55 protein-coding genes, 1 tRNA gene and 2 pseudogenes (2 of these 58 only partly in view) are annotated in these 54,926 nt (G+C 65.4%); 23 read left to right on the top strand and 35 right to left on the bottom strand.

Translation table 11 applies throughout. The features are described 5' to 3' along the window. Both queE and L0C21_RS05700 read left to right on the top strand, forming a co-directional pair. Nucleotides 1-330, top strand: partial view of a 7-carboxy-7-deazaguanine synthase gene (gene queE, locus L0C21_RS05705; RefSeq protein ID WP_259277437.1) — the 3' portion only. The gene continues 303 nt to the left of window position 1, outside the view; 330 of the gene's 633 nt are visible here — the last part of the coding sequence; its start codon lies beyond the left edge, outside the window; it ends in the stop codon at nt 328-330. Between the two features lie 546 nt (nt 331-876). Then, nucleotides 877-1,305, top strand: coding sequence for a hypothetical protein (locus tag L0C21_RS05700; RefSeq protein WP_259277436.1), 429 nt, complete (start codon nt 877-879; stop codon nt 1,303-1,305). A gap of 85 nt (nt 1,306-1,390) precedes the next feature. Here L0C21_RS05700 and queF read toward each other — a convergent pair whose 3' ends face one another. Then, nucleotides 1,391-1,849, bottom strand: a complete 459-nt coding sequence (queF, locus tag L0C21_RS05695; protein WP_259277435.1) for a preQ(1) synthase — start codon at nt 1,847-1,849, stop codon at nt 1,391-1,393. A 238-nt stretch (nt 1,850-2,087) separates the two neighbouring features. Here queF and sseA point away from each other — a divergent pair. From sseA to L0C21_RS05665, 6 genes and pseudogenes are all read left to right on the top strand, one after another. Beyond that, a pseudogene (gene sseA / locus L0C21_RS05690) lies at nt 2,088-2,941 on the top strand (3-mercaptopyruvate sulfurtransferase). An 18-nt stretch (nt 2,942-2,959) separates the two neighbouring features. After that, the gene (metC, locus tag L0C21_RS05685) at nt 2,960-4,171 is read left to right on the top strand and encodes a cystathionine beta-lyase (protein WP_259277434.1); all 1,212 of its coding nucleotides are present in this window, start codon (nt 2,960-2,962) and stop codon (nt 4,169-4,171) included. 136 nt (nt 4,172-4,307) lie between these two features. Beyond that, complete coding sequence (locus L0C21_RS05680; RefSeq protein WP_259277433.1) at nt 4,308-5,714, top strand: serine hydrolase domain-containing protein; 1,407 nt, start codon at nt 4,308-4,310, stop codon at nt 5,712-5,714. 263 nt (nt 5,715-5,977) lie between these two features. Next, nucleotides 5,978-7,201: a zinc-dependent alcohol dehydrogenase gene (locus L0C21_RS05675; protein WP_259277432.1), complete on the top strand. Its 1,224-nt coding sequence runs from the start codon at nt 5,978-5,980 to the stop codon at nt 7,199-7,201. A 45-nt stretch (nt 7,202-7,246) separates the two neighbouring features. Beyond that, nucleotides 7,247-7,651 carry a DUF1622 domain-containing protein gene (locus L0C21_RS05670; RefSeq protein ID WP_259277431.1) on the top strand — a complete coding sequence of 135 codons (405 nt, stop codon included), beginning with the start codon at nt 7,247-7,249 and terminating at the stop codon, nt 7,649-7,651. 28 nt (nt 7,652-7,679) lie between these two features. Beyond that, nucleotides 7,680-8,018: a DUF1622 domain-containing protein gene (locus L0C21_RS05665; protein ID WP_259277430.1), complete on the top strand. Its 339-nt coding sequence runs from the start codon at nt 7,680-7,682 to the stop codon at nt 8,016-8,018. Here L0C21_RS05665 and L0C21_RS05660 read toward each other — a convergent pair. From L0C21_RS05660 to L0C21_RS05615, 10 genes are all read right to left on the bottom strand, one after another. Then, nucleotides 7,984-8,814, bottom strand: a complete 831-nt coding sequence (locus L0C21_RS05660) for an acyl-CoA thioesterase (protein ID WP_259277429.1) — start codon at nt 8,812-8,814, stop codon at nt 7,984-7,986. The genes L0C21_RS05665 and L0C21_RS05660 overlap by 35 nt on opposite strands. Before the next feature lie 161 nt (nt 8,815-8,975). Continuing rightward, nucleotides 8,976-9,053, bottom strand: a tRNA-Pro gene (locus tag L0C21_RS05655). A gap of 154 nt (nt 9,054-9,207) precedes the next feature. Then, nucleotides 9,208-10,599 (bottom strand): DUF4139 domain-containing protein, encoded by a 1,392-nt coding sequence (locus L0C21_RS05650; RefSeq protein ID WP_259277428.1) that lies wholly within the window; start codon nt 10,597-10,599, stop codon nt 9,208-9,210. Nucleotides 10,600-10,711: 112 nt separating this feature from the next. Next, entirely contained in the window at nt 10,712-11,815 is a 1,104-nt protein-coding gene (locus L0C21_RS05645) for a S8 family serine peptidase (RefSeq protein ID WP_259277427.1), read from the bottom strand. 267 nt (nt 11,816-12,082) lie between these two features. Beyond that, the gene (locus tag L0C21_RS05640) at nt 12,083-14,050 is read right to left on the bottom strand and encodes a hybrid sensor histidine kinase/response regulator (protein ID WP_259277426.1); all 1,968 of its coding nucleotides are present in this window, start codon (nt 14,048-14,050) and stop codon (nt 12,083-12,085) included. A 128-nt stretch (nt 14,051-14,178) separates the two neighbouring features. After that, a complete protein-coding gene (locus L0C21_RS05635; protein WP_259277425.1) occupies nt 14,179-15,072 on the bottom strand; it encodes a hypothetical protein in 894 nt (297 codons plus the stop codon). 195 nt (nt 15,073-15,267) lie between these two features. Further along, a complete protein-coding gene (gene ssb, locus L0C21_RS05630) occupies nt 15,268-15,810 on the bottom strand; it encodes a single-stranded DNA-binding protein (RefSeq protein ID WP_259277424.1) in 543 nt (180 codons plus the stop codon). Nucleotides 15,811-15,954: 144 nt separating this feature from the next. Further along, complete coding sequence (feoB, locus tag L0C21_RS05625; RefSeq protein ID WP_259277423.1) at nt 15,955-17,805, bottom strand: ferrous iron transporter B; 1,851 nt, start codon at nt 17,803-17,805, stop codon at nt 15,955-15,957. After that, nucleotides 17,802-18,077 (bottom strand): FeoA family protein, encoded by a 276-nt coding sequence (locus tag L0C21_RS05620; RefSeq protein WP_259277422.1) that lies wholly within the window; start codon nt 18,075-18,077, stop codon nt 17,802-17,804. Before L0C21_RS05620 ends, feoB begins: the two co-directional genes overlap by 4 nt. Before the next feature lie 71 nt (nt 18,078-18,148). Further along, nucleotides 18,149-18,898 (bottom strand): COQ9 family protein, encoded by a 750-nt coding sequence (locus tag L0C21_RS05615; protein ID WP_310593355.1) that lies wholly within the window; start codon nt 18,896-18,898, stop codon nt 18,149-18,151. A gap of 154 nt (nt 18,899-19,052) precedes the next feature. On the opposite strand from L0C21_RS05615, the gene rpsU reads away from it, so the two are divergent. Together rpsU and L0C21_RS05605 are read left to right on the top strand one after the other, a co-directional pair. Continuing rightward, nucleotides 19,053-19,262, top strand: coding sequence for a 30S ribosomal protein S21 (gene rpsU / locus L0C21_RS05610; protein ID WP_259277421.1), 210 nt, complete (start codon nt 19,053-19,055; stop codon nt 19,260-19,262). An 82-nt stretch (nt 19,263-19,344) separates the two neighbouring features. Next, nucleotides 19,345-19,875, top strand: coding sequence for an FKBP-type peptidyl-prolyl cis-trans isomerase (locus L0C21_RS05605; RefSeq protein WP_259277420.1), 531 nt, complete (start codon nt 19,345-19,347; stop codon nt 19,873-19,875). Between the two features lie 87 nt (nt 19,876-19,962). On the opposite strand, the gene L0C21_RS05600 is transcribed toward L0C21_RS05605, so the two are convergent. Continuing rightward, on the bottom strand, nt 19,963-20,391 hold the full coding sequence (locus L0C21_RS05600; RefSeq protein WP_259277419.1) for a DUF423 domain-containing protein: 429 nt from the start codon (nt 20,389-20,391) through the stop codon (nt 19,963-19,965). Between the two features lie 299 nt (nt 20,392-20,690). On the opposite strand from L0C21_RS05600, the gene L0C21_RS05595 reads away from it, so the two are divergent. Then, nucleotides 20,691-21,119, top strand: coding sequence for a GtrA family protein (locus L0C21_RS05595; protein ID WP_259277418.1), 429 nt, complete (start codon nt 20,691-20,693; stop codon nt 21,117-21,119). A gap of 180 nt (nt 21,120-21,299) precedes the next feature. On the opposite strand, the gene L0C21_RS05590 is transcribed toward L0C21_RS05595, so the two are convergent. Next, the gene (locus L0C21_RS05590; protein ID WP_259277417.1) at nt 21,300-21,779 is read right to left on the bottom strand and encodes a DUF1465 family protein; all 480 of its coding nucleotides are present in this window, start codon (nt 21,777-21,779) and stop codon (nt 21,300-21,302) included. A 529-nt stretch (nt 21,780-22,308) separates the two neighbouring features. Between L0C21_RS05590 and L0C21_RS05585 the strand changes: the two genes are divergently transcribed. Then, nucleotides 22,309-22,794, top strand: coding sequence for an Hsp20 family protein (locus L0C21_RS05585; protein WP_259277416.1), 486 nt, complete (start codon nt 22,309-22,311; stop codon nt 22,792-22,794). Nucleotides 22,795-23,058: 264 nt separating this feature from the next. Here the strand turns inward: L0C21_RS05585 and L0C21_RS05580 are convergent, their stop codons facing one another. Then, nucleotides 23,059-23,631, bottom strand: a complete 573-nt coding sequence (locus tag L0C21_RS05580) for a tetratricopeptide repeat protein (RefSeq protein ID WP_259277415.1) — start codon at nt 23,629-23,631, stop codon at nt 23,059-23,061. A 161-nt stretch (nt 23,632-23,792) separates the two neighbouring features. Beyond that, the gene (gene hppD, locus L0C21_RS05575; RefSeq protein WP_259277414.1) at nt 23,793-24,899 is read right to left on the bottom strand and encodes a 4-hydroxyphenylpyruvate dioxygenase; all 1,107 of its coding nucleotides are present in this window, start codon (nt 24,897-24,899) and stop codon (nt 23,793-23,795) included. 116 nt (nt 24,900-25,015) lie between these two features. Here hppD and L0C21_RS05570 point away from each other — a divergent pair, with 116 nt between their 5' ends. Continuing rightward, nucleotides 25,016-25,429, top strand: coding sequence for a MarR family winged helix-turn-helix transcriptional regulator (locus tag L0C21_RS05570; RefSeq protein WP_259277413.1), 414 nt, complete (start codon nt 25,016-25,018; stop codon nt 25,427-25,429). A gap of 49 nt (nt 25,430-25,478) precedes the next feature. Next, nucleotides 25,479-25,787, top strand: a complete 309-nt coding sequence (locus tag L0C21_RS05565; RefSeq protein ID WP_259277412.1) for a zinc ribbon domain-containing protein YjdM — start codon at nt 25,479-25,481, stop codon at nt 25,785-25,787. Between the two features lie 438 nt (nt 25,788-26,225). On the opposite strand, the gene L0C21_RS05560 is transcribed toward L0C21_RS05565, so the two are convergent. The 3 genes from L0C21_RS05560 to L0C21_RS05550 all read right to left on the bottom strand — a co-directional run bounded on the left by L0C21_RS05560 (nt 26,226) and on the right by L0C21_RS05550 (nt 29,643). Beyond that, a complete protein-coding gene (locus tag L0C21_RS05560; protein WP_259277411.1) occupies nt 26,226-26,531 on the bottom strand; it encodes a DUF6665 family protein in 306 nt (101 codons plus the stop codon). 18 nt (nt 26,532-26,549) lie between these two features. Next, nucleotides 26,550-28,919: an efflux RND transporter permease subunit gene (locus L0C21_RS05555; protein WP_259278827.1), complete on the bottom strand. Its 2,370-nt coding sequence runs from the start codon at nt 28,917-28,919 to the stop codon at nt 26,550-26,552. A 208-nt stretch (nt 28,920-29,127) separates the two neighbouring features. Further along, a complete protein-coding gene (locus L0C21_RS05550) occupies nt 29,128-29,643 on the bottom strand; it encodes a MarR family winged helix-turn-helix transcriptional regulator (protein WP_259277410.1) in 516 nt (171 codons plus the stop codon). Between the two features lie 74 nt (nt 29,644-29,717). Here L0C21_RS05550 and L0C21_RS05545 point away from each other — a divergent pair, with 74 nt between their 5' ends. Beyond that, a complete protein-coding gene (locus L0C21_RS05545; protein ID WP_259277409.1) occupies nt 29,718-30,608 on the top strand; it encodes a DMT family transporter in 891 nt (296 codons plus the stop codon). A gap of 16 nt (nt 30,609-30,624) precedes the next feature. Here the strand turns inward: L0C21_RS05545 and L0C21_RS05540 are convergent, their stop codons facing one another. After that, nucleotides 30,625-30,837, bottom strand: coding sequence for a YdcH family protein (locus L0C21_RS05540; RefSeq protein WP_259277408.1), 213 nt, complete (start codon nt 30,835-30,837; stop codon nt 30,625-30,627). Nucleotides 30,838-31,049: 212 nt separating this feature from the next. Between L0C21_RS05540 and L0C21_RS05535 the strand changes: the two genes are divergently transcribed. Next, the gene (locus tag L0C21_RS05535) at nt 31,050-31,223 is read left to right on the top strand and encodes a YdcH family protein (RefSeq protein ID WP_259277407.1); all 174 of its coding nucleotides are present in this window, start codon (nt 31,050-31,052) and stop codon (nt 31,221-31,223) included. Between the two features lie 145 nt (nt 31,224-31,368). Here the strand turns inward: L0C21_RS05535 and L0C21_RS05530 are convergent, their stop codons facing one another. Together L0C21_RS05530 and L0C21_RS05525 are read right to left on the bottom strand one after the other, a co-directional pair. Next, nucleotides 31,369-31,983 (bottom strand): DUF1013 domain-containing protein, encoded by a 615-nt coding sequence (locus L0C21_RS05530; RefSeq protein WP_259278826.1) that lies wholly within the window; start codon nt 31,981-31,983, stop codon nt 31,369-31,371. Between the two features lie 181 nt (nt 31,984-32,164). Next, nucleotides 32,165-33,197: pseudogene (locus L0C21_RS05525) on the bottom strand (NAD(P)H-quinone oxidoreductase). Nucleotides 33,198-33,414: 217 nt separating this feature from the next. On the opposite strand from L0C21_RS05525, the gene L0C21_RS05520 reads away from it, so the two are divergent. Beyond that, nucleotides 33,415-33,615, top strand: a complete 201-nt coding sequence (locus L0C21_RS05520) for a DUF1192 domain-containing protein (protein WP_259277406.1) — start codon at nt 33,415-33,417, stop codon at nt 33,613-33,615. A gap of 640 nt (nt 33,616-34,255) precedes the next feature. Then, on the top strand, nt 34,256-34,930 hold the full coding sequence (locus L0C21_RS05515; RefSeq protein ID WP_259277405.1) for a LuxR C-terminal-related transcriptional regulator: 675 nt from the start codon (nt 34,256-34,258) through the stop codon (nt 34,928-34,930). 116 nt (nt 34,931-35,046) lie between these two features. Here L0C21_RS05515 and nadC read toward each other — a convergent pair whose 3' ends face one another. From nadC to L0C21_RS05500, 3 genes are all read right to left on the bottom strand, one after another. Continuing rightward, nucleotides 35,047-35,904, bottom strand: coding sequence for a carboxylating nicotinate-nucleotide diphosphorylase (gene nadC / locus L0C21_RS05510; protein WP_259277404.1), 858 nt, complete (start codon nt 35,902-35,904; stop codon nt 35,047-35,049). Nucleotides 35,905-35,936: 32 nt separating this feature from the next. Further along, nucleotides 35,937-36,956, bottom strand: a complete 1,020-nt coding sequence (gene nadA / locus L0C21_RS05505) for a quinolinate synthase NadA (protein ID WP_259277403.1) — start codon at nt 36,954-36,956, stop codon at nt 35,937-35,939. A 221-nt stretch (nt 36,957-37,177) separates the two neighbouring features. Beyond that, nucleotides 37,178-37,432 carry a hypothetical protein gene (locus L0C21_RS05500; RefSeq protein WP_259277402.1) on the bottom strand — a complete coding sequence of 85 codons (255 nt, stop codon included), beginning with the start codon at nt 37,430-37,432 and terminating at the stop codon, nt 37,178-37,180. 184 nt (nt 37,433-37,616) lie between these two features. Here L0C21_RS05500 and L0C21_RS05495 point away from each other — a divergent pair, with 184 nt between their 5' ends. Next, the gene (locus L0C21_RS05495) at nt 37,617-37,937 is read left to right on the top strand and encodes a DMT family transporter (RefSeq protein WP_259277401.1); all 321 of its coding nucleotides are present in this window, start codon (nt 37,617-37,619) and stop codon (nt 37,935-37,937) included. A gap of 228 nt (nt 37,938-38,165) precedes the next feature. Here L0C21_RS05495 and L0C21_RS05490 read toward each other — a convergent pair whose 3' ends face one another. Continuing rightward, complete coding sequence (locus L0C21_RS05490; protein ID WP_259277400.1) at nt 38,166-39,056, bottom strand: MBL fold metallo-hydrolase; 891 nt, start codon at nt 39,054-39,056, stop codon at nt 38,166-38,168. Nucleotides 39,057-39,503: 447 nt separating this feature from the next. Between L0C21_RS05490 and L0C21_RS05485 the strand changes: the two genes are divergently transcribed. From L0C21_RS05485 to fghA, 4 genes are all read left to right on the top strand, one after another. Then, the gene (locus L0C21_RS05485; RefSeq protein WP_259277399.1) at nt 39,504-40,334 is read left to right on the top strand and encodes an enoyl-CoA hydratase; all 831 of its coding nucleotides are present in this window, start codon (nt 39,504-39,506) and stop codon (nt 40,332-40,334) included. Between the two features lie 297 nt (nt 40,335-40,631). Continuing rightward, nucleotides 40,632-40,958, top strand: a complete 327-nt coding sequence (locus tag L0C21_RS05480) for a DUF1648 domain-containing protein (protein ID WP_259277398.1) — start codon at nt 40,632-40,634, stop codon at nt 40,956-40,958. 130 nt (nt 40,959-41,088) lie between these two features. Then, entirely contained in the window at nt 41,089-42,201 is a 1,113-nt protein-coding gene (locus L0C21_RS05475) for an S-(hydroxymethyl)glutathione dehydrogenase/class III alcohol dehydrogenase (RefSeq protein ID WP_259277397.1), read from the top strand. Nucleotides 42,202-42,421: 220 nt separating this feature from the next. Then, nucleotides 42,422-43,276 carry an S-formylglutathione hydrolase gene (fghA, locus tag L0C21_RS05470; RefSeq protein ID WP_259277396.1) on the top strand — a complete coding sequence of 285 codons (855 nt, stop codon included), beginning with the start codon at nt 42,422-42,424 and terminating at the stop codon, nt 43,274-43,276. Nucleotides 43,277-43,416: 140 nt separating this feature from the next. Here the strand turns inward: fghA and L0C21_RS05465 are convergent, their stop codons facing one another. The 10 genes from L0C21_RS05465 to folP all read right to left on the bottom strand — a co-directional run. Further along, nucleotides 43,417-43,824, bottom strand: coding sequence for a YdbL family probable chaperone protein (locus L0C21_RS05465; RefSeq protein WP_259277395.1), 408 nt, complete (start codon nt 43,822-43,824; stop codon nt 43,417-43,419). 53 nt (nt 43,825-43,877) lie between these two features. Then, complete coding sequence (locus tag L0C21_RS05460; protein WP_259277394.1) at nt 43,878-44,063, bottom strand: YnbE family lipoprotein; 186 nt, start codon at nt 44,061-44,063, stop codon at nt 43,878-43,880. 113 nt (nt 44,064-44,176) lie between these two features. Then, on the bottom strand, nt 44,177-47,572 hold the full coding sequence (locus L0C21_RS05455) for an intermembrane phospholipid transport protein YdbH family protein (protein ID WP_259277393.1): 3,396 nt from the start codon (nt 47,570-47,572) through the stop codon (nt 44,177-44,179). Between the two features lie 342 nt (nt 47,573-47,914). Continuing rightward, a complete protein-coding gene (locus L0C21_RS05450; protein WP_259277392.1) occupies nt 47,915-49,339 on the bottom strand; it encodes an NAD(P)(+) transhydrogenase (Re/Si-specific) subunit beta in 1,425 nt (474 codons plus the stop codon). Between the two features lie 28 nt (nt 49,340-49,367). Further along, nucleotides 49,368-49,652: an NAD(P) transhydrogenase subunit alpha part 2 gene (locus tag L0C21_RS05445; RefSeq protein ID WP_259277391.1), complete on the bottom strand. Its 285-nt coding sequence runs from the start codon at nt 49,650-49,652 to the stop codon at nt 49,368-49,370. A gap of 11 nt (nt 49,653-49,663) precedes the next feature. Continuing rightward, on the bottom strand, nt 49,664-50,794 hold the full coding sequence (locus L0C21_RS05440; protein ID WP_259278825.1) for a Re/Si-specific NAD(P)(+) transhydrogenase subunit alpha: 1,131 nt from the start codon (nt 50,792-50,794) through the stop codon (nt 49,664-49,666). A 25-nt stretch (nt 50,795-50,819) separates the two neighbouring features. Next, nucleotides 50,820-50,948, bottom strand: coding sequence for an aa3-type cytochrome c oxidase subunit IV (locus L0C21_RS05435; protein WP_259277390.1), 129 nt, complete (start codon nt 50,946-50,948; stop codon nt 50,820-50,822). 264 nt (nt 50,949-51,212) lie between these two features. Further along, the gene (locus tag L0C21_RS05430; protein WP_259277389.1) at nt 51,213-52,562 is read right to left on the bottom strand and encodes an ABC1 kinase family protein; all 1,350 of its coding nucleotides are present in this window, start codon (nt 52,560-52,562) and stop codon (nt 51,213-51,215) included. A 150-nt stretch (nt 52,563-52,712) separates the two neighbouring features. Next, nucleotides 52,713-53,390, bottom strand: coding sequence for a hypothetical protein (locus L0C21_RS05425; RefSeq protein ID WP_259277388.1), 678 nt, complete (start codon nt 53,388-53,390; stop codon nt 52,713-52,715). A 471-nt stretch (nt 53,391-53,861) separates the two neighbouring features. After that, nucleotides 53,862-54,926 carry the 3' portion of a dihydropteroate synthase gene (gene folP, locus L0C21_RS05420; RefSeq protein WP_259277387.1) on the bottom strand. 84 nt of this gene lie beyond the right edge of the window, so 1,065 of the gene's 1,149 nt are visible here — the last part of the coding sequence; its start codon lies beyond the right edge, outside the window; it ends in the stop codon at nt 53,862-53,864.

Raw genomic sequence — 54,926 nt, 5'->3', positions numbered from 1 at the left:
CTCATCGACGCCCTCCATGCCCGCGGCTTCGCCATCGCCATCGAGACCAACGGCACGCAACCCGTGCCCGAAGGCATCGATTGGGTGTGCGTCAGCCCCAAGCTCGGCTCAGAGATGATCGTCAGCAAAGGCAACGAACTCAAGCTGGTCTACCCGCAGGAAAACGGCGATCCCGCCCAATTCGAGCACCTCGCCTTCGAGCACTTCTTCCTCCAGCCCATGGACGGCCCGGACCGGATCGCCAACACCCAGGCCGCCACGGACTATTGTCTGGAACACCCCCGCTGGCGGCTGTCCCTGCAAACGCACAAGCTGATCGGGATTCCCTGAGGGATTTCTGGGTTTTTAGAATTTTGATTTTTTAGGGTTTTCATTTGCAGGAGGGTCTTAACCCTCCTGCACCTCCCTTTCGTTTTCTGGGCTGCGCCGGACCCGGCCGCCCGGCTTTCACACCTAATGTACGGCTATTTTTATAAATAGAATTGATCTTATTGCCCTAGACCTATTGATCCCCACATATAATAAATAAAAATAATATCCATGCGTCACTTTCGATCGTTACTTTCATGCTACACGAGGGGACAATGGCACCTGATTGGCCAACCATAGTTTTGAGCATAGCGACAAATGTCTCGATTTCCCTTGTCGCGCTGAAGCTATTTGCAACGAAATAGCTGGAGCATCGCTTCGCAGCACAGCTCGAAACACTAAGGCACGATCACCAAGCAGAAGTTGAACGGCTCCGATATAAAATCGCGGGCCTTTTTAGACCGCAGCGCGAGGCTAAATCAACGCGAATTCGAAGTCCTCCCTGAAATTTGGGAGAAGGCTAACGAAGCTCATTCTGCCATAATGTCTTTAATAGCAAGATTCAAAATGAGTGCTGATCTTACCAATATGGGAGACGCTCAGCTCGAATCGTTCATTTCTAATTGCGATTTGCAAGACTGGCAAAAGGATGAACTTCGGCAAAAGGGAAAATACGAGCGCAGCACTTATTATGCCAATGCAATCTGGGCAAAATCTCTATCTGACACCCACTTTGCAGCGCAAGAATTTAGACGTTCTGTTCTGCGAAATTCCATTTATCTAAGACCAGATGTTTTCAAACAGATCGAAGCCTTTGCCAATCGCATTTGCGAAGTCGTTTTCAATTACCAGTTAGACTGGCAAGCAAAATCCGATGGTGTTTATAACACCAAAGAAGATGACGTGATACAAGCGTATCGCGAGGCTGGAAAAGATCAGTATGAGAGGCTCGGAGAGTACCTCCGCAATCACTATTGGGAAGTTAAAACACTCTAGCTTGGACCAGCCTAAAAACGCCGGGGTGCAGGGGACCGAGTCCCCTGCAAAAATCAAACCTGAAATAAAACAAACCCCGCGAGGGTTAACCCCGGCCGCGATAGCCGGGGACGCCCTGTTCGGGCACCCACACGTCGGCGGGGGCGGGTCCGGTTTGCCAGAACACGTCGATGGGGATGCCGCCGCGGGGGTACCAGTAGCCGCCGATGCGGAGCCATTTGGGCTTCATTTCGGCGGCGAGGCGTTCGGCGATGCCGACGGTGCAATCTTCGTGGAAGGCGCGGTGGTTACGGAAGCTGTGGAGGAACAGCTTGAGGGACTTGCTTTCCACGATGGTCTCGTCGGGGATGTAGTCGATGACGAGGTGGGCGAAGTCCGGCTGGCCGGTCACCGGGCACAGGGAGGTGAATTCCGGGCAGGTGAAGCGCACCAGATAGTTGCGGCCCTGCCGGGGGTTGGGCACATAGTCCAGCTGCGCGTCCTCAGGCGAGGTGGGCAGCGGGGTCTGCTTGCCGAGCTGGGTGTTTTCGAGAGATGTCGTCATGGCCTTCGATTAATCCCCCGCGCGGGCCGGGTCAAATGCCTGCGCTGGCGGTGCGCCGGGATGCCCCTTGTCAACGATGTAAAAATGTGAAGTCACTGCTGTCGAATGTCCGACCTTAATTCGCGTTCGTGCGGACTGAAAACCCTGTATGCATAGTGGGGCTGCTCCCTCGCGGGCTTGCGGGGGCAGGCGGCACGGAACCGATACGGCATCAAGGCACGGCATGAGGAGACCCGGCATGGACTCTTTGGTGAGCACCGAATGGCTGACGAGCGAGCTTGGCGCGGACGACCTGCGGATCGTGGACGCCAGCTGGCATCTGCCGACCGAGAACCGCGACCCCCGCGCCGAGTTCGAGCAGGCGCACATCCCCGGCGCGGTGTTCTTCGACATCGACGAGATCGCCGACACCGCCAGCCCCCTGCCCCACATGCTGCCCTCCCCGAAAAGTTCGCCAGCCGCGTGCAGGCGCTGGGGCTGGGCGATGGCAGCCGCATCGTCGTCTACGACAATTCGGACCTGCGCTCCTCCGCCCGCGTGTGGTGGATGTTGCGGGTGTTCGGCTCGCACCGGGTGGCGATTCTGGATGGCGGCTTCCAGAAGTGGAAGGCGGAGGGCCGCCCCCTCGAATCCGGCAAGCCGGTGGTGCGCCATCGCCACTACACGCCATGGATGGACAAGGCCGCCGTCCGCACGCTGGAGCAGATGAAGGCCAACCTGACGACAAAGGCCGAGCAGGTGCTGGACGCCCGCGCCGCCAGCCGCTTTGCGGGCAGCGAACCCGAGCCCCGGCCGGGCCTGCGCGCCGGGCACATGCCGGGGGCGCGCAACCTGCCCTTCAAGCAGCTGCTCAATGAGGACGGCACCTTCAAGCGCGGCGAGGACTTGCGCGCCGCCTTCGAGCAGGCGGGGGTTGATCTCGGCCGCCCGGTCGTCACCACCTGCGGCTCGGGCGTCACGGCGGCGGTGCTCACCTTCGGGCTGCACCTACTTGGCCATGACAAGGTTGCGCTCTATGACGGGTCGTGGACCGAGTGGGGCAGTCAGCCCGACACCCCCCGCAGTAACTGGCCCCCAGTAACAGGCCGGTAGTAACAGGCGCATGAGAGAATGACGGACAAGACGGCAGCACACCGAACCGCAACTCAGGTCATCGAGGGCGGACGCCGCCCGGAATGGACCCACGGCGTGGTGAACCCGCCGGTTTACCACGCCTCCACCTGCGTCTTCCCGACGCTCGCCGCGTTCGATGCTGCCCTGCGTAACCCCGGCGGGGGCCTGTTCTATGGCCGCCACGGCACGCCGACCACCTGGGCGCTGGAAGAAGCGCTCACCCGGCTCGAGCCGGGCGCTGCGGGCACCAAGCTGTTCCCCTCGGGCGTCGCCGCCATCTCGACCGCACTGTTTGCCACGCTCAAGGGCGGCGGCGAGCATATCCTGATGGTGGACAGCGTTTACGAGCCCACCCGCGCCTTCTGCGACAAGATGCTGGCCCCGCTCGGCGTTGAGACCACCTACTACGACCCCACCATCGGTGCTGGCATCGCGGAGCTCATCCGCCCCAACACCCGGGCGGTGTTCACCGAATCCCCCGGCTCCCTCACCTTCGAGGTGCAGGATCTGCCCGCCATCGCCGAAGTCGCCCACGCCCACGGCGCGGCGGTCATCCTCGACAACACCTGGGCCACCTCCCTCTACCAGCCGAGCCTGCCGCTGGGCGTGGACATGTGCGCCCAGTCCCTCACCAAGTACGTGGGCGGCCACTCGGATCTGATGATGGGCGCCGTCACCGCCAACGAACAGTGGCTCGGCCCGCTCAAGGCCGCCACCGCCCGCCTCGGCCACTGCGTCGGGCCGGACGACGCCATGCTCGCCCTGCGCGGCCTTCGCACCCTCGACGTGCGGCTGGAACGCCATCACGCCAGCGGCTTGCGTGTCGCCCAGTGGCTGGCCGAGCACCCGCTGGTGGAGCGCGTCATCCACCCCGCCCTGCCCGGCTGCCCCGGCCATGAGCTGTGGAAGCGCGACTTCAAGGGCGCAACCGGCCTCTTCGCCGTGGTGCTGAACCGGGGCCAGCGCGCCGACCTCGCGGCGATGGTCGACCACATGCATCACTTCAAGATGGGCTTCTCCTGGGGCGGCTATGAAAGCCTCATCCTGCCCATCAACCCGGCAAGCATCCGCACCGCCACCCGCTGGCACACCAACCACCCCATGCTGCGCCTCCACATCGGCCTCGAAGACCCGCAGGACCTCATCAACGACCTCGCCCAGGGGCTGGAGCGCTACGCCGCCGCCACGGCGGAAAATCCGGTGGCGTGAGGGAGTTTCTTAAGGGCTTTTCGGGCTGTGGCGGGGTGAGCCACCGTTTCAAGCTGATTCGGTTTTTGCTCGACCTTCCTGCCGCTGGCGAATAGGCTATTTGTATTAGTCATGCCAACGGCCGGATGGGTTTCGGATGCCACTTTCGCTCATTGCCAGCCTCGCGCTGCTTGTCGGCCTCTCCTCGGAAAACCCCGCTCAGGCAAGCAATGAACCGACAAGCCCCGAAGCCGCAGCGCCGCAGGGCCCCTCCGGAATGGTGTTCCGGGAATGGCTCACCGCCTTCAATTCCGGCGACAAGGCAGCGATCAAGGCGTTCTACGGCACGTATCTGGACGACCCCGAACCCGCATTCGCGCTCGACACGGCAGAAGATACCTGCGGATTTGATATCGCGCGGGTGGAGTCGCAAACCGCTCTGGCCATGAGCGTCCTCCTCGTCGAGCGGTGTTATCCGGCGCTGCAACGCCTGACGATCGAATACGCCAAGCCTGATGATGCGAAGCCGAAGACGTTCAGCCTCAAGGCATTCGCGCTCTCAAACCAGGGCGGGATCAATGCGATGGCGGGAACGGCGGACCGGCTGGCGGCACGCGACAAGTTTGCCGGCTCGCTGCTGGTGGCGCATGGCGATGGGGAGGTGTGGAGCCGGGGGTGGGGCTCTCTCGACAAGACAGGGCAAGCGCCGATCACCGCCGACACGCCGATGTTCCTGGCCTCCGTCGGCAAGATGTTCACCGCCGTTGCGGTGTTGCAGTTGGTCGAGCAAGGCAAGGTCGATCTGGACGCCCCGTTCGGGCGCTACCTCCCCGACTATCCCAACAAGGACATGGCGAAGGTGACGATCCGCCAGCTGCTCCAGCACCGGGGCGGCACGGGCGGCATGGGCATTCTCGCGCGCGACGATGGGGCCAATCGGGCGCGGGTCAAAACCATTGCGGACATCATCGAACTGAATGGTTCGCGCGCGCCGCCCTTCCCGCCGGGGAGCAAAACGGACTATTCGAACTACGGCTTCCTGCTGCTCGGCGCAGTGGTCGAGCGCGTGAGCGGCGAGAGCTACTATAATTATATCGAGCGGCATGTCTTCACGCCTGCGGGCATGGCCAACGCGGGTTTTCCCGATCTGGACCATTTGCAGGGCGTTGCAATCGGCTACACCACATTCTTCGGCGCGGAGCCCGAACTCGTCTCCAACGTGGACGTGCTGCCGTGGCGCGGAACACCCGCCGGGGGCGGCGTGGCGAGCGCGAACGATATGCTCAAATTCTTCCGCGCCTTAAAGGCAGGCAAGCTGTTGTCGCCCGAGCTGCTCCGGCAGGCGACGACGCCGGGCGATACGCCGTGGTATGGCCTCGGCTTCATCGTCGACCCCGGCGAGCATTCGCACTGGGGCCATGGCGGCAATTCCTACGGCATGGATGTGGCGGCGCAGTATTATCCCGAAAACGACACCATATTCATTTGTAATGCGACCCGCGACATGGCCTGCAACCGCCTTTACTTCGCCTGGCACTACCGCATTTTCGGGCTGACGAAATAAGAGCATTTCCACCTTCCCCCTCCGTCAGGCGCACGCCCGAAACACGGCCCTTTAAATAACCGGGGTGCGGGGGACTGCGTCCCCTGCCCTGCGGAGCAAAACTTCCCCCTGCGGAGCAAAAACCTTCTCTCCGCACCAATCTCGATCACACCCCTCACGCAACCTCCGCCGCCGCCCCACGTTGACCCGGCAACCTCCGACGCATTCTTTTTTCCGCGCCGGGGCTTTTTCGCATTTTCGGGATTCAAGCGGCGGAGGCGGTGATGAAGGCGGTTGTCTTTCATGGGGTTGGCGACATTCGGATCGAGGAGGTGCCCAATCCCACCCTTCAGGACACCACCGATGCGATTGTGCGCCTGACCGCCTCCGCCATTTGCGGGACGGACCTGCATTTCATTCGCGGCACGGTCAGCGGCATGAAGCCGGGCACTATTCTGGGCCACGAGGGCGTCGGGGTGGTCGAAGAGCTGGGTCCGAACGTGCGGAACCTTGAGGTGGGCGACCGGGTGGTCATCCCCTCCACCATCGCCTGCGGCGCGTGCTCCTATTGCCGCGCTGGCTACTTCGCCCAGTGCGACATAGCGAACCCCGAAGGCAAGCGGGCGGGCACGGCCTTTTTCGGCGGCCCGGAATCAACAGGCAGCTATCCCGGCCTACAAGCGGAGAAGGCGCGCATTCCCTTCGCCCACACCGGGCTGGTGAAGCTGCCGGATGACATTACGGACGATCAGGCCATCCTGCTTTCCGACATCTTTCCCACCGGCTGGTTCGGGGCCAAGCTGGCGGAGATTTCCAAGGGCGACACGGTGGCCGTGTTCGGCTGCGGGCCGGTGGGCCAATTCGCCATCGCCAGCGCCAAGTTGATGGATGCGGGCCGCGTCTTCGCCATCGACTGTCATCAGGATCGCCTCGCCATGGCCCGCCGCCAGGGAGCGGAAGTCATCAACTACGAGCAGGAAAACCCGGTCGAGGTGCTTTTGGAGCTGACCAACGGCATTGGCGTTGATCGCGCCATCGATGCGGTAGGCGTTGATTCCTGCCGCGCCCATCACGGCCCGGCCGCGGAGCGGTCGCAGGAGCGCGCCGAGGAGTTCGACCGCGAACTGCGCGCCCTCGCGCCCCGCATCGCGCCGGCCAACGGCAACTGGATTCCGGGCGACGGCCCCAGCCAGGCGCTTGAATGGGCGGTCGAGGCGCTGGCCAAGGCGGGCACACTCTCCATCATCGGCGTCTACCCGCCCCAGGCGCGGGTGTTTCCCATCGGCGAGGCGATGAACAAGAACCTCGCCATCAACATGGGCAACTGCAACCACCGGCGCTACATCCCGCACCTTATCGAGCTGGTGCGCGGCAAGGCCATCGACCCCACCGCCATCCTTACCCACGCCGTGCCGCTGGAATCCGCCATCGACGCCTACAAGGCCTTCGATGCCCGCCGCACCGGCTGGATCAAGGTGGAGCTGCAACCGGGCACGTTGATCGCCTGAGGATACGCCCGGCAACCCTCCCTCGCCGCTTACGTTCCCTTCGCCATGGACCAGTTTGACCAGGTTATACTGTGGCTTGCCGTGGGCACCGAGGCGGCGGCCGCCCTTGTCATCGGCCTCGCAGCGGTGGAGGCCACCGGCTATGCTATCTATTCCTTTTTCCGCCACGTGCTGAAAATGCACCCCCTGTCGTCCGACGGCAGGGATCCGCGCGAGGTCATCCGGCTGAAATTCGGCCGCTGGCTCGCCCTGTCGCTGGAATTTGCCCTGGCAGCGGACATCCTGCGGACCACCGTTGCGCCCACCTGGAACGAGATCGGCCAGCTTGCCGCCATTATCATGCTGAGGACGGCGCTGAACTTCTTCCTGCAACGGGAAATCGAGCAGGCCGAGACCAAGGCCGCCGAGCGTCGGGCTGCCCGCGCGCCCGCTTCCGCCAATGGCGCCTAGCCTCCTGGTCGCAATCAAGTTCGGCGCCATGGTATTCACTGCCGGGGCCGTCGCCGCGGTGCTTCTCGCCGTGGTGCGCGCCCTGATCGCTGTCCTGCGCGGTCAGCCCGTGGACCGCAGCCGCATCATCCTGCTGCACGGCATGTTGGCCGGCCTCTCCCTGACCGTGGCCGCCACGCTGTTGCGCCTGCTCATCACGAGGGACTGGCAGGGCATCGGCATGACCGCCAGCATCCTTCTGCTGCGAACAATATTGAAGCAGGTTCTCAGGTGGGAGGAGCGCCAGCTGGAGCGGGGCGAGGCAAGCCCGCCCGCCCCGCCTCACGCCAAGGTTATTTCCCCCAGCGGTCCTCCGCCAGGCGGATGATGACGGACTGGCTGGCCGTTGCCATCAGCGTACCGTCCTCGGCGAACAGGTGCATGCGGCCGTGGGCGAAACCGCCGTGCACGCTGTGGATGCGGATGTCGCACAGCACCCATTCGGTCGGCACCACGCAGCGGAAGCGGATGGTGTTGTCGAGGCTGTTGGCCATCACGGCGCGGCCGATGGCATCGCCCACCGCCAGCGGCACGAAGTCCGCCGCCATCGCCAGCAGCGCCGAGTCGACCGGCTGGCCCTTGGCGGGGCGAATCCACAGCACCACGTTGCCGTCCTTGCTCACCTCGCCGGTCTGCCCCTTCACGATGGCATGGCGGCCTTTCACCACCCGCACGTCGAAGTAGCTGTAGAGGTCGCCGGGGTCGCGCTCCCAGATGTAGGCGAGCGGCTCGCAGTCCTCCGGCCTGGGCACATCCGGCACCTTCGCCCACTGGTGGGAGAGCGAGCTCGGCCGCGAGCCCAGCGCCGCGTTGACCGTGATGATCTCCTTGTCGCGCACGTGGCCCACCACCCGCGCCTGGCTGGTGTAGTGGCCGGAGACCGGCACGAGCACGTCCAGATCAACGATGGTGCCGGGGCGCGCATAATCGAGATACTGGGCGGTCGCCCAGATGGTCGGGCGGCCGGTGGTGCCTTCCAGCGCCCGGATGGACGCCGCGAGGCCCGCCCCGCCGTAGAGGAACTGCTGGCCCGGACGGCCGACGCACAGCGCCATTTCCACCGGCAGATACCAGCGGTGCGGGTTGTGAGTCGCCTTCAGGTCGAAAAACGGTGCTTCGCTCATGCTGACACAACGCTCCTTGCCATATTGCGCTGCAACATAACCGGTCGACTCGCCACAGGCAAACAGCCGCGCTGCGTCCATGGGTCCGGCCAAACGAAAACGGGCGGCCAGCTGGGAGCTGACCGCCCGTTCGTGTCCCAAGTTCGGCAGCCTCACCGTGATGGTCGGGGAGAGAGGATTCTGAACCTCCGGCCCCTGCGTCCCGAACACAGTGCTCTACCAGGCTGAGCTACTCCCCGTCAGGAGGCCGCCGCCTTGGGTGGCGCGTCTATAGCGCCAATCCGCGAGGCGATGCAAGAACAATAAGCTGAACTGTAATGCCTCAACCGCTAAATTTTTTCCGGCTGCCGGCGAGGAGGGGAAAGCAAGCCCCCTCCCCAGCCACGTCTATGCTTATCCGCGCTGGCGCACCGTGGCCTTCACGGTCACCGCGCCCTTTGCGGGCACCTTGACGAGCCAGCGGGCGGTGTCCGCATCCAGCCGCTCGTGCTTCTGGCTTTCCTCGGTGACTTCCCATTCGCCGCCGAGGCCGCTCTGGCGCAGATCGACCGTGACGGCCTGATCCTTCGCGTTCTTCACCTCATAGGCCATGGCCCATTCCACATGGCGCGGCCCCTCGCCCCGGTTGAGCACCTGCTGGCTGAGCACCGTGGGCTTCACCGTCACGTCGAAGGCCTTGCCCATGGTGAGATCCGCCTCGCCGCCCTCGGGCGTGTGCGGGATGCCCGCCTCGCCGAGGAACTGGCTGTTGCCCGCCTTGTCCTGCCCGTAGAAGCGCACCGTGCCCATCGGCAGCGGCTTGCCAAGGCCATTGCCCTTGGTGTTGTCGAACGCCACCCGCACTTCCACGTTCTGCGGCTGCTCGAAGCTCTGCGGTCCCCACAGCTCAAAGCGATAGCTGCGCTGCGCCTTCACGGCGGCGGAGGAGACCAGGCTTACCTGCTTGGTCTGCCCGCGCAGCAGGGTCACCGGCTGCGGCAGGGTGTAGAGGTGGTAATCGCCAACGCTTTCCTGCGCTGGTTCGAACTCTGCCCTGGACATGGCATCGGCCGCCTTGGCCATGGCCATCGGCCGCGCATAGCGGCGCTCCACATTCACGTCGCCCGCCATCAGCTGCACGCGGGCATCGCGGAAGTCGACGGTGGTGCCGTTCTCCAGCGTCGCCCAGCCTTGCAGGGAGAGCACGCCCCGCGCTTCGTCGTAGGTGCCCACGTAATCCGCCCGCCAGCCGAGGCCGTTGGCGAGGTAAGAGAGACCCACCGGCTTTGCGCCCCCCGCCCGGCTGTTGACCTTGAGCGTCAGGGTCGGCTCGGCCGCCAGCCCTTCCGGCACGCTGTTATAGGCGATGCGCGTAAAGGTGCCGTCTGGCCGCACGGTCTCGATCTGGCCGTGGTTGCGGATCACCAGCCCGTCGTTGACGGCCAGCACCTCAACCGGCTCGCGCGTCTCCGCGCCGGTTGCCGGGTTTACCCGCACCAGCGTTACGGTCTTGCCCACGAACCGTTCGGCAAGCTCGTTCGGCGTCAGGGTCTCGGGCAGGAAGCTGGCCTCCAGCACGCTCACGCCATCGGCGCGGATCGCCACCGTCTCGGGCCGCATCTCGGCGGGCAGGCCGGTCAGCGTCACCGTGCCGGCGCCCTGCGGCAGATCGACGGTGCGAGTCTCCCGCACCATGCCGAACCCGCCGTTGTAGATGGTCAGCCCAGCCCCATCTGCCGCAAGCGCAGGCGCACCCAGGCCAGCCAACGCAACCATCGATGCCGCCGCATGCAGAACCCTTTTCATGAGCACTCCTCTTTAAACACCCCAGCACCCTGGCCGCCCCCAAATGAACCGCCAGTGAACTGAAATTATTATATTTGTTTATCAGCCCCGTCACGCCATCCTGAGCCGGGCCTCAGCTTGTCGGAACGTTCGAGGCAATCTCACGCTGCGTCATGGCCCGCGCCTGGGCAAAGGCCCGCGCCACATCCATGTGGCCATGGCCGCTCACAGCGTCCACCCCAGGCGCGTCCTTGTCCTGCGCGCTGTCGAGCAGGATGCGGGCGGCCTGCTGGGCGTCCAGCCGGGGGAAGGCATCCAGCAGCAGGGCGACGGCCCCGGCGGCATAGGCGGTGGCGAACGACGTGCCCGAGCCCTTGCTGCAGTGCTTGCGGCTGCAATTAATGCTGACCTTGTGCCCCGGCGCGGCGATGTACCGGTTCATCGCCTGCCCGGCGCGGTTGGAATAGATGGCCAGCTCGCCTTCTCGCGTGGCCGCCCCAACCACCAGGATCGCATCCCTCAGGTCCGGCTCCTCCGCATAGCGGGCGGGCCAGGTGGGCTCGGCCGTGCCCCGGTTGCCGGCGGCGATTACCAGCACCGCCCCGGTTTGCGCGGCGCGGCGGAACGCGGGCTTTAGAGACGGCAAGGGCTCCAGCCCGGCCAGCGATAGGATGATGACCCGCGCGCCCTGATCGAGCGCGTAATCGATGCCCCGCGCCACGTCCGGCCCGCTGAGCTTGCATTCGCCGTGCCAGCAGGGCTGGTCCAGGTCGGCGCGTACCGAAAGCACCGTCACGCCGGGGGCGACGCCCACGAGCCCGGCCCCGTCCTGCGCCGCGGCCAGCATCGCCGCGATGTTGGCGCCATGGCGGCGCGCCTCCCCGTCCTGACGATGAGTGAACAGGTCGATCGAGCGGGGCGAGACGACGCGTTTCACGTCCGGCGTTGCGGCGTCCACGCCGGTATCGACGATGGCGACCTGAACGCCCCGGCCGCTCGCGCCTGCTGCATAGGCGGTATCCGCCTTGATGGCCGCGATACCCCAGTTGCGCCGCAGCTCCGCCCGGTGGCTGGAATCCAACCGGCCGGTGACGACGATGACCGCATCCTCCCCCGGCGGCAGGCTGGCCGTTTGCGCCGGAGCATCCGCCGCGCGTGCTCTGGCGGCAGAGAGGGCAAGGAGGAGGACGAGAAAAGGAACGACAAGCTGGCGTACGCAAAGACGCGGCCGGAACATTGGCCACGCCGCGCACCCATGAACGCCGGAGCGCAGGGGCACGGTAAAAATCCTGTCACTGTGGCCGCCGCCCGCGCCTGTGGCGCCCGAAAAAAAGCCGGGATGCCCGCGAGGCCGACGACGCGATCGTTGGGGGGCAGACTGCGCGGCCCGTGAGGCCGGCCGGCGGAGTGCTACGTTGCCGCAGCGCGAACCTCAAGGATAACAAGGCGAAACGCGGCCATTTGCGCGCATTCGTCGCAAGGTCCGTCCGGCTCCGGCGGGCCCTTATCGGCTGCCGAACTTCAGGACCTGGGCGGTTGCGGGGCGATGGGCCATGGCGTCATCGATCGCCTTGGCCAGCTGTTCCTGGCGGAACGGCTTGTGCAGCCGGGGAACCCCAGGGGCCTCGTTCGGCTGCAGTTCCGCATAGCCGGTGGCGATCATAACCAAGGTGCCCGGCCAGTTCTTCTGCACCTCGGTCAGCAGTTCGGTGCCCTTTGTCTCCGGCATCAGATAGTCGGTGATGACAAGGTCGACCGCGTTCCGCTCCAAGATGCCCAGCGCCTCCTTGGCCGATGTGGCTTCCAGCACCTGGTGCCCCAGATCCTGCAACAGCGCCGCCGTATAGGCGAGCACCAGGTTGTCATCATCCACGGCAAGAACGGTCAGCGCGCGCCCGCCACGGGGAACCTGCCCGGCCGCGCTGGCGTCTTCAGGATCGGCGCTGGTCTCAACCTTGGCAACCGGCAGCCACAGCTCGGCCGTGGTGCCCTCGCCCTTGCGGCTCTTCAGCACCAGACGCCCGCCGCACTGTTCGGCAAGACCGTGCACCATGGGCAGGCCAAGCCCCGTGCCCTTGCCGATGCCCTTGGTGGTGAAGAACGGCTCGATCGCCTGCGCCAGCGTCTGCTCGTCCATGCCCTCGCCTTCGTCGGCAACGGCAAGGCAGACAAACCGTCCGTCCTGGCTTTCACCGCCGTCTGCGGGCAGCTGCCCTTCCCTGGCGCTAATGGTGATCCGGCCGCCCCCAGGCATGGCATCACGGGCATTGACCGCCAGGTTGAGCAAGGCCAGCTCCAGCTGCATGGGGTCGGTCAACACCCGCGCCAGCATCAGCGGAAAGCGGGCCTCGACCGTTATATTGCTGCCCAGCGTGCGTTGCAGCAGGTCCGCCATGCCATGCACCAGCGCGGAGAGATCGACCGCTTCCAGCTTCAGCTCCTGCCGGCGGGCAAAGGCGAGCATCCGCTGCGTCAGCGTGGCGCCCCGCTCGGCGGCCATGATCGCATTGTCGATAAAGCGCAGCACATCGGAATCCGCGGGCAGGCGCTTGCGGGCCAGATCCAGGCTGCCGAGGATGGCGGCGAGCAGATTGTTGAAGTCGTGGGCAACGCCGCCGGTCAGCTTGCCGATGGCCTCCATCTTCTGCGCCTGGAAGAAGGCCTCGCGCGCCTTCTCCAGCGCCTTCTGGGCTTCCCGGCGCTCGGTGACGTCCCGCGTGATTTTGGCAAAGCCCACCAGTTCGCCGTTATCATCGCGAATGGCGTCGATGATGACATGCGCCCAGAACCGGGTGCCGTCCTTGCGGACGCGCCAGCCCTCCCTCTCGAACCGTCCCTCGCGCGCCGCCGTCGCCAGGCCATGGGCCGGCAGGCCGGCCGCGCGATCTTCCTCGGTGTAGAAGCGGGAGAAATGCTGGCCGATGATCTCGTCCGGCGCATACCCCTTGATACGCTCGGCCCCCGAGTTCCAGTTGGTCACATACCCGTCCCTGTCGAGCATGTAGATGGCATAGTCGGTGACGCCCTGCACCAGCAGGCGGAAGCGTTCCTCGCTCTGGCGCAGCGCCTCCTGGGTTTGCTTATGCTCGCTCAGGTCGCGGGTGATCTTGGCGTAGCCGAGCAGCTTGCCGGACGTGTTGCGGATCGGATCGACGATAACATGCGCCCAGAACCGGGTGCCATCCTTGCGGACACGCCAGCCCTCCGCCTCGAACCGTCCTTTCTTGTCCGCCATCCACAGCGCCCGTTCCGGCAGACCGGTGGCGCGATCCTCTTCCGTATAGAAGCGGGAGAAGTGCTGGCCGATGATGTCCTCGGCCGTGTACCCCTTGAAGCGTTCGGCACCGGGGTTCCAGCTGACCACCACGCCGTTGGTGTCCAGCATGTAGATAGCGTAGTCTGTCACCGCGTTGATGAGGAGACGAAACCGTTCCTCCTCCGTGGCTTCTTCCAAGCGCTCCACGCCGGCCATGCGCCCAGTCACCTCGAACTCGATTTTACATACACCGTAAGGAACTTTAACCGCCAGCCTGGCAATTGGTTCCCCGCCGTCGCCTTTTCTTGCGGCCGGCTGTGTCGCGCAGACCATTGGCTTTCGGGTTACTGCACGGGTTTGTTTGACTTATCGGGATCATACGAGGCCAAGTGGAGCGCCGAGACGATCCAGAAGAGGCCACCAGCCTGGAGAACACTTCCGTCGCAGACGCGGTATTCCGCCTGTTGTTCGTCTGGAGAAGCGGTTGCTGTCCATTTCCTGCCCGTCTGGTGCAGTTCAACGGTGTATTCGCCAAGCGCTGCTCGCGCACCATCCTGAAGCGGCATGACGTGCCGTTCCTCGAAGCCCCCACCCCGGAATTTGGCCTTGCCGGGCTCCGTCGAGACTTGAGTGCGCCACCGGAGCGTAATCTCGGCCTTGTCCATCTTTATGATATCGAGGCGTGACTGCAGCCGCGGCTCGAACCCCATCATGGGTGTTTTCGGCATGGACGTTGGCACAAGTGCGAAAGGCGCCTGCAATGGCTGATCTTGCTGCACAATGCCGCTCGGGCTGCCACGCTCCCCTGTCCTGAGATTGTAGGACACAAGTTCGCCATGGCGGCGGAACGCCTCAAACTGGCCGTCGCCATCCGCATCCACAAGACATTTCAGCAGGTAATTGCCAGCGGCCGGAGGCGGGCCAAAAATGTCATCCCGCTGCGTCATCGTGCAGAAGCGCTTTGCCCCGGCTATGCGGTAGGGCCGAAACAGGATTGGAGATGTTGTACCGCTTGCGGTGGCGAGCGCCGTGTCGGCCACCGTCATCCACTCGCTAAGGAAGAGGCGCTCCTGCCGGGCCAGTATGGCTCCTCTGCGTACGGCCACCGGCATTTCGACGCGCTCGGCCGAATTGGCTGCCAGGTCGGAGAAGATGCGCGGTTCGCCCCTGTCGAGCTCAGCGCATGGAAAGGGCACGCCCTGCGCCATCGCCGGTGCAATCGAAGATGCGGCAAGCACCGTGCAAAGCCAAAGGCCACGTAAAGTCATATTCCCCCGGAAGTCCGCTGCCCACGACAAGGGGAATGCTTATCAGCTTGATGTCAAGCCTGGCCGGCGCCGCTTGGAGGCCCTCGGCCTGCCTGACAACCCCCGCCAAACGAAAAGAGGCACCGCCTGGGTGCCTCCTTCCGCAAACTCTCTCGCGTCCGCTCCTTAGAACGGAATATCGTCGTCCAGGTCGTCGCTCTGGGCCGGCCGCCCGCCGCCAAAGCCGCCGCGGCTGCCGCCGCCTGACGAGCCGCCCCGGCTGCCGCCGCCAAAGCCGCCATTGTCGTCACCGTAGTCGCCACCGCCATAGCCGCCGCCCGACGAACCGCCGAAGCCGCCACCACCGCCTTCGCCACCCCGGCTGTCGAGAATGGTCAGCTCGCCGCGATAGCGCTGCAGCACGATTTCGGTCGTATAGCGCTCCTGGCCCTGCTGGTCGGTCCACTTGCGGGTCTGCAGCTGGCCCTCGACGTAGATCTTCGAGCCCTTGCGGAGGTAGCTCTCGGCCACTTTCGCCAGGTTTTCGTTGAAGATCACCACGCTATGCCATTCGGTGCGTTCCTTGCGCTCGCCGGTCGCGCGGTCGCGCCACGTCTCGGAGGTGGCGATCCGCAGGTTGACCACCTTGTTGCCGTCGTTGAGCGAGCGCACTTCCGGGTCGCGCCCCAGATTGCCGATCAGAATTACCTTATTGACGCTTCCCGCCATGCTGCTTCCGTTTCCGTTCCTGTCTTAAATCTTGGGCGCGGAGCATAGCAGCCCTGCCACCAATTACCACAGCGTCGATAGCGAAACCGCGCCGAGGGGTGCCCTTGGCGCGGTTCCTGAGGCCGGTTCCAAAAGGCTTCCCGCCTATGCGCCAAGCAGCGCGCGGGAGATCCAGTAGGTGAGCCCCGAGGCCACGTAGGCCAGGGCGAAAAGATAGCCGAACATGAACAGCGTCCACTTCCAGCCGTTGGTCTCGCGCCGCACCACGGCGAGCGTCGAGAGGCACTGGGGCGCGAACACGTACCAGGCGAGGAAGGCCAGCGCCGTCGGCAGCGGCCAGGCCGAGCGCAGCGTCTCCACCAGCGACAGGGTCATCGCGTCCTCGCTGCCCTGCAACGCATAGACGGTGCCCAGCGCGCTCACCGCCACCTCGCGCGCGGCCATGCCCGGCAGCAGCGCCAGCGCGATCTCGCGGTTGAAGCCGATGGGCGCGAAGATGACCTCCAGCCCCTGGCTGATGTAGCCGATGATGGAGTAGTCGATGGCCGGGTCCGTCGCCCCCGCCGGCGGGGCCGGGAAGGTGGCGAGGAACCACAGCACGACGGTCGAGATCAGAATGATGGTGCCGGCCCGCTTGAGGAACGCCACCGCCCGCTGCCACAGGCCGATGGCCATGTCGCGCAGCGCCGGCAGCTGATATTTGGGCATCTCGATGAGGAAGGTCTGCGATGCGCCCCGCACCACCGAGCTGCGAAGCACCCAGGCGACGCCCAGCGCGCTCAGCGCGCCGACCACATAGAGGATGAACAGCACCAGACCCTGCAGGCCGATGCCGCCCCACACCGCCCGGTCCGGAATGAAGGCGGCGATGATGATGGTGTAGACCGGCAGGCGGGCCGAGCAGGTCATCAGCGGCGCGATGAGGATGGTGGTCAGCCGGTCGCGCGGGTTGTCGATGCTGCGGGTCGCCATGATGCCCGGCACCGCGCAGGCGAAGGACGACAGCAGCGGAATGAACGCCCGGCCGTTCAGCCCCACCCGCGCCATCACCCGGTCCATCAGGAAGGCGGCGCGCGTCATGTAGCCGGACTGCTCCAGCACCAGGATGAAGGCGAAGAGAATAAGGATCTGCGGCAGGAACACGACGACGCTGCCCACGCCGGCGATCACGCCATCGTTGATGAGCGAGCGCAGCCACCCCTCCGGCAGCAGGTTCGCCACGCTGGTGCTCAGCATGGCGAAGACGCCCTCGATCCACGACATCGGCGCCTCGGCCCAGGCGAACACCGCCTGGAACATGAGGAACAGGATGGCGGCGAGAATCAGCGGCCCGGCCACCGGATGCAGCACCACCCGGTCGATGGAGCGGGTGATCCTGCGCCCCTGCCCCTCGGAGACCACCGCCTGCCCGGAGATGGTCCGCGCCTCGCTCTGGAGCGCGCGCACGTCCGCCGGCGGCAGGGCCGTCGCGGTTGCCGCCGCGGTGTCGATCAGCCCCGGCAGCTGAGCCAGCAGCGCATCAAGCCCGCGCCGCCGCACGGCGACGGTCGTCACCACCGGCAGGCCGAGCAACTCCTGCAGCCGCGCCACGTCGATCTTAATGCCGTCGCGCTCGGCCAGGTCGATCATGTTGAGCGCCACCACCATGGGCAGGCCCAGCCGCTTCAACTCCAGCACGAAGCGCAGGTGATTCCGCAGGTTGGTCGCATCCACCACGCACACCAGGGCCGAGGGCTTGCCCTCGCCCTCCTGCGTGCCGAGGAGCACCCGGCGCGTCACCTCTTCATCGGGGCTGCGCGGGTTGAGGCTGTAGGCCCCCGGCAGATCCACCATTTCCACGTGGCGGCCATCCGCCAGCGTGAGGCGGGCGGCCTTACGCTCCACGGTCACGCCCGGATAGTTGCCCACCTTCTGGCGCGCGCCGGTCAGCGCATTGAACAGGGAGGTCTTGCCGGCATTGGGGTTGCCGACAACCGCAACAGTTGCCGTCGTCATTCGGCGGCCTCGCGCAGCAGGGCCGCGCCCGATGCCACCCGCACCAGACCGGCCTCGGCCCGGCGCATGGCCACGATCATGCCGCCCACCTGCACGGCGATCGGATCGCCGCCAATGGGCCCCCTATGCAGCACTTCCACCTCAACGCCTTCGTCGAAGCCCATTTCATAGAGGCGCAGATGCAGACCCTGGCGATCGGCCTCGGCATCGATGGAGACGATGCGGGCGCGCGTGCCTGGCGGCAATGAGCCAAGTGTTACCTGCTCGGACATGACGTTGGTTTCCCGGCCGAAATACGCATTTGAGAAGCACTATCAGATTGAGAAGGAAGCGTCGAGTCCCGCTACGTATCCTGCGCGGGCAAGTTGCCGCACTCCCTGCCCATCCCGGCCAAAGCGGCCAGGGCGACAGCGAACCGGCAGCTCTCGTTCAGGTGGCCGGGTAGCGCAGGCGGCCGAGGAAGCGGGTGAGACTCCGGGCGGTTGGCGGCGAGCGACATTACCCGCGCCTTGGTTTTCTCGAACCGCATCACGCCATCGATGCGCCGGTCGAGGAAGCTCCAGGTATCCGCAAGGCCATCGCTCTGGTCGTCCAGCCAGACCAGCAGCGTCGAGGAGTAGACCCCGCCCAGCGTGATCCTCTTGGTATAGTAGTTGTAATCCGTCGCCGTATCGCCGGCCGCGCGCCACATGGTATCGGCCGTCCGCCACAAAATCCTGGCCGAGCACGCGGCATTCTGCGGCATCGCCAGCACGGCGACGGCCCGGCGCACCGCCTCGCGGTGAGGCGCGGCCTGCTCCAGCCGCACGCGCACCGCCGTGCGGATGCGCTCGCGAATCTTCATCGCACCGAGGTTCAAGGTGTCGAGCTGCGCCGCCAGCCGCGCGTCGGCCCAGGCGGCATAGGCATCCACCATATCGATGACGCCGCCCGGAAACGCCAGCCGGGCCCGGCTGGCCGGAATGCCGAGATCAGCGGCCGCATGGGCAAGCGCCGCCTCCGTCCAGCCATCAAAGGGAACATGATTGAGCAGGGCTTCCACCAGAACGGGGCGGAGTTCCTCAAGCGTCAGTTCGTCGATGGATTCGATCATGGCGGCAGTATATCCCGCAACTCAAACGCGACGGAAAGCATTATTGTGTGGATTCCGCTCTTCACAGCGCGGGCGGCTTCTGTTAGGGAGGCCCCTCGCGCCGCAGACGGGTGTCTTCGGTGAACAGGATCGGATTGGAGAGAGACGGCCCTCTATGCAGATTATCGTTCGCGACAACAACGTCGATCAGGCCCTGCGCGCTCTGAAGAAGAAGCTCCAGCGTGAAGGCGTCTATCGGGAAATGAAGCTTCGGCGCCACTACGAGAAGCCCTCGGAGAAGCGCGCCCGCGAACGTGCTGCCGCTGTCCGCCGCGCCCGCAAGCTGGAGCGCAAGCGCCAGGAGCGCGACGGGGCTTCCCGGTAAGCCGCGTTCGCAGAACGGCTGAGCCGCCCTTCGGGGCGGCTTTCGTTTTCCTGCCGCTTTTGTTTTTCAGGGAGTTAGGATCATGGCGCGTTTGGCCATTGTTCTGGGTGTGTTGGTCATCGGCGCCGTGGCGGTGTCGCAGGTCGGTTTGCCGCAGAGCCTGAAGAGCCAGGCAGCCAGCCGCGAGTTTCTGGAGCAGAACGCCAAGAAGGAAGGCGTCACGACCCTGCCCTCTGGCCTGCAGATTGAAACCCTGCGGGAAGGCAACGGCCCCAAGCCGAGCGCGGGCGATGTGGTTATCGTCCACTATCGCGGCACGCTGCAGGATGGCACCGTGTTCGACTCGAGCTACGACCGCAACCAGCCCGCCATGTTCCGCATCGGCGATCTGATTCCCGGCTGGAACGAAGGCCTGCAGCAGATGCAGCAGGGCGGCAAGTACCGACTCGTCGTTCCCTCTGATCTCGCCTACGGCCCCGAAGGCGCTGGCGGCGGCATCATCCCGCCCGACGCCGTGCTGGTGTTCGAGGTCGAGCTGCTGGCGTTCCAGAGCATGCCCGAAGGCGCCCAATTCCCGCCGGCCGGCCCGGAGCAGGGCGCGCCGCAGCAGTAAGCGGCAGGGCAAGCAGCCCAAGACAGTTCAAGGGAGCGGAAGGCCTGGCTTTCCGCTCCTTTTCCTTTTGGAACGAGTCTTTCCCCTCTACCGCCGCCCTGCGAACAGCGCAGGCGTCAGCAAGGCCAGCCAGCCAAGAATGGTGAGCGTGCCCCCGACAGGCGCAACGCCGCCGAGCGCATCCGGGGCCGCCAGCACCCGCACCGCGACCGCCGCGCCGAACAGGCCCGCGCCCAGCGCGATCACCGCCGCCGGCAGCCGCAGCATCCACGCCCGCCGCCCGATGTGGCCGGCCAGCAGCGCCAGCGCCACCACCACGCCTGCATGGACCATCAGCAGGGTGGCGGCATTGCCCAGCGCTTCGGAGGGCACCGCATGGGCCGCAACCGCCGCCAGCGCCACGCCCGCCGCGCCTTCCACTGCTCCCACCGCCACCAGCAGGCGGGAGCCCACGGTCAGGCCCACCGCGCCGTCGCCAAAGTCGCGCGTCTGCCGTTCGTCCCCTTCCCCGGCCATCCCTTGTTCCCTTTCCCGAGCCGTTACGTCATCCACCCACCATAGGGGCCGCCGGCATCCCTGGCTTCCCCCTGCGGCATTGCTGCACGCCAGGCAGAAAAAGCGCACGCCTAAGCGGCGCTATGACTGGAAATCGAATGTCCGGCCTTTTAAGGTGCGCCCTTTCTGGCCGCACGGAAGGAAAGGATGGAGCATGAAAGGACGCGGTGCTTGCCAACCAAGCCATGCTCCCAAGCTCGCTCTCAGGGGCTCCTTTTCATCCGCGCCGCGTTCTTGAGTCAGTGAGCAGAGTTCCGACGATGTTCAAGCGTCTGGTCGCCCGCCTGGCGGGACTTCCCCGCCTCCCTCGCTACCTTCTGGTCGGCCATGTTGGCTTCCAGATCGACGCTCTCGTCACGCTGCTGCTGACCCAGCAGGGCGGCGTTGATGCCCGCCTTTCCCGCATCCCGGCCTTCTTGATCGCCAGCATCGCCACCTATGCGCTGAACCGGTACTGGACCTTTGGCGTCGCCCGCGCGGAGGGCAAGTTCTTCCGTGGCTGGGCGGCCTATCTGGTTGCCACCGCCGTCGGCGCGCTGTGCAACTACCTGGCCTATGCGGCGGTCGTCACCTACCACGGCGACAGCTTCTGGAACCAGCTCGCCGCCCTTGTCGCCGGCTCCTTCGCCGGCCTCGCCGTCAGCTACTTCGCCAACAGCCGCTTCGTCTTCGCCTCGGCCAAGAGCTGAGCTTTTTCGGGGTATTCTGAGAAGACAGCAAGACGATGAAAGGGGGCCTATACTCCCCCCTTTCGATCCCCTTCGTTTCAGGAGGCGCACCCGGTCAATCCAGCAGGCGCAAGGGACGACCAGGGAATCGGCTCGAGAACGACCGGGAGTGCGGAGGGTTTAAACCCTCCGCAAGCGCCGTCAGAACGCCTCGTCCAGCCGGTTTTGCAGACCCCGCGCGCCGCCACCCGCAGGCGCATCTCCGCCGTTGCCGAACACGCTGGCTTCGATATGCGCCACCCGGTCATAGAGCGTCTGGCTGCGGCGGATGAGGGAAAGCGCCTGGGCCGGCAGCAGCGTCAGGCGCGGCTCGCGCGTCTCGTCGGAGGCTTCCGCGAAGCCCAGCCGGCGATCCGGCGCGGCGGCTTCCTCTGGTGTCATTTCACCGGCAGCCACGGCCTTGCTCACCATGGCCCAGGAGATCACATGCATCAGGCGGGTCGTCACCTTCAGGGACTCGCAGCTGAACAGCACGCGCTCCATGGGGTCGAGCGTCAGCCGCTCCTCCTGCCCGGCGGCGGAGAAGTAGGTTCGCGCCTCATCGGCCATGGCGATGGCCTCGGCATACAGCGGGTCGATAAGCGCCGGCGTCAGCACGGCATCGGGGGGAGTCGCAGTCATCGGGGCACTAAAGCATTTTCGGGCCGCCGGTCACAAGGCGCAGGTGCAGAAAATGCGTTGGCGCGGTTTATACGACCTGAGGGCTGTTCCACTTTTATAGCCTATGGGGCTATATTCCTCGAACCGGATTGAGAGCCCGGAGCAGCTTTCGAGCAGGGCGCATGCCCTGCGATTAAGAAAGTGCGACCACAAAAGGCTCCCTCTCACCTCCTTTCGAGAAAAAAGTCGGCGGGCCCAACCCCGCCGACTTCTCGTTTTATACGTCCTCTATCTTGCACACCCAAGCCAAAGCCGGTCGTCATTAGACCATAATCCCTTGTATTAGTTCATATTTTCTGAATGCCCGCCACGCTGGCGGCTGCGTCATCCTGCCGCCAACGGAAACGCAACAAGCCCCTCTTGAAACCCCGTTTGCGAATACCCAAGTTGAGTTTCGCAGGACGCTGAAAGTTTCGGGTCCTGATGATGAAGATGTCCGGCCCTTGTGGCGGACAAAAACCGACCAATTGCTCAAGAAGGAGGATAGGTCATGCGTGCGATTGATTTCTCGCCCCTGCTGCGTTCATCCATTGGTTTCGAGAATTTGAACCGTCTTGTGGACTTTGCTTCGCGGCTGGACAATTCGGATATTTCCTACCCGCCGTATAATATCGAAAAGCTGAGCGAAGACGGCTACCGCGTTTCTTTGGCCGTCGCCGGTTTCAGCGCTGATGAGCTGGACATTATGGTCCATGAGAACACGCTGATCGTCAGCGGCAAGGCCCGCGACGACCAGGCCGAGCGGGAGCGCAGCTTCCTGCACCGCGGCATTGCCAAGCGCGCCTTCGAGCGCCGCTTCCAGCTGGCCGATACGGTGAAGGTGACCGGCGCTTCCTATGCGGACGGCCTTCTGAACATTGATCTCGTGCGCGAGGTGCCGGAGCACAAGCGGCCCCGCAAGATCGAGATTGCAACCGGCCCGCAGGCGGATGTCCTCCCGCCGACGGTCGAGGGTCAGCGGCTCGCCGCCGAGTAAGCGGCGCAGCCAAATCTCCTCTCCCCCATGACCCTGCCCCTCGGGCCCGGCCTCGTGCCGGGCCCGAGCTGTATCCGGCCACCGGCCGGTGCGGCCCACAAAGAGTCACGCCCGGCCTCGCGCCGGGCCCGAGCCGTTGTCACACCTCGCCATAAAGGATCGGGCCATAAAGGATCGGGGCCATAAAGGATCAGGCCCGGCAAAATTCCGGGCCTGACCACCATTCTGGCTGCTGCAAGGGGTCTATGCGTCAGGACGGAAAACTCAAGACAGCTTCCGTTCTGACGAGATAACGCGGAACCGCTGCAGTTGCGCCCTCGGCTCGTCCCATGTGGGAGCCAGTTCGGCGGCCTTCTGATAGTCAAAATAGGCCGACCGCACGTCCCCCAGCAGTTCGTTGACGATGGCGCGGGTGTAATAGCCCACGTGCGCCTTGGCCGGATTGAGCGCCAGCCCCTGCGACAGGGCTTGCAGCGCTTCCCGGTCCTTTTTCTGGAACATGTAGGCAATGCCCAGGTTTACATAGGCCTCGCCCATGCGCTTCTGGGCGCCAAGAGCCGTCTCGTAATCGGCAACCGCGCCGTCCACGTCCTTCAGGCCCATCTTCACGATGCCGCGGTTGACCAGCGTTGCCGCCCGGTCGCGCTGCGACAGCGTCTCCTCGGACAATGCCTCGGAGCACAGGGTAAGCGTCTCTCTGGTATAATCGCGGCCCTCCGCCGCTTCGTAGCAGGCCCGGGCCTTGCCCGTGCCCAGAACCGTTACGCCGGCCACGGCCGAACCCGCAGCCAATACGCCAAACGCCACCGTCACAGTCAGGAGCGAAAATCTCCTCATGGCGGCCTCCTCACAAGGCCGGATGGCCCCGACTGCTCATCAGTCCGGCCCTTCCGGCACGAGGCGCTCAGCTTAACATAAACAAAGCCGGGCCGCACGTGGGCACCGCAACGGTTCGCCCACGCAACGGCCCGGCTCGCCCCTCCCCTCCTTGGGGCCCGTTAAGCCGGTTCTTCGATCTTGATGACCCCGCGCCGGATCTGATCGAGTTCAATGGATTCGAACAGGGCGCGGAAGTTGCCCTCCCCGAAGCCCTCGTTGCCCTTGCGCTGGATGATCTCGAAGAAGATCGGCCCAATCACGGTCTTGGTGAAGATTTGCAGCAGCAGCCCCTGCCCCTGCGTCGGCGCGCCGTCGATGAGGATGCGGCGCTTGCGGAGTTCCTCCAGCGGCTCGCCGTGGCCGGGCACGCGGGCGTCCACCCCTTCGTAATAGGTGTCCGGCGGATCCTGGAACGGAACGTCCCTGGCCGAGAGCGTATCGACCGTGCGGTAGACGTCCGCCGAGCCGAGCGCGATATGCTGGATGCCCTCGCCCTTGTAATCGTTGATGAACTCCTCGATCTGGCTCTTGTCGTCCTGGCTTTCGTTGATCGGAATGCGGATCTTGCCGCACGGGCTGGTCATGGCGCGGCTGACAAGGCCCGTCACTTTGCCCTCGATGTCGAAGTAGCGGATCTCGCGGAAGTTGAAGAGCTTCTCGTAGAAGCCCGCCCAGGTGTTCATGTTGCCGCGGCGAACATTGTGGGTCAGGTGATCGATGTAGGTGAGGCTGGCATCCTGAGCCTTCATCTTCTCCTGCCAGCCGTCCTCGAACACGAAGTCCACGTCATAGATGGACTTCTCGCCGTAGCGGTCCACCAGATAGATGCGGCTGCCGCCGATGCCCTCGATGGCCGGAATGTACAGCTCCATCGGGCCCACATCGCTCGGGCAGGGCTTCGCACCCAGGAACACGGCGCGCTCGAACGCCCTGCGCGCATCCTTCACGCGGAAGGCCATGGCGCAGGCACTGGGTCCGTGCTCGCGGGCGAACTTCTGGGCGAAGCTGTCCGGCTCCGCGTTGACGATGAAGTGAATGTCCCCCTGCTTGTGCAGCGTCACGTCCTTGGCGCGGTGGCGCGCCACAATGGGAAAGCCCATGCGCTCGAACAGCTCGCGCAGCATCTGCGGCTCCGGCGCGGCATATTCCACGAACTCGAAGCCGTCCGTACCCATGGGGTTCTCAATTCCGAGGGGTTGCGTCTGATTTTGTGCGGTCCCGGTCATGGTCATGCCTCCTCCGCCCGGTTAATGTGGTTTTGTCGATTATATAGTTACATTTGAAACCAATGCCAAGCCACCCTTCCGCCACACCCGCCCAGCTGTTGATTCTGGAGGCGTTTTTGCCCTTCCGGCTTTCGGTGCTCTCCAACCGGATCAGCAGCGCCGTCGCCCGACTCTACGAGGATCGATTCGACCTGAAGCTGCCCGAGTGGCGGATCATGGCCATCCTGGGGCGTAACCCGAACCTCACCGCCTCGCAGATCGTCGACATCTCCCGCATGGACAAGGTGGCCATCAGCCGGGCGGTGAAGCGCCTTGTGGAGATGGGCCGCCTCACCGTCACCAGCGATCCGGACGACGCCCGCCGCCAGCGCCTCAACCTCACCGACACCGGCTGGGAGATCTACGACCAGATCGTGCCGCTGGCTCTCGGCGTCGAGGAGCAGCTGCTGGCGGACATGACCGCCGAAGAGCGCGCCATGCTCGATCAGGCCGTCACCCGCCTCACCCAGGCCGCCGCCAAGCTGGACTGAGGGAACCCGCGCCCTTAAGAGGGGCCTTCCCTTTTTCCGCGAGGACGTGATGAGTACCGACAACGAAGAGTATGTGTACGACGAGGCCACCGGCGAGTGGGTCAGCGCCGGCGCGCTTGCGGCCCGTCAGGCGGCCGCCTCCAGCGTCGAGGTGCGCGACTCCGTCGGCAATCTGCTGGCGGACGGCGATTCCGTCACCCTCGTCAAAGACCTCAAGGTCAAGGGCGCAGGCACCACCCTGAAGCGCGGCACGGTCATCAAGTCCATCCGCCTCACCGGCGACGAGCAGGAAATCGACTGCAAGTACGAAGGCATCAAAGGCCTCGTCCTGCGCGCCGAGTTCGTGAAGAAGAACTGAGGTTCGGTTTCTTTAGAGGGATTTTGCGGGGGTCCCGTGCGCGGAGGCGCACAATCAATCAAGGTCCCCCCCCCGCGCCCCCATTCGTTTTTCGGGCCGCGCCTCTGTTTCCTGCTGCGCCGCTGGAATTTGAAACCCAGGGCCGTGCCCCTGTTTTCCGCTGCACCCTCTCCGTCATTCTTATTTCGTTGAATGATTTTAAGGTGCAGGTGCGCTGCATGGTCAGGCCCGCCAGCAAGACCGGGTGTGCCCGCTTCACTCCTTCATAAACTGCGCCGTACCCTCGTCTGGGGCACCTTGTTTTTTCTGAATGATTTTAAGGAGCGCGTGCTCCACCCCTTCCAGCCCCGCGCGATGGCACAACCGGGCGCGACCCTAAAACGAACGGGGTGCAGGGGACCGAGTCCCCTGCAAGAATCTTCCAGCCCAACAAGACCCTTACAGCCCTCCGCTGCCGACCTTCGCCAGCACTTCGCCGGGAATGGCGTAGCTGCGGATCACCAGCTCGTGGTTGCGAAGGCCCAGCGCCTCGCGCTGGATGAAGTAGCGCCACACGGCCTCGGCCGCCTGCGCCACCAGCCGAGCGCGGGTCTCCTCGTCGGGATCGGCGGCGCTCCGCAGCGCGTCCAGCGCCCGTTCCACCTCGCGGCCGTGGCGGCCGAGGGAGGAGGCCTGTTCGCCCTTCAGCTCGCGCTCGATGCCGCTGAGGGCCGAGTTCTGCGCCGAGGTTGGGTTCTTCGCCATGTCACAAGTCCCTGGCCCTTACGAGCCGCCCGCGCCTTCCAGCCCCCCGGTTTCCTCCAGCTCGCCGGAGCGCCTGCGCCGCTGGTTGAGGAGGCTCAGCAGCGCCGGCAGCATCACGAAGGTCGTGGCGATGGCGAAGACGAAGATCAAGGCCACCATCAGGCCCAGCTTGGCGATGATCTCGAAGTCGCTGAAGGCGAGCAGGAGGAAGCCCACCACCAGCACCGCCGAGGCGATCCACAGTTCCATGCCGACGCCGCGGAAGGTTCGCAGCACGGCGAGGCTGGCGTTGCCCCCCGTCTCTCGCCGTTCTCGGGCGAAGTTCATCATGAAGTGGGTGACCGAGTCCACCGTCAGGCCCAGCGCGCAGGAGGTGACGAACGCGGCATAGAGGCCGTAGTCGCCCTCGATGAGAAACCACGCGCCGAACGCCATGATGACCGGGATGATGCTGGGGATAAGGGCGACGAACCCCAGCAGCGGCGAGCGCAGCGCGATGGCCGTCACCAGGCCGATAAGCAGGAACGAGGAGATGGTGCCCGTCACCATCGACCGGCTGTTCTCCTGCGTGAGGTAGGCGAACATCAGCGAGGTGCCCACGCCCTCGGCCTGCATCACCGGCGGCACGTGCTGCTTCAGCCAGGCGTCCGCCCGCTCCTTGAGGGAGACCATCTGCTCGGAGGTGATGTTGTTCATCGCCACCACCACCCGGCTGGCGCGCTTGTCCGGCGTCAGTTGGTTGGAGAGGTCCTGCCCCTGCGCCAGGTTCATCTCGTAGAGCAGCAAGTATTGCGCCGCCATGTCGCGGGTTTCGGGCAGGCGCTCGTAGGCCGGGTCGTCGCCGTGCAGGTTGCGGTTGAGACGGCGCATCACATCGACGATGGAGGCCACGTCCGACACCTCCGGCTGGGCTTCCAGCCAGCGCACGAAGCGCTCCAGGTCGCGCAGGTATTCCGGCTCGGAAATGCCGCCGTCCTCGCCGGATTCGATGCCGTAGTTGAGGGTGTAGATGCCGGGCAGGTGCTGGTTGATGAACTCGGCGTCCTGCCGGAACGGATGGCGGGGCGACAGCCATTCGATGAAATTGTCCCGCGCTTCCAGCTGCGGGGCGAGCGCGCCCAGCACCAGGGCGAGCGCGGAAAAGCCGCCCAGCACCAGGGCCCGGTGCCGGGTGGACCAGCCCGCCAGCTTCTCGACGCTGTGCTCCCGCTCCAGAATGTCGGTCTTCACGCCCATCGACACCACGCCGATCAGCGCGGGCAGGAAGAAGATGGAATAGAGGTAGGCGATGATTGCGCCATAAGCCGCCATGTTGCCGAGGTCGCGGAAGGGCGGCGTTTCGGAGAAGTTGAAGCAGAGGAAGCCGAGCACGTCGGTAAAGCTGGTCAGCGCGATGGGCGCGTGGTTGAGCCGCACCGATTTCAGCGCCGCCTCCTTCATGGAGAGGCCCGCCCGCTGGTAGCTGTGGGCCTTGCCGATGAGGTGCACCGCCTCGGCCGTGGCGATGGTGAGGATGATGACCGGCACCTGTCCCGTGGCGGGCGAGAGGGTGAAGCCGAACCACCCGGCCAGCCCCATGGTGGTAAGGACGGAGAGGCCCAGCACCACCACCGCCGCCAGCGCCGCCCGCCAGCTCTTGAAGAAGAACCAGATGGCGGCGAACAGGAACGCCACCATCACCGGCACGAGGCGGGCAAGGTCGCTGCGGGTGACGTCATAGAAGCTGTGGGAGAGCAGCACCACGCCCGTGGCTGCCACGCGCAGGTCCGGGTTGGCCCTGGCCGTCGCCGCCTTCAGCTGCTGCGCCGCCTCGGATATCCGGGTGAGCGCGGCGGTGTTGCCCGCCTCCAGCTGCACGGTAACGATCACCTGCGCGGTCTTGCCGTCGCCGGAGAGGAAGCGCCCCACCACGGCCGGCTCGCTCATGGCGTTGCGGCGGATGCGGGCGATGTCCTCGGGGGTCGCGGCGGCAGCGTTGCTCACCAGCGGCTCGACGATCAGGTCGTCGTTCTGTCCGTAGCTGTACTGGTAGTTGGTCAGCGAGTCGACGCGGGTCGCCCCCGGCAGCCGCCAGGCCGCCTCGGTCAGGTTTTCCACCGCCGCCAGCCGCTCGGGCGTCAGCATGTCGCCGTCCTTGGCGTAAAGGACGAAGTTCACCGTGTCCGACTGGGTGAACTCCGCCTCCAGATGCTCGTTGGCCACCCGTTGCGGGTCGTCCGGCTGGAAGAACACGCGGTAGTCATTGGTGAACTGGATCCGCATGAGGCCCAGCCCCGCCACCACCGCAAGCAGCACGCCGATCAATAGGGTCCATGCCGCCCGATTAACGGCAAGCTGTTCCAACCGCTGCGCGATCCGGTCAAGTGCCGCGAACACCCGTTCCAACATGCTCAATCGCCTCATGCCTTGCTGGAGGATTAACAGCGGGAAGCGCCCCAGGCTCCCCGGCGCGCGAACACATCCTCCGCGCCACGCCCGGTGCCGGGCCGGCACTACCAAGCGTATCTAACGCACGGAAACGAAAAGTCCCGCTCCCCCGGCGGTCAATCGTTCGCCCCTATAACGACTCTGCCCCGGAATGGTTAAGCCGGAATGGTTAAGATTGGGAGTCCGCCCCGGTCGCGGTCAGGATCAGTTTTTGCAGCAGCCCGGCCAGCGTTTCCTGCTCTTCCCGGCTGAGGCCGGAGAGCAGCCGCCACTCGTTCTCCACGTGCGCGGTCACCGCCGCGTCGATCAAGTCGCGGCCCTTTTCCGTCAGTTGCACGATGATGCCGCGCCGGTCCTCCGGGTGCGGCTTGCGTTCGATGAGCCCGGCCCGCTCCAGCCGGTCGAGCCGGTTGGTCATCGCGCCGGAGGAGACCATGGTGGCCTCGTAGAGCGCGGTCGGCGTCAGGGCGAAGGGCGGGCCCGAGCGGCGCAGCGTCGCCAGCACGTCGAACTCGCCGTTCTGCAGGTCGAACCGGGCCATCACCGGGTAGATGCGATCGCGCGAGAGCACCTGCGCCGCCTCGCTCAGGCGGCCGAAGATGGCCATGGGCCACACGTCCAGGTCCGGCCGCTCCCGCCGCCACTGCTCGATCGCCCTTGCTGCCCGGTCCATATCGCTCACCATAAAGTATCTTGACGTAAAGATTCTTTACATCAATCATACTACCGATGCCACTGTTTTGGAAGAAAGCCGCGTCCATGGCCCGCCTCTGGAACTCCGCCTTCGCTCTGCTGCTCGTCACCGGCGGCCTGCTCGGCCTCACCCTGCCCTTCGGCAAGCTGGCGGGCGGCGCAGGGCTTCCCGCCATGGTGTGGGCGCTGGTCATCTCGCTGGGCACGGGGCTGGTGCTGCTCGGGGTTCTGGCGGTCCGGCGGGTCCCGTTCCGGCTCACCACTCATCGGCTGCGCTATTTCATCATTGCCGCCGCCGTTTCCTACGCCATTCCCAATGTGCTGCTGCTGTCGGCCATTCCGCACCTGGGCGCGGGTTACACCGGCATCATGTTCACCCTCTCGCCGGTTTTGACCCTGCTGCTCTCCATGCTGACGGGGCTGCGCCGCCCCAGCCCGCTCGGCGTTGCCGGCATTGCGGTGGGCTTCATCGGCGCGGTGCTGGTTGCGGTCACGCGCGGCGGCGCCGGGCAGGCGGCCGACCTTTTCTGGGTCGCCATCGCCCTTCTGGTGCCGGTCAGCCTCGCTGCCGGCAACATCTACCGCACCATGGATTGGCCGGCGGGCACGGGGCCCATCGAACTTGCGGCCGGCAGCCATCTGGCCGCCGCCGCCATGCTGGTGGCGGGGCTGGCCGTGAGCGGGGATATCGAGGCGGTTTCCATGCTTGGGGAAGTGCCGCTCCTGGTGGCGGCGCAGGTGGCGGCCTCGGCGGCCATGTTCGCCTTCTTCTTCCGGCTTCAGGCGGTGGGCGGCCCGGTCTACCTCAGCCAGATCGGCTATGTGGGGGCCGCAATCGGCCTGATCTCGGGGATTCTGTTCCTGGATGAGCGCTACGCGCTGCTCACCTGGATCGGCGCAGGGATCATCGGTCTTGGCGTTGCCATGACCACCCGGGCGCAGCGCCAGGCGGCATAGGGCCAAAGGCGCAACCTCAGGCGATGATATCGGGGATCATCATGTCCTGAAGGGCGGTGATTTCATCCTTCAGCTTCAGCTTGCGCTTCTTGAGGCGCTGCACCTGGAGCAAATCGGGCGCGGCTTGCGCTATCAGGGCATCGATGGCCGCGTCCAGGTCCCGGTGTTCCTGGACCAGGGCCTGAAGCCGCATCTGCAATTCGCGCTGCTCGTCTTTTCCGTCCGTCATCGCTCACTGGTGCCTGGGCGGGTGCCTGGATTCTGCCCCTCTTAGCATAGCCATTACAGCTTGTGTATGCGCCAGGCGCGCCATCCGGCGCAACCGGCCCGATGCCACGATGCCGGGCGCGGACGCGACGGGCGGAGCCGGGAAGGCCGTGACTCTGTGACACTATTGTGATCCTATATTCGGACCCAATCAGGACCAGAAGGAGATGTGCAATGGCGATATCCGTTCGTGGATCCATGGCGACCTTGGCTGCGAAGCACGCGCGCATCGAGTCGCAGATTGCCCAGGAAAGCCAGCGCCCACTGCCGGATTGGAGTACCATCGCCCAGCTTAAGAAGGAAAAACTTCGCCTGAAGGAGGAGCTCAACCGCGCCCAGGCTTCCTGAGGCCTCCCTCTCGAGGCCTCGCGGCCGGGCATGGCCCGCCGAGACCTGACGGGGATGCGGACAGCCTGAACGGAAAAGGGCCGGCCGGATGCGCTCCGGCCAGCCCTTCCCCGAGAGTCTTGCCTTTAACAGGCAGGCTTCCAGCCTATTCCTCGTCTTCCGCCACGTCGTAGCCGCGCGCGGCGCGTTCCAGCTTGAGCTGTTCCTCAAGCCGGGCGGCCTCCTCGTCGAGATACGAGTCGCTGGGCTCCTCGCCGCGCTTCTTGGCGGCGCGCGCCACCAGCGCATCCAACTCCCGCTGCGAGCACAGGCCCAGCGCCACCGGGTCCTGCGCCTTGATGTTCTGGATGTTCCAGTGGGTGCGGTCGCGGATGGCGGCGATGGTGGTCTTGGTGGTGCCGATCAGCTTGGCGATCTGCCCGTCCGACAGCTCCGGGTGATAGCGCAGCAGCCAGGCGATACCGTCCGGCTTGTCCTGCCGCTTGGAAACCGGCGTGTAGCGCGGCCCCTTGGTGCGGTTCTGCTGCGGCACCGGGCCTTCGGCCAGTTGCAGCCGGGCAGCCGGGTCCTTCTGGCAGCGCTCGATCTCGGCCCAGGTCAGCTCACCGGCGCGCACGGGGTCGCGCCCGATGTAGCGGGTGGCGGAAGTCTCGTCAGCAATCGCCTGCACCTCAAGCACATGCAGGCCGCAAAAGTCCGCGATCTGCTGGAAGGTCAGGGCGGTGTTTTCAACCAGCCAGACCGCTGTCGAGTGTTTCATCAGCAGATGAGCCATGGATGTCTCCCGTCCCCAAAAAGCATCGGCCGCCCTTCTCGGGCGGCCGACAATAGAGCACAATCTGTAACCCGCCGCGCCAGCGAGGTCAAATTCTCAAGTAGGGTTCGCCCTTGGCTCAGTTCAACCCTTGGGCCCCAACTTTTTGATATTCGGGCCGCCTGCATCAGGCCCGCGCCCCCATCACGAGCAGGATCTTGCCCACATGCAGGCCCTCCTCCATGCGCCGGTGCGCCTCGGCTGCGTCGCGCAGCGCAAAGCGGCTGTCGATGATGGGACGCAGCTGGCCGCGCTCGAACAGGGGCCACACCTCCTGCTCCAGGCTCGCCGCGAGCGCGGACTTGAAGGCGACCGAGCGGGCGCGCAGGGTGGAGCCGGTCAGCATCAGGCGCCGGACCATGATGTCGAACAGCTTGATCTCCGTCCGGTTGCCCCGCTGCACGGCGATGGAGACGTGCCGCCCGTCCGGGGCCAGCAGGGAGAGGTTCTTCGGCACGTAATCGCCGCCGATCATGTCCAGAACCACATCGACGCCCCGCCCGTCCGTCAGCTCGCGGACTCGCTCGACAAAATCCTCCGCGCGGTAGTTGATGGCCGCGTCCGCGCCGATCTCCTCAGCGATGCGGCACTTCTCGTCGCTGCCGCAGGTAACGAGGATGCGAAGATCGAACGCCCGGCACAGCTGGATGGCGGTGGTGCCGATGCCGCTGGTGCCGCCATGCACCAGCACCGTCTCGCCTGGGGCCGCATAGCCGCGCTCGAACAGGTTGGACCACACGGTGAAGAAGGTCTCCGGCAGGGCGGCCGCCTCATCGAGCGCCACGCCCCTGGGCACCGGCAGGCACTGCCCCACGGGCGCGACGGCAAACTCCGCATAGCCGCCGCCCGCCAGAAGCGCGCACACCGCATCCCCCTCGCGCCAGCGCGTCACCCCCCTCGCCCAGCGCCGCGATGGTGCCCGAAACCTCCAGCCCCGGCAGGTCGGAGGCCCCCGGCGGAGGCGGATAATGGCCCAGGCGCTGCATCACGTCCGGCCGGTTCACGCCCGCCGCCGCCACGCGGATCAGCACCTCGCCCGGCCCCGGCTGCGGCACCGGGCGCATGGCCGGCCGCAACGTCTCCGGTCCGCCCGGCTCCTCGATCTCGATAGCCGCCATGACTTCGGGAATCCCGGCGTCGCCGGCATGGGCTGCGGTCATGCTCGCTGCTCCTCTGTTAAGGCCTTGGCGCACGGCCAAAATGTCCGGTGATATTGACAGCCGTCCGCCCTCGGTCAACCATTCCTGATAGCGAACTCGACCCGGAGGCCCGGCAAAAATGCCGCATGGCGCGCCGGCGGCCGGGCCGTGGAGGTAACGCATATCAGGCAACCGGCTGGTTCCCCGGCTGCCCGGCATGCCTTTGAGGAGATGCTTCATGGACCTTGATGAGTTGTTGCCCCGCCGGAACGTCGAGGACCCCCTGTCCGCCCTGCGCCGCGAGGATCTGGACCCGCTGTCGCTTGACGAGCTGAAGCAGCGCATCCGGGTACTGGAGGCCGAGATCGAGCGCACCCGCGCCAAGCTGGAGGCCGCCTCCTCCTTCCGCTCCGCCGCGGATGCCCTGTTCAAGCGCTAGCGCTTGCGCTGACGTATTCTCAAAGCGCGCGCGCTCGTGCGCTGTTTCATTGCTGACGCCGGGTTGCCGGCAGCCATCCTTGCCCGTTCCGTGGCTTGTCGCGCCGGCCTAAGCGCCGGCGCCCCCTCCTCTCCCCCAACCGTCTCCCCCAACCGTCTCCGGGCCAGGCCTCCAGCCGCGCACCCGCTGCCGTTCCGCCGATTGGAGCGGCTCAATAACTTCCTTCAATTAAACTGTAATTATTAAAATTATCCCGCAATGATGGCATGAATATTTATGCACACGCAACAAACAAGCGGTTTTATTATAATTCAAAAGCCCATACTCGCCCGAATCACAATCAATATCATTTTATGATCGTGCCCCTATCGAGCCCGAAAACGCCCCAAGTCTATATCAATTTTTCGCAGAAATCCGCGCTTCACAGGTGATTCCGCGCCTCATTGGCCGCAGTCAGTCCAAAATTGGGGTTCAAACGCCTGGAAGCGCTTTTCAAGCCGCTCTTCACAAATTAGTGTGGCCTCGGTCTAATACTTTAGGCACCTGCGCTAAGTAATACACAAGAATTACTGTCGCGTTCGAGCGCGTATCTGCCTTGCCGTTGCGTACAGGCAACTTCCAACAAATGTGGAGGCAAGTCATGGCGCCGACAATCGTCATCGCCAGCGATCACCCTGGAACCCGGACACTCGTGTCGGCTGTCCGCCAAGCCCAGCCCAAGGCCAATGTCGTTGAGGCATCCAGTTTCAAGTCCGCGGCCGAGGCGGTGCGCCGCCAGCGCCCCGAGCTGGTGCTGGTGGACCTCGACCTGACGGACGGCGGCGGGTTCGCCAGCCTGGTCACGGTCAAGCAGATGCGCGCCAATGCGCGGGTTCTTGCCCTTGGCTGGCATGAGGAGCCCTCGCTGGTGCAGCGGGCGCGCTGGTTCGGCGCGCAAGGGTTTCTCACCTGGTCCGCGCCGCCGCTTCTGGTGCGGACCACCCTGGCCAGAACCCTCGCCGGCGAGGAGTGCTGGCTCGCCGACGCCTACAAGCCCCTGGCCGAGGAGGAGGAACCCTTGCCCGACGTCATGACGGTCGCCCGGCAGCTCGCCACCTTGACGCCCGCCCAGATGCGGGTGCTGCTGGGCCTGAACGCCGGCCTGCTCAACAAGCAGATCGCCTATGAAATGAGCATCACCGAGGCCACGGTGAAGGCGCACCTGACCGCCGTGTTTCGCAAGCTCGGCGTCAAGAACCGGCAGGAGGCGGCGCGCATCGCCCGCACGCTGCTGGTCTCCACCCCCTTCAACAACAACGGGGCCGGCCACGGATAAGGTCAGGGCAGGAAAGGAACCGGTGACGCGCCGGGTTCGAGGCGGAACCAGCGAGGGGCGGCGCGCGCCGATTGCTTTGAATGACGCGAAGAGATCAGCCCGAACGGGCCGTTCGATCACGCCGCGAGGAAATCAAGGCCAATATCCACCGCCGGGGCGGACTGGGTGATGCGCCCCACCGAGATGTAATCCACCCCGGTCTCGGCAATGCCGCGAATGGTGGCAAGGTTCACCCCGCCCGAGGCCTCCAGCGGCACCCGGCCGCCGACAATCTCCACCGCCGCCCGCAGCGTATCCGGGCTCATGTTATCGAGCAGCAGCCGGTCCGCGCCCGCCTCCAAGGCCGGGGCGATCTGGGCGAGCGTGTCCACCTCCACCTGCACCTGAAGGCCCGTGCCCGCCTCCTTGGCGGCTTTGACCGCCGCCTCGATGGAGCCCACGATGGCGATGTGGTTGTCCTTGATGAGGATGCCGTCATCGAGCCGCAGCCGGTGGTTCTGCGCGCCGCCGCAGCGGGTGGCGTACTTCTCCAGCAGCCTGAGGCCCGGCAGGGTCTTGCGGGTGTCGAGGAGCACGGCCCCCGTGCCCTCGATCATGTCCACATACTGGCGGGTGAGCGTCGCGATGCCGGAGAGGTGCTGCACCGTGTTCAGCGCGGAGCGCTCCGCCGTCAAAAGCGCGCGGCCGTTGCCCACCACCACCATCAGCTCCTGCCCCGGCTCCAGCCGGTCGCCGTCCTCGGCTTTCGTCACCACCGTGCAGTCGGGGTCGAGCGCGCGGAAGAAGGCCACCGCCAGCGGCAGGCCGGAGACGACCATCTGCTCGCGGGTCGCCATCACGGCCTGAAGCCGCGCGGTCTCCGGCACCACGGCGCGCGAGGTCACGTCCCCGCCCGTGCCCAGGTCCTCGGCGAGCGTCGCGCGCACGAAGGCATCCACCTCCGCCGCCGACAAGGGCAGTTCCGTGCCGCTCATGTCCATGCTCTCCCCTGTTGTCCGCCCGCGCCTTACGCCGGGATCTTGCCCACGTCGCCCTGGCCGGCGGTCTTGGGGGCCATGTCCAGCATCCGCTGGAGCGACTGGGCCGCCTTTACCCGCACGTCTTCCGGCACCTCGATCTGGGGCGTCAGGTCGCGCAGGCACAGGTACAGCTTCTCCAGCGTATTCAGCGCCATGAACGGGCACATGTTGCAGTTACACTGGCCATCCGCGCCCGGCACGCCGATGAAGGTCTTGTGCGGGGCCTGGCTTTGCATCTGGTGGATGATGTTGGGCTCGGTCGCCACCAGGATGGTGTCCGCATCGCTCGCCAGCGCGAAATCGAGAATGCCCTTGGTCGAGCCCACATAGTCCGCGTGGTCGAGGATGTGCGCCGGGCATTCCGGGTGCGCGGCGACAGGCGCGTCCGGGTGCTCCGCCTTCAGCTTGATGAGCTCCTGCTCCGAGAAGTTCTCATGCACGATGCACGAGCCTTCCCACAAAAGCATGTCCCGCCCGGTCTTGCGGGCAAGGTATCCGCCCAGATGCCGGTCCGGCGCGAAGATGATCTTCTGGTCGGCGGGCAGCTGGCTGAGGATATGCTCGGCGGAGGAAGACGTCACGATGATGTCGGAGAGCGCCTTCACCTCGGCCGAGCAGTTGATGTACGTCAGCGCGATATGGTCCGGGTGCGCGGCGCGGAACTTGGCGAATTCCTCCGGCGGGCAGCTGTCCTCCAGCGAGCAGCCGGCCTTCAGGTCCGGCAGCACCACCGTCTTGTTGGGCGAGAGGATCTTGGCCACTTCCGCCATGAACTTGACGCCGCAGAATACGATCACGTCCGCGTCGGTCGCCGCCGCCTTGCGCGAGAGATCAAGGGAATCGCCCACGAAGTCCGCCAGATCCTGGATCTGCGGCTCCTGATAGTAGTGGGCGAGGATCACCGCGTTCCTCTCTTTCCGCAGCCGGTTGATCTCGGCCAGCAGGTCGATGCCGGGCGGAATCTGCGCGCCGGCGGTCGGGTTGAGAAGGTTCAAACGGGCATCCATAGCGTCACCTAGCCCTTACGTGGCACCGTACTAGGAGGGAGCGCGCATGAGACGCACATCAAAAAGTGCATAAGATGCACCCCCCGCCTGCCGCGTACATGGCGCGCAACCGCCCGAAGCACAAGGCTTCAAATGACAAAACGGTGACGTCGCGGCCGGAGAACAACCCCGGCCGCCTCAATATCCCGCAAAGGGGGCGAGCCTCTCCGGCCCGCCCTGCCTTACTGATCCTTCTTCCGCTCGCTGCCGCTGAGCGGATCCACCAGAATCTCCCGCTCGTCCCCGCTGCGCGTGCGGTAGCGGATCTTGTAGCCCTCCTTCGCATACTCGATCTTGACGAACGCCACGAAGTCATCCCGGTTCTCGATCGAGGCGGCGATCTCCGACAGCGGCCGCGCGCCCTGGGGCGGCAGGTCCTGCGCCAAGGCCGGGAAGGCAAGCCCAAGGGAAACCACGGCAAGGAACAAAGGCTTCATCGTCAAATCCTTTTCGGTCAAACAAACGATGAAGAAACGCTCAAGTCCGCCGATGGCCCCCAGCCGCCCCACCGTACCTTGACGCCGGCCTTCCCGGTTCTTAACTGTGGCCTCGCGAGGAACGACCTCCCCCATCATGGGCAGTAATGACCGGGACGGCCCGGCGCTTCGAAAGGAGGGCCGCGTGGCCTGGATTCTATTGTCTGTTGCGGGTCTGTTTGAAGTGGTGTGGGCCTATTTCATGAAGCTGTCGGACGGCTTCTCCCGCCCGCTCTACACCGTCCTCACCTTCGCCTTCATGTTCGTCAGCTTCTGGCTGCTGTCGATCGCCATGAAAACCCTGCCGCTCGGCACCGCCTACGCGGTGTGGACCGGCATCGGCGCGGTCGGCGCCTTCATTGTCGGCCTGCTCTTCATGGGCGAGTCCGCCTCGCCCCTGCGGATCCTCGCCGCCGTGCTCATCGTCGCGGGCCTCGCACTCATGAAGCTCACCAGCACGGAATGATTTTCTAGTAGCTTCAAGGGCTTACGCCCTTTCGTTACGCAGGGGGATCTCAATCCCCCTGCACCCCCTTTCGTTTCAGGAACGCGCGTTTGATGCAGGTCTCGGCCCTATAGATTTTCGGGTTCAGAACAGGGCCCCACCTGCGATGCCGGGCGAGCCCAAAAAACGAACGGGAGTGCAGAGGGTCCAAGACCCTCTGCAGAAATTAATAAAAACCAATAACTTAAATCAGACTTCTTCCACCAGCCTGTAAACCCCGCCCTCGTGTGCCACCCGGCCGCGGGTTTCGAGGTCGATGAGGTGCGCCTCGACCGAGCGTTCTGCGGCCTTGTGCAGGTATTTCGGCGTCGAGACGTAGAGCACCTCAACCATCTGGGGGATGCTCATGGGGCCGTCCGCCAGCAGCTTGAGCAGCTGGCCTTCGCGCATACGGCGGTGGTTGATGAGCGCGCGCACGAAGGGGCGCGGGTTTTCCACCGGCGCGCCGTGGGTGGGGTAGTAGCGCTCGTCGTCCCGGTCGAGCAGCTTCTTGAGGCTGGCCATGTAGGCGGCCATGTCGCCGTCGGGCGGCGCGATGACGCTGGTGGCCCAGCCCATCACATGGTCGCCGGTGAACAGGACCTTTTCCTCCGGCAGCGCGAAGCACAGGTGGGTAGAGGTGTGGCCCGGCGTCTCGAGGGCTTCCAAGGTCCAGCCGGGGCCGGAGATGGCGTCGCCCTCGGCCATGATGGTGTCGGGCACATAGTCCCAGTCCACCGCTTCCTCGGCGGCGGGCATGCCGTCCTCGCCCTTCACCTGCGCGCAGCCGACAATGGGTGCGCCGAGCTTTTCCTTCAGCGCGCGGGCGGCGGGCGAGTGGTCCCGGTGGGTGTGGGTGATGACGAGGTGGCTCACCGTCTCGCCCTCCACGGCCTTCAGCACCGCCTCGATGTGATCCGGCATGTCCGGGCCCGGATCGATGATGGCGACCGTTCCCCGGCCCACGATGTAGGTGCCCGTGCCGGTGTAGGTGAAGGCATTGGCATTGCGCGCCACCACTCGGCGAATGAGCGGGCTCATGGTCAGCGGCTCGCCGTAGGCCACGGCGGAATCCTGCACGAAGCGGACGTCATCGGTCATGCCACTCTCCAACTCATCTGCCCGACGGGAACCTCCGGGTGCGAGAAATCGCCGCCAGCCCTACTGGCTTATTAATCGAATGAAAAGCGACTAAGGCGGTGGCCACCGCGATCTGGAACGCATCGGGGCGTCTGCTGTCCCGTCGTACCGCGGGGCGAACAAACGCGATTCAGATATTCTGATAAGCCGTTTATTTTACTCGGGTTTCCTTTCAACCCCCTGGCTTCCCATCGCCCGGCAGCGCCGCCAGCGGGGCAAATCCGCGACTGTATATATTCTCGTTTCATTTCAATAAATTAGCATGAACTTTGGCCTCAGCGGATTCAACACCCTGCCGGCAGGGCCACACCCCCCACTCGCGGCGGCTTGGCGGCGGTAGACCTGCCCCCTATCCTCGCATCGCACCGCATCCGCCCCCACCGCCTCTCCACCAAGGAGCCGCCCGCCATGACCCCAGCCATGTCCGAGTCCGCGCCCGCCCAGCCGCCTGCCTTCGCCTGCGCGCACATCAGCATCAAGGCGGACGGCCCGCTGCTCTGGCTGCGCTTCAACCGGCCGGAGAAGCGCAACGCCCTCACCGTCGCCATGTACGCGGCGCTGGCGGACGCTCTGGAAGCCGCCGCCGCAAATCCCGCCATTCGCGCCGTCATCCTTGCGGGCGCCTGCGGCACGGCGGACGATATCTTCACCAGCGGCAATGACTTGGGCGATTTTCTCGCCAACCCGATTCAGAACGAGGACGCGCCCGTGCTGCGCTTCCTGCGGGCCATCAGCGCCTTCCCCAAGCCGCTCATCGCGGCGGTGGCGGGTCCTGCCGTCGGCGTCGGCGCGACCATGCTGCTGCACTGCGATCTGGTTTACGCCGCCGACAACGCCAGCTTCCAGTTCCCCTTTGCCAGCATCGGCCTGGTGCCGGAGGCCGGCTCCACCTTCCTCCTGCCCCGCCTCGTCGGCCACGCGCGGGCCAGCGAGCTGTTCTTCTTTGGCGAGAGCATCGATGCAGAGACGGCCCGCGACTTCGGCCTCGTCAACGCCGTGGTGCCGGTGGCCGAACTGCCCGGCCACGCGGAAGCCCGCGCCCGCAAGCTCGCCGCCCAGCCCGCCAGCGCCCTGCGCCGCACCAAGGCGCTGATGCGCGAGGCCCGCAACCTGCCGCTTGCCGACGCCATGCGCGTTGAGGGACAGGCCTTCATGGAGCGGCTGCAAAGCCCCGAGGCGCGGGAGGCGATGACCGCCTTCCTCGCCAAGCGCAAGCCGGACTTCACCCAGTTCGACTAGAGCAGCTTTCGAAGTGCGACCAACAATGACTTTAGAGCGGGCGATCTGCTGCAAGCAGATTGCAATCCGCTCTGAGCCCCGCCCCTGCGCCATCGCCAGCCTTACGCACCCCAACACCACGGCACACACCCACAGCAGCAGCGTCGCCATATCCGCCTCCCATTTGCAGGCAAGATAGGCAGGTTGATAACGCCTGTCAATAGGTATTTTCCTATTTACGACTGCCCTGCCTGCCCGCTGGCCCCGGCAGGCCCCCTTTGATATAAGTCGACCAGGCAACCATGCGGGGGAGCGCTCATGGGCCTGGGAGATCTGCTCAGCATCGTCATCGTGCTCATCATGGCCGCCATGCCCTGGCGGGCGGAGCACCGCCTGCGCCATGCGGAGCGGCTGCCCATGCAGTGGGGCCTTAACGGCAAGCCCACCTGGTACGCGCCCCGGCGCATCGCCGTCGCCTTCCTCCCCCTGCTCGCCGCCTGCACGTTCATCCTCCTTGCCGTCGCCCAACGCACGGCGGAGGATGGCAACGGAATTGCCACCGACAACGGCCGCTTGATCTTCGGCCTCAGCCTCATCGCCGTTCACTGGTTCCATCTGCATCTGGCGGAAAAAGAGTGCCGCTAGCCCCTGCGCGGCGTTTTCTCTGCCAACCGGCCTGCTTCATCGGCACAGGAGCCTTGCCCTGCCCGTGTGCGCTTGGATATGCACGGATTGAACCGAGTTCATACCGTTCGGGCAACAGGAGCATTCTGCCATGAAGACGCGCGCCGCTGTCGCATTTGCGCCCAACCAGCCGCTGGAGATCGTCGAGGTTGATCTGGATGGCCCGAAGGCGGGCGAAGTCCTGGTCGAGGTCATCGCCACCGGCGTCTGCCACACGGATGCCTACACCCTCTCCGGCAAGGATTCGGAAGGCGTGTTCCCGTCCATTCTGGGCCACGAGGGCGCCGGCATCGTGCGCGAGGTCGGGCCGGGCGTCACGTCCGTGAAGGTGGGGGATCACGTGATCCCGCTCTACACGCCCGAGTGCCGCCAGTGCAAAACCTGCCTCAGCCAGAAGTCCAACCTCTGCACGGCCATTCGCTCCACCCAGGGCCAGGGCCTGATGCCGGATGGCACCTCCCGCTTCTCCTACAAGGGCGAGCGCATCTTCCACTACATGGGCTGCTCGACCTTCTCCAACTTCACGGTGATGCCCGAGATCGCCGTCGCCAAGATCCGGCCGGACGCGCCCTTCGATAAGGTCTGCTACATCGGCTGCGGCGTCACCACCGGCATCGGCGCGGTCATCTACACGGCCAAGGTCGAGCCCGGCGCGAACGTCGCCGTCTTCGGCCTCGGCGGCATCGGCCTCAACGTCATCCAGGGCGCGAAGATGGTCGGGGCCGACAAGATCATCGGCATCGACATCAACCCCGCCAAGCGCGAGATGGCCGAGAAGTTCGGCATGACCCACTTCATCAACCCCAGCGAAGTCGGCAACGACAAGGTGGTGCAGGCCATCATCGACATCACCGGCGGCGGCGCGGACTACAGCTTCGATTGCACCGGCAACGTCAAGGTCATGCGCCAGGCGCTCGAGTGCTGCCACCGCGGCTGGGGCCAGTCCATCATCATCGGCGTGGCCGAAGCCGGCCAGGAAATCTCCACCCGCCCGTTCCAGCTGGTCACGGGCCGCGTCTGGAAGGGCTCGGCCTTCGGCGGCGCGCGCGGCCGCACGGACGTGCCCAAAATCGTCGACTGGTACATGGACGGCAAGATCAACATCGACGATCTCATCACCCACGTGATGCCGCTCGAGCAGATCAACCACGCCTTCGACCTGATGCACGAAGGCAAGTCCATCCGCTCGGTGATTACGTTCTGAGTGGTTTGAATTGATTATTCGCAGGAGGGGCTTGCCCCTCCTGCACCTCCCTTTCGTTTTAGGAACGCACGTTTGATAAAGGTCGCGTTCCAATAAAGTCCTGAGTTCAGAACAGGGCCGCGCCCGCCAAACCGGGCGAGCCCGACAAACGAACGGGGTGCAGGGGTCCGCGACCCCTGCGGAAAAGCAATATTTCAATCGAGGAGCAGAGGGCCCAGCCATGACCCTTGAGATCATCGCCACCCACCGCCTGTTCGAGGGCACGCAGGGGTTTTACCGTCACCAGTCGAAGGCGACCAGCACGTCGATGCGCTTTGCGGTTTACACCCCGCCGCAGGCGGCGGACGGCCCGGTGCCGGTGGTGTGGTTCCTGTCGGGCCTCACCTGCACGGAGGAGAACTTCACCGTAAAGGCGGGCGCGCAGCGGCTGGCGGCGGATCTGGGCCTCATGCTCATCGCGCCGGACACAAGCCCGCGCGGCGAGGGCGTGCCCGATGATCCGGAGGGCGCTTACGACTTCGGCATCGGCGCGGGCTTCTATGTGGACGCGACCGAGGCGCCCTGGGCCGAGCACTACCGGATGTACACCTACATCACGGATGAGCTGCCCGCCGTCATTGCCGAGCATTTCCCGGCGGACATGGCGCGCCAGTCCATCATGGGGCACAGCATGGGCGGGCACGGCGCGCTCACCATCGCGCTGAAGAACCCCATGCGCTTCAAGGCGGTCTCGGCCTTTGCGCCCATCGCCTCGCCCATCAACTGCCCGTGGGGCCAGAAGGCCCTTGGCGGCTATCTGGGCGACGATCAGGCGAAGTGGCGCGCGCACGATGCTTGCGCGCTTCTGGAGGACGGCCATCGGGTGCCGACCGAAATCCTCGTCGATCAGGGCATGGCCGATCCGTTCCTCGAGGAGCAGCTTCGCCCCACCCTGCTGGAGGCCGCCTGCCAGAAGGCCGGGCAGAAGCTGACGCTGCGCTGCCAGCCGGACTACGACCACAGCTACTACTTCATCGCCTCCTTCATCGACGACCACCTCATCTGGCACGCCGAGCGCCTCAACGCCGCGGCATGACGGCGGTTTTGGGACTTCGATTTGCAAGGGGGTAAGCCCCTCCGCAAAAACCTTCACAAGCAACAAAAGGCCGGGGTTTGCCTGCGTGCGAACCCCGGCCTTCCGTCATTTCATGCCCTGCCCGAAGGCAGCCGCCCGCCTTATTTCGGGCAGTAGGACGGCAGCTGCACCGGCGCGCTGCCCTTGCGCTGCATCCATTGGCCGCCTTCGGTACGGTAGTACTCGTTGGGGCCGACCTTGTGCTCGAACAGCTTGCAGGCGGCGGCGGCGGCCACCTCGTTCACGGTCACGCCGCGCTTCTCGGCCAGCTGGGTGTAGAAGGCCTTGCGCTTGATGTTGATTTGATCGATCCGCGCCTTCAGGTCGCCGCTTGCGCCCTTCACCGCGCCCACATAGCCGTCGGCCTGCTCGCCGATCTGCCCCGAAGCGCGCGCCTGATCGATGAAGGTATCTTCCTGCGCGGCGGCCGGGCCGGCAATCGCCACGGCCACGCCGAGCGCCGCGACAGTGCCCATAACCTTCGCTAATAACTTCGATTGAATCGCCATGATGTCATCTCCCGGCCGTCTTGCGGCCAAGCCAACCTACAGTCTCGCGTATCTTAGAATACGCCCGGATTGTTCTGGATCAGATCCTGCACGTCCTTCTCCAGCCGCACGATCACCTCGTGGCGGATGTTGACGTTCATGTTGATCTCGATCGGCTTGTCCGGGGCCTGCAGCTTCACGCACCCCGCCGTCACCAGAAGCGCTGGCGCCGCGCAAGCCGCCAACAGGACTGCCCGCATGTTCGTCTCCCGCTCACACACTTGTGTCACATTCATTCCTGTACGCTGAATTGTGCCATTCGCGCAAATCCTGACCATCTCCGGCTGAACCGTTGCTGAAGCGAACCAAGCTATCAGCGCTGCTTCGGCTTTGTGGTTCCGCCGTTTTCGGCCTTGGGCGTATCCTTGCCATTGTTGTCGTTGGACTTCTCCAGCTCCATCTCGACGCTGCGGCGCACGAGGCCGCCCACGTCGCTGACGCCGGAGATGGAACTCATCAGGCTCCGCAGCGGGGCCTTCACGTTCACGTTGAACTTGAAGGGGATGCCGCGTGTCCGAAGCGCCCGGAACCACGACAGCGGCGAGAGCGAGGCCTGGCTCGTGCCCTCGAAGTGGATGCCGGTGGCCACCTCGCCCGCCAGGTCGCCGTCCACATCCACCACGATTGACTGGAACTTGAAGTTCTTCAGCGCATCGAACGCCAGCTTGGCATTGCCTTCGGCGGCGGGCACCGGCCCGGTGTAGGACAGCGTGCCGCTGCCCTTGGTCCGCAGGTAGCCGTTGCGGATCGCCGCGCCCTGCCGGGTGACGACCAGCGGCAGCTCGCCCTCGACCCGCCCTGTCGCCCGCAGCGACTCCAGGTTCATCAGGCCGATGAACTTCTCCAGGTCGACCTCGGCGATCCTCAGCGTCACCCGCTTCTCCGGCTCGGAGAGCGCGACAACGGTCGGGTCCACCAGCAGTTCGCCGTCGGCCAGCGGCCAGCCGGCCCGCTCCACTTTCAGCTTCTGGTCGCCCAGCAGCTGGAAGCGGAACTCGCCGTTCTCCATGGCAACGCCGGGGTTGACCTTGGCGACGGTGAGCTTCTGGCCCGGCGGCGTTTTCATGCCGAGGAAATCGGTCAGGACCACATGGCCCGAGATGCCCTCGACAGGACCGAGGCCGCCCGTTGCCATCGACAGGGCCTTGAGATCGAACTGGGCGTCGGTCTTCAGCTGCTCGGCCGTCCAGCGCGCCCGCACGAAGCCGCCGACGGTGCCGGTCACGTTTTCGACGACGCCGCGCGCCGCCTCGGTCAGCATGTAGGGCTGCAGGCTTGGGCTGAAGGTCAGGCCCGTCAGCCGGAACACCAGGTCACCCACGTCATGATTGGTGTCGTGGCGCGCCTCGACCTGGCCCAGCACGTCGCCGCTTGAGGCCAGCCTCACGTTACCGCGCATGGTCGCAACCGGGCCGCCCAGGCGGGCCTCGCCGTCGGTGAAGGCCAGCGGCTCGAAGCGGGCCTTGCTGTTCATGTCCGCCACCTGGCCGGACAGGCCGGTCAGTTGCAGCGGAGCCGCGTCATTGTTGAAGTCCGCCCGCCAGCGGCCCTTGGCCTCGGCCCGCACGGCGGCCTCGTTTGCCACCAGCGTGAAGCCGTCCATGGTGCCATTGCCGCGCCAGCCGGCCTTGCCGCCCGTCAGCGAGCCGTGGATGCGCCGGCTCTCGGCGGTGATGCCGCCCTCCAGCCGCAGCGTGGCCTGGCGGAAGTCCAGCCCCACGATCGGCCGGTCGGTCGTGCCCCGCACCGAAACCGCAATCGGCCCGGCCTTCAGGCCCAGCCCGGCGTCGGCGCCGCCTTCCGTGCCCAGCAGGGCCAGCCGCAGCTCGCCGGCCGTTGCCCCGCCCGTCAGCGCGCCCTCGGGGCTGGTCCACAGGAAGCCGCGATCCCCACGCGGGCACACCGGCATGGCGCCTTGGCCGAAGCGGTAGTCGCCAATGCTGAGCCCGCCGATCTTCACATTCAGGCAGCCCTCCTTGGCGGAGAGGCGCACCCCCTTGTCCCAGGCCGCCGCCACGTCGAGCGGCAGGTGCAGATCCTCGATCCGCCCGCCCGGAATGGGGCCGCTGATCCGGGCAAGACCCGAAAGCTCCACCTCGCCCTTGCCGCTGTCCTGCATCAGCTTGTAGGTCACCGGCGTCAGCGACAGGCTGGAGTCGCCTGCCTTCCAGTCGGCCACCACCACCGTGCCCGCGCTTTCCAGCGCCTGGCCTGGGGCCGTCGACAGCCGGTCGATCAGCGCTTCCAGCTTGGGCAAGCCCGGCCCCGAGAGGGACGCGCGCCCGGTCACCATTGTCTTGCCCGAGGGCAGTTCCGTCCGCAGCACCGGCTGGTCGTGGTCATGGTCCAGCAGGGTGAAGCGTACGCCGCCCTGCCCCGTCGCCTCGACCGCGCCTGGAATGATGAGCTCGCCGAAGCCCTTGCTCCAGGTCACGCTGAGCGGGGCCGAGGCTTGGAACTGCCGCATGGCCCTGTCGAGCGTGCGGGAGGACTGGCTCACCAGCCCTGCCAGGGGCGTGCTCTCCAGCCGCGCGAGGCCTTCGCGCAGCTTGGCCCGCTGCCTGGGGGCAATCACGCCATCGGCGATGCTGAGCGTGCCGGTAGCGGCCACCACTGGCGCGGCGTCGCCCATTTCGACCTTCAGGTCACCCTTGGCGCGGGTTGCCCGCAGCCGCACCGTCGGCCCTTCCAGCGCGCCGGTCGTCACCGTCCATTGGCCGCTGCCCCTGCCCTTGGTGCCGGTGAAGCTGGCTTGAATATCCGGCTGCTGCACCGTCAGGTTGCCCGCCCGCGCGGCGGCGGCGCTGATGCTGGCCGCGCCGTCCCAGGCGGTGGGGCGAAGCTGCGGCGTCAGGCGCACATCCTTAAGGGTCACGGCCATGGCCACGGCGCTTGCGCCCGTGTCGTCGGTCTGGATCACCCGCTCGGCCGTGCCCTTGATGAAACCGGACAGGCGGGTCAGGTCGGGCGCGCTGGTGAACTCGCTCTCGAAGCGGAACGCCCCCGTTCGCAGGCCATCGATCAGCCCGGCCGCGTTGACGCTGGCCGCGCCGCCTTCCACGTTGGCGTGGATGCCCTTGGCGCTTGTCTCGGCCGAACCAGTGAAAATCAGCCCTTCCAGCAGCTCCGTCGTGCCCGGCGCGACGACGGAGCGGGCGCGCAGGGACAGGCTGAAATCGCGATCCAGCTGGCCCTTGGTCTCAACGTAGGCGATCACCGTGCCGTAGGGCGTCGCCACGTTCACGCGGCCCTCGCGCACCGTCAGGCCCAAGTGCGGCAGGGCGAACGGCTGCTCCGTGGGTTCGGGCCGGAACAGGTCGAGCGAGCCGAAGGAGACGCCGGTTCTGTCCGCCTTCGCGTTCAGCACCGGGTTTTCGAGGATGACGCTCTCCACCTTCGGGCTGAAGCCGTCCCAATCCAGGTACACCTCTGCCCGCTCGGCGGTCAGATCAGGATTCTTGGCCGGACCCAGCCGCAGCTGCTCCAGCTCCACGCGGGCGAAGGAGATGCCGTCGCCCTCGAAGGTAGCGTTCACACCCTGCGCGTCGAGATAGCCCCGAATCGCTAAATTCATCAGGGGAATGCGAACCAACCAGACAGCGCCCACCGTGACGACCAGGGCCACGCCCGCCGCCTTCAACCGGAATACGGTCTTGGATTTCCGCCGCTTGGGAGAGCTATCGTCCAGCAGCTGCTCGTTCGCTTCCATGCCTCGCCTTGGGTAACGCCTTTGGATTTCGAAGATATTCAGGAATGGTTCATGCCGCGCCGCGCAGAAGCCGAACGCCTGCCCCGGCTGCGCTGGCTTGCGCGCCCAGGGAGGCTGCGCCCCCGCTCTTCACGATCATTCCACCCCGATGCCTTCGGAATCCCCGCTAATCAACCTTGATCTCCACCAAACCTGACGGGACCGGGCAATTTTCACAATATGTTTTTCCATTCCATCCCGTCTGGCCTTTCATAAAGCCCAGCGCAGCCTTTGTTGACAAAAAAGTACGGGGCGCGACCCCGAAGGATTGCGCCCCACTCCTCCCCTGACTTTCCGGCCCCTTTAGTGGCCGAGCGACTTGACGATTTCCTCCGTCATCTTCTTGGCGTCGCCGAACAGCATCATGGTGTTGTCGCGGAAGAACAGCTCGTTCTCGACGCCCGCGTAGCCCGAGCCCATGCCGCGCTTGATGAACAGCACGGTCTTGGCCTTCTCCACGTCCAGCACCGGCATGCCGTAGATCGGGGAGGAACGATCGGTCTTGGCCGAAGGGTTGGTCACGTCGTTCGCGCCGATCACGTAGGCCACGTCCGCCTGGCCGAACTCGGAGTTGATGTCCTCCAGTTCGAACACCTCGTCGTAGGGCACGTTGGCCTCGGCCAGCAGCACGTTCATGTGCCCCGGCATGCGGCCCGCCACCGGGTGGATGGCGTATTTCACGGAGACGCCCTCGGCCTTCAGCATGTCGGCCATTTCGCGCAGCGCGTGCTGGGCCTGCGCCACCGCCATGCCGTAGCCCGGCACGATGATGACCGAGGAGGCGTTCTTCAGGATGAACGCCGCGTCCTCCGCCGAGCCCTGCTTGATCGGCCGGTCGACCTTCGGCCCGCTTGCGGCGGCGGAGGTATCCGCGCCGAAGCCGCCCGCAATCACCGAGATGAAGCTGCGATTCATGCCCTTGCACATGATGTAGCTGAGGATCGCGCCAGACGAGCCCACCAGCGCGCCGGTGATAATCATGGCGCTGTTGTGCAGGGTGAAGCCCATGGCCGCTGCCGCCCAGCCTGAGTAGCTGTTGAGCATGGAGACGACCACCGGCATGTCGGCCCCGCCGATCGGGATGATGAGCAGGAAGCCGATGAGGAACGACAGCGCCGTGATGGTCCAGAAGATGGTCGGCGACTGGTCGGTGCAGAAGTAGACCACCAGCCCGATGATGCCCGCCAGCAGCGCGAGGTTGATGACGTGCCGGCCCGGCAGCAGGATCGGCGCGCCCGACATGTTGCCGTTCAGCTTCGCAAAGGCGATGACCGAGCCCGAGAAGGTGATCGCACCGATGGCGATGCCGAGGCTCATCTCGATGCGGCTGACCACGTGGATGTTGTCCGCCGTGCCGATGCCGAAGGCTTCCGGGTTGGAGAAAGCGGCCGCCGCCACCAGCACGGCGGCAAGGCCCACGAGGCTGTGGAACGCCGCCACCAGCTGCGGCATTGCCGTCATGGCGATGCGCTGGGCGATGATGTAGCCGAGGCCGCCGCCGATGAGGAGCGCGCCGCCGATTTCCGGCAGGCTCGCCAACTCGTGGGTGACGAGCGTCGTCACCACGGCGATGAGCATACCGATCATGCCGAAGAAATTGCCCCGGCGGCTGGTCGTCGGGCTGGACAAGCCCCGCAGCGCCAGAATGAAAAGGACGCCCGAGGCCAGATAGGCCAGCGCGACCCACGCGGGCACGCCGGCAACGGTCACGCCGGCCGCGTGCTCCATAACAGAGTTAGCGTTTTCCATCCCCGCCTCACTTCTTCTCTTTTTTCTTGTACATGGCCAGCATGCGCTGGGTGACGGCAAAGCCGCCGAAGATGTTCACCGCGGCCAGCGCCACGGCGACGAGGCCCAGCCATTTGGCGAGGGTCCAGTCGGCGGGAGCCGCCGCGATGAGCGCGCCCACCACGATCACCGAGGAGATCGCGTTGGTCACGGCCATGAGCGGGGTGTGAAGGGCCGGGGTGACCGACCAGACGACGTAGTAGCCGACGAAGATCGCCAGCACGAAAATCGAAAGCTGTCCGATGAAATCCATGGCTGCCCCCCTCAACCTTGAAGCGCAGGATGCACGACCGCGCCGTCCTTGGTGACGACGATGGCCCTGAGGATCTCGTCGTCCCAGTTCCAGGCGATGGTCTTGGCCTCCTTGTCGTGGAAGGCGGCCAGGAAGTTGTAGAGGTTGCGTGAGAACAGCGCCGAGGCGTTGGCGGCAAGCCGGCTTGGCACGTTGCGGTGGCCAACGATGGTAACGCCGTTCGGCGTCGTCACCACTTCGCCCGGTTGCGTCAGCTCGCAGTTGCCGCCCTGCTCGGCCGCCAGATCCACGATCACCGAGCCCGGCTGCATGGAGGCCACCATCTCCGCCGTCACCAGGCGCGGCGCGGGCCGGCCGGGAATGAGCGCGGTGGTGATGATGATATCCTGCTTGCGGATGGTGTCCGCGATCAGCGCCGCCTGCTTGGCCTTGTAGGCGTCGGACATTTCCTTGGCGTAGCCGCCCGAGGTTTCCGCCTGGCGGGTTTCCTCGTCCTCGACCATGACGAACTTGCCGCCCAGGCTTTCCACCTGTTCCTTGGCGGCAAGCCGTACGTCGGTTGCCGAGACGATCGCGCCCAGCCGCTTGGCGGTGGCGATGGCCTGCAGGCCCGCCACGCCCGCGCCCATGACGAAGACCTTGGCGGCCGGAATGGTCCCGGCGGCCGTCATCATCATGGGCAGGGCCCGGCCGAAGTGCTCGCAGGCATCGAGCACGGCCTTATACCCGGCCAGGTTGGATTGGGAGGAGAGGATGTCCATGGATTGCGCGCGGGTAATGCGCGGCATGAACTCCATGGCCATGGCCGTGAGACCGGCGCTGGCATAGGCCTGCATCAGGTCCCGGTTCTGATAGGGGTTGAGGCTCGCCACCAGCACCGCGCCGCGGGGAAGCCCCGCCAGTTCGTCGGCTCCAGGGCCCTGAACCTTCAGCACGATATCCGCATTGGCGAGCACTGCTGCCCGGTCGCCCACAAGCGCGCCGGCGGCCTCGTAATCCGCATCCGAAATGTACGAGAGCGCACCGGCGCCCGTTTCAACGGCCAGGTCGAACCCCAGCCCTTTCAGCTTTTTTATGGTCTCCGGTGTGGCCGCAACTCGCCGTTCGGCGGCGCGGACCTCCTTCACCACCGCAATCTTCATCAATTCTCCCCCCTGTTGACGGAGGCTAGTTTACCAGAAACACAGCCATCCCGATCAGAATGAGCACGACCGCGATGGTCATGTACTTGGTCATCCCAAGGAAGCCCTCGTAGGTCCGCTTGTGGTCACGAAAATCGAAGTTGCTCTCAGCCATTGCTACAAAACTCCGTATGTCGAACTAGGCGGCGCACCATAGCAAAGCGCGCCGTCAAGCCAAGCGAAAGCCTGTTCAGGCCCGCTCATATTGCGGACATGTTCTGAGTTTTCAAGAATAATTCATGAAATATTATTGCTTTTAATTGTAATGTATTCATTTGAATTAAGAATTGTCCCACGGGACAACCTCTTGAAAAGTGGCGGAAAACCGCCATTTCCGGCCCCAATCCCGCGCGGAAAGGTCGCAACCGGTCCATCCGCCTCAGCCCGGCGGCAATCCTGCCGCCTGCAGAGCCTCTCCTTGCGCCCGCGCCAACGTCTCCACGTCGAATCCCTCGATAATGTCCTGGAACAGCCGATACCAGTTCACATGGGCCTGCAGATGCAGGAACACCCCGCCCAGCCCCACGGCGGCCCGATCCATGAACACGAACTCGCGCGGCGGGCGTACCGGCCCCAGCTCCCTTAGCCTTGCATGCACCTTTGCCGCCTGTTCCCGGCCGTAGTCGCCCGGCTTCTCGGCGGCGTTGATGAGGCGCGGCCGGTCTTCCATCAGCGGGCTGTAGACAAAGCTGGCCCAGATGTTCAGCGTCTCGATCAGCTCCTGCGTCAGCCCCTTAAAGCCCCAGGTCTCGTAGGCGTGGACGGCCAGCTGCTGGTCTCCATCGCGCAGCGCGCGATACAAGTCGATCACCCCGCCGACGAAGCGGGGCGGGAAAATCCGCACGCAGCCGAAGTCGAGGAGGTTGATGGTCAGGTCTTCCCGCACCGAGTAGTTGCCCAGGTGCGGGTCGCCATGGATGACGCCGTAGCGGTGGAACGGCACGTACCACGTGCGGAACATGTTGATGGCGATGCGGTTGCGCGTCTCCTGGTCGGCCTGCTTGAAGTCGAGGATCGGCCGCCCTTCCAGCCAGGTCATGGTCAGTAGGCGTTTGGTGGAAAGATCCGCCACCGGCTCGGGCACGTGCACGGCCGCCTCGCCCGCCAGCATGTGGCCGTAAAGCCGCATCCGCCCGGCTTCCAGCTCATAGTCCAGCTCCTCGCGCAGCCGGTCGGCCAGTTCATGGCGGATTTCCGAAACGTCGATCGATTTGTCGTAGGCGCGGTAGAGCCCCAGCACCATGTCCAGTTGCTTGAGGTCCGCCTCCACCGCCGAGCCCATGTCCGGGTATTGCAGCTTCACCGCCAACAACCGCCCGTCGTGTCCGGTCGCCCGGTGCACCTGCCCCAGCGAGGCGGCGGCCGCCGCCTGCTCCTCGAAGCTGGCGAAGCGCGCCCGCCAGTCCTCGCCCAGTTCGGTCCGCATCCGCCGCCGCACGAACGGCCAGCCCATGGCGGGCGCGTTGGCCTGAAGCTGGGAAAGCTCCTGCGCGTACTCCGGTGGCAGCGCATCAGGAATGGTGGAGAGCAGCTGGGCCAGCTTCATCACCGGGCCCTTGAGGCCGCCCAGCGACTGGCGGATCTGCCCGGCGTGCTGCGCCCGGTCCAGCGGCGCGCCCAGCACGCGGTTGGCGGCGAACCGGGCCGCCAGCCCGCCCATGGCCGTGCCCACGCGCGCATAGCGCGCAAGCCGCCCGGTGAACCGGTCGTCGTCCCGATAGTCTGCCATTCCCGCTTACTCCCTCTCGCCCACACAGCCGGCAGCCCGTGCGCCCGAGACGCAAGACCACGACCATCATAACACCCGCCTATGGGCCGCCGCGATGCCGCATCCCGCGCCCGGTCGCTCGCAAGGGGCCGGGCGTCGATGGCCAAGCGATTAGAAGCGGTACGACACGCTCAGCTGGAGCACGGGCCAGACCTTGTAGTCATCCGCCTCGTCTTCGATCTCATCGATCTCCCGCCGCAAGTCCTGCTGGAACTCCGGGTGATCGGCCAGAAAGCCGTTGGCCGTCAGCGCGCCCACCTCCGGGCTGCCATGGAACAACGCGCCCGCCTCGATGGCGAACGCCCAGCCCGTCGCCAGACGGCCCGCATAACCAATCGTCACCATCGGCGCGATCCGGTTGGTTTCGATGTTGCCGCGCAGCGTGCCGATTTCCTCGGGCGTGTAGACATCGTTGCCGATGGTCACCGGCTCGCCCGGCGTCGCCCGCAGCCGCACGTGGTTGTCGTTGAGGCGCGCGCCCACCGACACCCGGAACTTGCCCCGGAACGGGTAAACATCCGCCATCAGCCCGTAGGAGTTGAGCTTCAGCTTGCCGTTATAATCCACGTCGTCGATGTCGAAGTCCTCGTCCCAGTGGAACCAGCCCGCGTTGGCGCGCACCCCGAACAGCGGGCTGAAGCGATAGCCCACCTCCGGCCCGATGCCGAGCGTCCCCGCCGTCGCGCCCAGCACCACCTGACCACCCTGCCCTGTCTCCTGCGCCTGCACGGGCTGGGCCAACAGCCCCGCCCCCAGCGCACACACCACTCCCAACAGCTTGCGGTCCATCGCCTTTCCTCCCAACCAACGTGACAGGCAACGGCACGCTCACCACAACGCAGCCGCCACCGGAACAGGAAGGACAACGCCACAAACCGCGCCGCTTTCCCGCTGCGCGTCGTTGTATTCATCTGGAAAGCTGGACTTTCGCAGGAGGGACTCAGTCCCTCCTGCACCTCCCGTTTATTTTCGGGACGCGGATATTAGAACGGGCCAGTTCGGCTTGGCGGCTCAGGGTCATCGAACCGCATCCCGCATGAGCGGCGGCATTCGCTGGATCGTGAATGCTCGCACATCCCTTGGACCGGGTGCTCTCCACTCAACATCCCAAGATTTCGAATGATTTTAAGGAGCAGACGCGCTGTTCTCTCCAGCACGCACCAAGGTTCGTGACAGGCGCGGCCCGACCAAACGAATGGGAGGTTGCCAAGAGGGGCCACGACCCTCCTGCGAAAACTTCTGCCTCAGCCTGAGAAGCCCTCACATCCCCGGCGGCATCAGGGCGGCGTCCTGCATCCCCTGCCACACCTTCAACGCCTGCACGGTCTCAGGAACGTCGTGGACGCGGAACATTTGCACGCCCTGCGCCGCGCCTTGAACCGCAATGGCAAGGCTGCCTGGCAGGCGCTCGGTGGCGGGCTCCTCGCGGGAGAGCGCGGCGATGAAGCGCTTGCGGCTGACCCCCAGCAGGATCGGGCAGCCCAGCGCGTGGAAGAGGCTGAGGCCATTCAGGATTTCAAGATTGTGCCGCACGGTCTTGCCGAAGCCGATGCCGGGGTCGAGGATGATTTTCCCGCGTGCGATACCAGCTGCCTCGCAGGCGTCGATCCGGGCCTCCAGCCAGTCGTAGACATCCAGCAGCGCATCATCATAGGCGGGGCTCACCTGCATGGTCTGCGGGTCGCCCTGGTGGTGCATCAGCACGACGGGGATGCCGCTGCTTGCCACCACCTTCACCGCCTCCGGGTCATAGGTCAGCGCCGAGACGTCGTTAATGATGCCGACGCCTTGGCCGAGCGCGTAGCGCATCACCGCTGCCTTGCGGGTATCGGCCGACCACGGCACCGGCTGGTGGGCCAGACGCTCCAGGAGCAGGCGCATCCGCTCGATCTCGTCTCCCTCCCACACCGGCTTTGCGCCTGGCCGGGTGGATTCCGCCCCCACGTCGATGATGGCGGCCCCGGCCTTCATCATCGCCCAGGCGGTCTCGGCGGCCACCTGCGCGTCCACATGCTTGCCGCCATCAGAGAAGCTGTCCGGCGTCACGTTGAGAATGCCCATCACCGCCGGCCGGTCAAAGGACAGCATCTTGCCGTGCCCCATGTCGAGCGCCGGGCGGGGTTTCAGCAGGTTCCGCCACTGCATTCCTGCCCGCTCCCGGTGTGCGGCGGGCAAGCCGTCGATCAGCGCCTCCACCTCGCCCACCGGCGCCACCACGCTCACCCGTCGCTGTCTGCCCACGCGGGCAATAATATGGACGAGGCCGAACCACGCCATGCCACCCGCCAGCCGCCGCACGGCCGAGGGGTCGTGCGCGGGCACGCA

It is taken from the genome of Pedomonas mirosovicensis, from assembly GCF_022569295.1.
Classification (GTDB): domain Bacteria; phylum Pseudomonadota; class Alphaproteobacteria; order Sphingomonadales; family Sphingomonadaceae; genus Pedomonas; species Pedomonas mirosovicensis.
Note: the sequence above shows the minus strand (reverse complement) of the source record. Positions and strands in the feature narration are given on the sequence as shown.

Excerpts from the sequence above, each read along its gene's own strand:
- L0C21_RS05680 (WP_259277433.1), top strand. The coding sequence starts at position 4,308 with ATGCCACTTTCGCTCATTGCCAGCCTCGCGCTGCTTGTCGGCCTCTCC.
- L0C21_RS05490 (WP_259277400.1), bottom strand. The coding sequence starts at position 39,056 with ATGACCGATGACGTCCGCTTCGTGCAGGATTCCGCCGTGGCCTACGGC.
- L0C21_RS05430 (WP_259277389.1), bottom strand. The coding sequence starts at position 52,562 with ATGGCAGACTATCGGGACGACGACCGGTTCACCGGGCGGCTTGCGCGC.
- L0C21_RS05585 (WP_259277416.1), top strand. The coding sequence starts at position 22,309 with ATGCGTGCGATTGATTTCTCGCCCCTGCTGCGTTCATCCATTGGTTTC.
- L0C21_RS05580 (WP_259277415.1), bottom strand. The coding sequence starts at position 23,631 with ATGAGGAGATTTTCGCTCCTGACTGTGACGGTGGCGTTTGGCGTATTG.
- nadC (WP_259277404.1), bottom strand. The coding sequence starts at position 35,904 with ATGAGCGGCACGGAACTGCCCTTGTCGGCGGCGGAGGTGGATGCCTTC.
- L0C21_RS05590 (WP_259277417.1), bottom strand. The coding sequence starts at position 21,779 with ATGACTGCGACTCCCCCCGATGCCGTGCTGACGCCGGCGCTTATCGAC.
- nadA (WP_259277403.1), bottom strand. The coding sequence starts at position 36,956 with ATGGATGCCCGTTTGAACCTTCTCAACCCGACCGCCGGCGCGCAGATT.
- L0C21_RS05650 (WP_259277428.1), bottom strand. The coding sequence starts at position 10,599 with ATGAAAAGGGTTCTGCATGCGGCGGCATCGATGGTTGCGTTGGCTGGC.
- rpsU (WP_259277421.1), top strand. The coding sequence starts at position 19,053 with ATGCAGATTATCGTTCGCGACAACAACGTCGATCAGGCCCTGCGCGCT.
- metC (WP_259277434.1), top strand. The coding sequence starts at position 2,960 with ATGACGGACAAGACGGCAGCACACCGAACCGCAACTCAGGTCATCGAG.
- queF (WP_259277435.1), bottom strand. The coding sequence starts at position 1,849 with ATGACGACATCTCTCGAAAACACCCAGCTCGGCAAGCAGACCCCGCTG.
- L0C21_RS05675 (WP_259277432.1), top strand. The coding sequence starts at position 5,978 with ATGAAGGCGGTTGTCTTTCATGGGGTTGGCGACATTCGGATCGAGGAG.
- L0C21_RS05605 (WP_259277420.1), top strand. The coding sequence starts at position 19,345 with ATGGCGCGTTTGGCCATTGTTCTGGGTGTGTTGGTCATCGGCGCCGTG.
- L0C21_RS05455 (WP_259277393.1), bottom strand. The coding sequence starts at position 47,572 with ATGGAAGCGAACGAGCAGCTGCTGGACGATAGCTCTCCCAAGCGGCGG.
- L0C21_RS05595 (WP_259277418.1), top strand. The coding sequence starts at position 20,691 with ATGTTCAAGCGTCTGGTCGCCCGCCTGGCGGGACTTCCCCGCCTCCCT.
- L0C21_RS05665 (WP_259277430.1), top strand. The coding sequence starts at position 7,680 with ATGGTATTCACTGCCGGGGCCGTCGCCGCGGTGCTTCTCGCCGTGGTG.
- L0C21_RS05480 (WP_259277398.1), top strand. The coding sequence starts at position 40,632 with ATGGGCCTGGGAGATCTGCTCAGCATCGTCATCGTGCTCATCATGGCC.
- hppD (WP_259277414.1), bottom strand. The coding sequence starts at position 24,899 with ATGACCGGGACCGCACAAAATCAGACGCAACCCCTCGGAATTGAGAAC.
- L0C21_RS05660 (WP_259277429.1), bottom strand. The coding sequence starts at position 8,814 with ATGAGCGAAGCACCGTTTTTCGACCTGAAGGCGACTCACAACCCGCAC.
- L0C21_RS05615 (WP_310593355.1), bottom strand. The coding sequence starts at position 18,898 with ATGATCGAATCCATCGACGAACTGACGCTTGAGGAACTCCGCCCCGTT.
- ssb (WP_259277424.1), bottom strand. The coding sequence starts at position 15,810 with ATGGCGGGAAGCGTCAATAAGGTAATTCTGATCGGCAATCTGGGGCGC.
- L0C21_RS05550 (WP_259277410.1), bottom strand. The coding sequence starts at position 29,643 with ATGGTGAGCGATATGGACCGGGCAGCAAGGGCGATCGAGCAGTGGCGG.
- L0C21_RS05450 (WP_259277392.1), bottom strand. The coding sequence starts at position 49,339 with ATGGAGCACGCGGCCGGCGTGACCGTTGCCGGCGTGCCCGCGTGGGTC.
- L0C21_RS05425 (WP_259277388.1), bottom strand. The coding sequence starts at position 53,390 with ATGGACCGCAAGCTGTTGGGAGTGGTGTGTGCGCTGGGGGCGGGGCTG.
- L0C21_RS05670 (WP_259277431.1), top strand. The coding sequence starts at position 7,247 with ATGGACCAGTTTGACCAGGTTATACTGTGGCTTGCCGTGGGCACCGAG.
- L0C21_RS05645 (WP_259277427.1), bottom strand. The coding sequence starts at position 11,815 with ATGTTCCGGCCGCGTCTTTGCGTACGCCAGCTTGTCGTTCCTTTTCTC.
- L0C21_RS05640 (WP_259277426.1), bottom strand. The coding sequence starts at position 14,050 with ATGGCCGGCGTGGAGCGCTTGGAAGAAGCCACGGAGGAGGAACGGTTT.
- L0C21_RS05465 (WP_259277395.1), bottom strand. The coding sequence starts at position 43,824 with ATGGCGATTCAATCGAAGTTATTAGCGAAGGTTATGGGCACTGTCGCG.
- L0C21_RS05515 (WP_259277405.1), top strand. The coding sequence starts at position 34,256 with ATGGCGCCGACAATCGTCATCGCCAGCGATCACCCTGGAACCCGGACA.
- L0C21_RS05445 (WP_259277391.1), bottom strand. The coding sequence starts at position 49,652 with ATGGATTTCATCGGACAGCTTTCGATTTTCGTGCTGGCGATCTTCGTC.
- L0C21_RS05555 (WP_259278827.1), bottom strand. The coding sequence starts at position 28,919 with ATGTTGGAACGGGTGTTCGCGGCACTTGACCGGATCGCGCAGCGGTTG.
- L0C21_RS05545 (WP_259277409.1), top strand. The coding sequence starts at position 29,718 with ATGGCCCGCCTCTGGAACTCCGCCTTCGCTCTGCTGCTCGTCACCGGC.
- L0C21_RS05565 (WP_259277412.1), top strand. The coding sequence starts at position 25,479 with ATGAGTACCGACAACGAAGAGTATGTGTACGACGAGGCCACCGGCGAG.
- L0C21_RS05620 (WP_259277422.1), bottom strand. The coding sequence starts at position 18,077 with ATGTCCGAGCAGGTAACACTTGGCTCATTGCCGCCAGGCACGCGCGCC.
- L0C21_RS05600 (WP_259277419.1), bottom strand. The coding sequence starts at position 20,391 with ATGGCCGGGGAAGGGGACGAACGGCAGACGCGCGACTTTGGCGACGGC.
- L0C21_RS05520 (WP_259277406.1), top strand. The coding sequence starts at position 33,415 with ATGGACCTTGATGAGTTGTTGCCCCGCCGGAACGTCGAGGACCCCCTG.
- L0C21_RS05485 (WP_259277399.1), top strand. The coding sequence starts at position 39,504 with ATGACCCCAGCCATGTCCGAGTCCGCGCCCGCCCAGCCGCCTGCCTTC.
- L0C21_RS05435 (WP_259277390.1), bottom strand. The coding sequence starts at position 50,948 with ATGGCTGAGAGCAACTTCGATTTTCGTGACCACAAGCGGACCTACGAG.
- L0C21_RS05440 (WP_259278825.1), bottom strand. The coding sequence starts at position 50,794 with ATGAAGATTGCGGTGGTGAAGGAGGTCCGCGCCGCCGAACGGCGAGTT.
- L0C21_RS05700 (WP_259277436.1), top strand. The coding sequence starts at position 877 with ATGAGTGCTGATCTTACCAATATGGGAGACGCTCAGCTCGAATCGTTC.
- L0C21_RS05460 (WP_259277394.1), bottom strand. The coding sequence starts at position 44,063 with ATGCGGGCAGTCCTGTTGGCGGCTTGCGCGGCGCCAGCGCTTCTGGTG.
- L0C21_RS05560 (WP_259277411.1), bottom strand. The coding sequence starts at position 26,531 with ATGGCGAAGAACCCAACCTCGGCGCAGAACTCGGCCCTCAGCGGCATC.
- feoB (WP_259277423.1), bottom strand. The coding sequence starts at position 17,805 with ATGACGACGGCAACTGTTGCGGTTGTCGGCAACCCCAATGCCGGCAAG.
- L0C21_RS05535 (WP_259277407.1), top strand. The coding sequence starts at position 31,050 with ATGGCGATATCCGTTCGTGGATCCATGGCGACCTTGGCTGCGAAGCAC.
- L0C21_RS05540 (WP_259277408.1), bottom strand. The coding sequence starts at position 30,837 with ATGACGGACGGAAAAGACGAGCAGCGCGAATTGCAGATGCGGCTTCAG.
- fghA (WP_259277396.1), top strand. The coding sequence starts at position 42,422 with ATGACCCTTGAGATCATCGCCACCCACCGCCTGTTCGAGGGCACGCAG.
- L0C21_RS05500 (WP_259277402.1), bottom strand. The coding sequence starts at position 37,432 with ATGAAGCCTTTGTTCCTTGCCGTGGTTTCCCTTGGGCTTGCCTTCCCG.
- L0C21_RS05475 (WP_259277397.1), top strand. The coding sequence starts at position 41,089 with ATGAAGACGCGCGCCGCTGTCGCATTTGCGCCCAACCAGCCGCTGGAG.
- L0C21_RS05530 (WP_259278826.1), bottom strand. The coding sequence starts at position 31,983 with ATGAAACACTCGACAGCGGTCTGGCTGGTTGAAAACACCGCCCTGACC.